Annotated in this window: 61 protein-coding genes, 1 rRNA gene, 1 pseudogene and 1 riboswitch (1 of these 64 running past the window's edge); of the genes and pseudogenes, 6 read left to right on the top strand and 57 right to left on the bottom strand. The window is 34.9% G+C overall.

The annotated features are described in order from the left end of the window. On the bottom strand, positions 1 to 623 hold the beginning of the coding sequence (locus JCM9157_RS14030) for a right-handed parallel beta-helix repeat-containing protein (RefSeq protein ID WP_235715014.1). It extends 4,183 nt beyond the left edge of the window; 623 of the gene's 4,806 nt are visible here — the first part of the coding sequence; it begins with the start codon at positions 621 to 623; the stop codon falls past the left edge of the window. A 244-nt stretch (positions 624 to 867) separates the two neighbouring features. Next, positions 868 to 3,402, bottom strand: coding sequence for a rhamnogalacturonan lyase (locus tag JCM9157_RS14025; protein WP_035665603.1), 2,535 nt, complete (start codon positions 3,400 to 3,402; stop codon positions 868 to 870). A 450-nt stretch (positions 3,403 to 3,852) separates the two neighbouring features. Here JCM9157_RS14025 and JCM9157_RS14020 point away from each other — a divergent pair, with 450 nt between their 5' ends. Further along, positions 3,853 to 5,550 (top strand): S9 family peptidase, encoded by a 1,698-nt coding sequence (locus tag JCM9157_RS14020; protein WP_369384754.1) that lies wholly within the window; start codon positions 3,853 to 3,855, stop codon positions 5,548 to 5,550. A gap of 46 nt (positions 5,551 to 5,596) precedes the next feature. Here the strand turns inward: JCM9157_RS14020 and JCM9157_RS14015 are convergent, their stop codons facing one another. From JCM9157_RS14015 to JCM9157_RS13960, 12 genes are all read right to left on the bottom strand, one after another. Further along, positions 5,597 to 6,052: a hypothetical protein gene (locus JCM9157_RS14015; protein ID WP_035665601.1), complete on the bottom strand. Its 456-nt coding sequence runs from the start codon at positions 6,050 to 6,052 to the stop codon at positions 5,597 to 5,599. Positions 6,053 to 6,088: 36 nt separating this feature from the next. Continuing rightward, a complete protein-coding gene (locus JCM9157_RS14010) occupies positions 6,089 to 6,469 on the bottom strand; it encodes a DUF4181 domain-containing protein (protein ID WP_035665600.1) in 381 nt (126 codons plus the stop codon). A 186-nt stretch (positions 6,470 to 6,655) separates the two neighbouring features. Further along, the gene (locus tag JCM9157_RS14005) at positions 6,656 to 7,666 is read right to left on the bottom strand and encodes a serine hydrolase domain-containing protein (RefSeq protein WP_235715013.1); all 1,011 of its coding nucleotides are present in this window, start codon (positions 7,664 to 7,666) and stop codon (positions 6,656 to 6,658) included. A 21-nt stretch (positions 7,667 to 7,687) separates the two neighbouring features. Next, on the bottom strand, positions 7,688 to 8,449 hold the full coding sequence (locus JCM9157_RS14000; protein ID WP_035665618.1) for a class I SAM-dependent methyltransferase: 762 nt from the start codon (positions 8,447 to 8,449) through the stop codon (positions 7,688 to 7,690). Positions 8,450 to 8,490: 41 nt separating this feature from the next. Then, positions 8,491 to 8,868 carry a hypothetical protein gene (locus JCM9157_RS13995; RefSeq protein WP_035665598.1) on the bottom strand — a complete coding sequence of 126 codons (378 nt, stop codon included), beginning with the start codon at positions 8,866 to 8,868 and terminating at the stop codon, positions 8,491 to 8,493. 21 nt (positions 8,869 to 8,889) lie between these two features. Next, positions 8,890 to 9,321 (bottom strand): VOC family protein, encoded by a 432-nt coding sequence (locus JCM9157_RS13990; protein WP_035665597.1) that lies wholly within the window; start codon positions 9,319 to 9,321, stop codon positions 8,890 to 8,892. Positions 9,322 to 9,710: 389 nt separating this feature from the next. Continuing rightward, positions 9,711 to 9,932 carry a hypothetical protein gene (locus JCM9157_RS13985; RefSeq protein ID WP_035665595.1) on the bottom strand — a complete coding sequence of 74 codons (222 nt, stop codon included), beginning with the start codon at positions 9,930 to 9,932 and terminating at the stop codon, positions 9,711 to 9,713. Positions 9,933 to 10,244: 312 nt separating this feature from the next. Further along, a complete protein-coding gene (locus JCM9157_RS13980) occupies positions 10,245 to 11,501 on the bottom strand; it encodes an acyltransferase family protein (RefSeq protein WP_035665616.1) in 1,257 nt (418 codons plus the stop codon). 213 nt (positions 11,502 to 11,714) lie between these two features. Beyond that, positions 11,715 to 12,326, bottom strand: coding sequence for an NAD(P)H:quinone oxidoreductase (gene wrbA / locus JCM9157_RS13975; protein WP_173401258.1), 612 nt, complete (start codon positions 12,324 to 12,326; stop codon positions 11,715 to 11,717). A gap of 203 nt (positions 12,327 to 12,529) precedes the next feature. Further along, the gene (locus JCM9157_RS13970; protein WP_035665592.1) at positions 12,530 to 13,141 is read right to left on the bottom strand and encodes a flavin reductase family protein; all 612 of its coding nucleotides are present in this window, start codon (positions 13,139 to 13,141) and stop codon (positions 12,530 to 12,532) included. Between the two features lie 69 nt (positions 13,142 to 13,210). Beyond that, positions 13,211 to 13,651: a MarR family winged helix-turn-helix transcriptional regulator gene (locus JCM9157_RS13965; protein WP_035665590.1), complete on the bottom strand. Its 441-nt coding sequence runs from the start codon at positions 13,649 to 13,651 to the stop codon at positions 13,211 to 13,213. A 142-nt stretch (positions 13,652 to 13,793) separates the two neighbouring features. After that, a complete protein-coding gene (locus JCM9157_RS13960; protein ID WP_035665589.1) occupies positions 13,794 to 14,327 on the bottom strand; it encodes an NADPH-dependent FMN reductase in 534 nt (177 codons plus the stop codon). A gap of 346 nt (positions 14,328 to 14,673) precedes the next feature. Beyond that, positions 14,674 to 14,767: riboswitch (cyclic di-GMP riboswitch) on the top strand. A 17-nt stretch (positions 14,768 to 14,784) separates the two neighbouring features. On the opposite strand from JCM9157_RS13960, the gene JCM9157_RS24060 reads away from it, so the two are divergent. Continuing rightward, positions 14,785 to 14,928: an anti-repressor SinI family protein gene (locus tag JCM9157_RS24060; RefSeq protein WP_081734191.1), complete on the top strand. Its 144-nt coding sequence runs from the start codon at positions 14,785 to 14,787 to the stop codon at positions 14,926 to 14,928. Between the two features lie 107 nt (positions 14,929 to 15,035). On the opposite strand, the gene JCM9157_RS13955 is transcribed toward JCM9157_RS24060, so the two are convergent. The 38 genes and pseudogenes from JCM9157_RS13955 to JCM9157_RS13800 form a co-directional block, all read right to left on the bottom strand. Further along, positions 15,036 to 16,022, bottom strand: a complete 987-nt coding sequence (locus JCM9157_RS13955) for a metallophosphoesterase (RefSeq protein WP_081734190.1) — start codon at positions 16,020 to 16,022, stop codon at positions 15,036 to 15,038. A 54-nt stretch (positions 16,023 to 16,076) separates the two neighbouring features. Continuing rightward, positions 16,077 to 17,867 (bottom strand): ABC transporter ATP-binding protein, encoded by a 1,791-nt coding sequence (locus tag JCM9157_RS13950; protein ID WP_035665587.1) that lies wholly within the window; start codon positions 17,865 to 17,867, stop codon positions 16,077 to 16,079. A gap of 12 nt (positions 17,868 to 17,879) precedes the next feature. Next, positions 17,880 to 19,052 carry a nucleotidyltransferase domain-containing protein gene (locus JCM9157_RS13945; RefSeq protein ID WP_035665586.1) on the bottom strand — a complete coding sequence of 391 codons (1,173 nt, stop codon included), beginning with the start codon at positions 19,050 to 19,052 and terminating at the stop codon, positions 17,880 to 17,882. An 18-nt stretch (positions 19,053 to 19,070) separates the two neighbouring features. Continuing rightward, positions 19,071 to 19,526, bottom strand: coding sequence for a lasso peptide biosynthesis B2 protein (locus JCM9157_RS13940; protein WP_035665584.1), 456 nt, complete (start codon positions 19,524 to 19,526; stop codon positions 19,071 to 19,073). Further along, on the bottom strand, positions 19,523 to 19,837 hold the full coding sequence (locus JCM9157_RS13935) for a lasso peptide biosynthesis PqqD family chaperone (RefSeq protein WP_035665583.1): 315 nt from the start codon (positions 19,835 to 19,837) through the stop codon (positions 19,523 to 19,525). The genes JCM9157_RS13940 and JCM9157_RS13935 overlap by 4 nt, the downstream gene beginning before the upstream one ends. Continuing rightward, on the bottom strand, positions 19,831 to 20,757 hold the full coding sequence (locus JCM9157_RS13930; protein WP_235715012.1) for an aldolase: 927 nt from the start codon (positions 20,755 to 20,757) through the stop codon (positions 19,831 to 19,833). Before JCM9157_RS13930 ends, JCM9157_RS13935 begins: the two co-directional genes overlap by 7 nt. A gap of 100 nt (positions 20,758 to 20,857) precedes the next feature. Further along, positions 20,858 to 21,040, bottom strand: a complete 183-nt coding sequence (locus tag JCM9157_RS13925) for a paeninodin family lasso peptide (RefSeq protein ID WP_035665580.1) — start codon at positions 21,038 to 21,040, stop codon at positions 20,858 to 20,860. A 14-nt stretch (positions 21,041 to 21,054) separates the two neighbouring features. Beyond that, entirely contained in the window at positions 21,055 to 22,986 is a 1,932-nt protein-coding gene (locus tag JCM9157_RS13920) for an asparagine synthase-related protein (protein WP_035665579.1), read from the bottom strand. A 101-nt stretch (positions 22,987 to 23,087) separates the two neighbouring features. Beyond that, positions 23,088 to 23,225, bottom strand: coding sequence for a paeninodin family lasso peptide (locus JCM9157_RS24440; protein ID WP_148296881.1), 138 nt, complete (start codon positions 23,223 to 23,225; stop codon positions 23,088 to 23,090). Between the two features lie 18 nt (positions 23,226 to 23,243). Next, positions 23,244 to 25,173, bottom strand: a pseudogene (locus tag JCM9157_RS13915) (asparagine synthase-related protein). 196 nt (positions 25,174 to 25,369) lie between these two features. Then, on the bottom strand, positions 25,370 to 25,627 hold the full coding sequence (locus tag JCM9157_RS13910; protein ID WP_148296880.1) for a hypothetical protein: 258 nt from the start codon (positions 25,625 to 25,627) through the stop codon (positions 25,370 to 25,372). A gap of 113 nt (positions 25,628 to 25,740) precedes the next feature. Beyond that, a complete protein-coding gene (locus tag JCM9157_RS24685; RefSeq protein WP_156321498.1) occupies positions 25,741 to 25,911 on the bottom strand; it encodes a hypothetical protein in 171 nt (56 codons plus the stop codon). A gap of 776 nt (positions 25,912 to 26,687) precedes the next feature. Then, on the bottom strand, positions 26,688 to 27,728 hold the full coding sequence (locus JCM9157_RS13905) for an acyltransferase family protein (protein ID WP_035665577.1): 1,041 nt from the start codon (positions 27,726 to 27,728) through the stop codon (positions 26,688 to 26,690). 94 nt (positions 27,729 to 27,822) lie between these two features. Next, the gene (locus tag JCM9157_RS13900; RefSeq protein WP_035665576.1) at positions 27,823 to 29,367 is read right to left on the bottom strand and encodes a lipopolysaccharide biosynthesis protein; all 1,545 of its coding nucleotides are present in this window, start codon (positions 29,365 to 29,367) and stop codon (positions 27,823 to 27,825) included. Positions 29,368 to 29,479: 112 nt separating this feature from the next. Next, positions 29,480 to 30,421: a glycosyltransferase family 2 protein gene (locus JCM9157_RS13895; protein WP_052013156.1), complete on the bottom strand. Its 942-nt coding sequence runs from the start codon at positions 30,419 to 30,421 to the stop codon at positions 29,480 to 29,482. A gap of 11 nt (positions 30,422 to 30,432) precedes the next feature. After that, positions 30,433 to 31,455, bottom strand: a complete 1,023-nt coding sequence (locus JCM9157_RS13890; RefSeq protein WP_035665575.1) for a glycosyltransferase — start codon at positions 31,453 to 31,455, stop codon at positions 30,433 to 30,435. Positions 31,456 to 31,497: 42 nt separating this feature from the next. After that, positions 31,498 to 32,694, bottom strand: coding sequence for a glycosyltransferase (locus JCM9157_RS13885; protein WP_035665573.1), 1,197 nt, complete (start codon positions 32,692 to 32,694; stop codon positions 31,498 to 31,500). Between the two features lie 14 nt (positions 32,695 to 32,708). Further along, positions 32,709 to 33,305, bottom strand: coding sequence for a glycosyltransferase (locus tag JCM9157_RS25405; protein ID WP_235715011.1), 597 nt, complete (start codon positions 33,303 to 33,305; stop codon positions 32,709 to 32,711). Then, positions 33,269 to 33,886, bottom strand: coding sequence for a glycosyltransferase family protein (locus tag JCM9157_RS25400; protein WP_235715010.1), 618 nt, complete (start codon positions 33,884 to 33,886; stop codon positions 33,269 to 33,271). The genes JCM9157_RS25405 and JCM9157_RS25400 overlap by 37 nt, the downstream gene beginning before the upstream one ends. Continuing rightward, entirely contained in the window at positions 33,883 to 35,013 is a 1,131-nt protein-coding gene (locus tag JCM9157_RS13875) for a polysaccharide pyruvyl transferase family protein (RefSeq protein WP_035665572.1), read from the bottom strand. The genes JCM9157_RS25400 and JCM9157_RS13875 overlap by 4 nt, the downstream gene beginning before the upstream one ends. A gap of 18 nt (positions 35,014 to 35,031) precedes the next feature. Continuing rightward, positions 35,032 to 36,213, bottom strand: a complete 1,182-nt coding sequence (locus tag JCM9157_RS13870) for a glycosyltransferase (RefSeq protein ID WP_035665569.1) — start codon at positions 36,211 to 36,213, stop codon at positions 35,032 to 35,034. 13 nt (positions 36,214 to 36,226) lie between these two features. After that, the gene (locus JCM9157_RS23495; protein WP_052013155.1) at positions 36,227 to 36,790 is read right to left on the bottom strand and encodes a glycosyltransferase; all 564 of its coding nucleotides are present in this window, start codon (positions 36,788 to 36,790) and stop codon (positions 36,227 to 36,229) included. Then, positions 36,708 to 37,340, bottom strand: a complete 633-nt coding sequence (locus JCM9157_RS23490; protein ID WP_052013154.1) for a glycosyltransferase — start codon at positions 37,338 to 37,340, stop codon at positions 36,708 to 36,710. Before JCM9157_RS23490 ends, JCM9157_RS23495 begins: the two co-directional genes overlap by 83 nt. A 17-nt stretch (positions 37,341 to 37,357) precedes the next feature. After that, the gene (locus JCM9157_RS13860; protein WP_052013159.1) at positions 37,358 to 38,473 is read right to left on the bottom strand and encodes a DegT/DnrJ/EryC1/StrS family aminotransferase; all 1,116 of its coding nucleotides are present in this window, start codon (positions 38,471 to 38,473) and stop codon (positions 37,358 to 37,360) included. Positions 38,474 to 38,507: 34 nt separating this feature from the next. Further along, a complete protein-coding gene (locus tag JCM9157_RS13855) occupies positions 38,508 to 39,155 on the bottom strand; it encodes an acetyltransferase (protein WP_035665565.1) in 648 nt (215 codons plus the stop codon). A gap of 2 nt (positions 39,156 to 39,157) precedes the next feature. Continuing rightward, entirely contained in the window at positions 39,158 to 39,766 is a 609-nt protein-coding gene (locus JCM9157_RS13850; RefSeq protein WP_035665613.1) for a sugar transferase, read from the bottom strand. 24 nt (positions 39,767 to 39,790) lie between these two features. Then, positions 39,791 to 39,940: a YwzD family small protein gene (locus tag JCM9157_RS24680; protein ID WP_156321497.1), complete on the bottom strand. Its 150-nt coding sequence runs from the start codon at positions 39,938 to 39,940 to the stop codon at positions 39,791 to 39,793. An 18-nt stretch (positions 39,941 to 39,958) separates the two neighbouring features. Further along, a complete protein-coding gene (locus JCM9157_RS13845) occupies positions 39,959 to 41,026 on the bottom strand; it encodes an EpsG family protein (protein WP_035665562.1) in 1,068 nt (355 codons plus the stop codon). A 30-nt stretch (positions 41,027 to 41,056) separates the two neighbouring features. Then, complete coding sequence (locus JCM9157_RS13840) at positions 41,057 to 41,959, bottom strand: glycosyltransferase family 2 protein (protein WP_035665561.1); 903 nt, start codon at positions 41,957 to 41,959, stop codon at positions 41,057 to 41,059. A gap of 11 nt (positions 41,960 to 41,970) precedes the next feature. Then, the gene (locus JCM9157_RS13835) at positions 41,971 to 43,095 is read right to left on the bottom strand and encodes a glycosyltransferase family 1 protein (protein WP_035665559.1); all 1,125 of its coding nucleotides are present in this window, start codon (positions 43,093 to 43,095) and stop codon (positions 41,971 to 41,973) included. A 10-nt stretch (positions 43,096 to 43,105) separates the two neighbouring features. Further along, positions 43,106 to 44,173, bottom strand: coding sequence for a glycosyltransferase (locus JCM9157_RS13830; protein ID WP_035665558.1), 1,068 nt, complete (start codon positions 44,171 to 44,173; stop codon positions 43,106 to 43,108). After that, complete coding sequence (locus JCM9157_RS13825) at positions 44,136 to 45,308, bottom strand: glycosyltransferase family 4 protein (protein ID WP_035665611.1); 1,173 nt, start codon at positions 45,306 to 45,308, stop codon at positions 44,136 to 44,138. The genes JCM9157_RS13830 and JCM9157_RS13825 overlap by 38 nt, the downstream gene beginning before the upstream one ends. Positions 45,309 to 45,315: 7 nt before the next feature. Beyond that, positions 45,316 to 46,194: a UTP--glucose-1-phosphate uridylyltransferase GalU gene (galU, locus tag JCM9157_RS13820; RefSeq protein ID WP_035665557.1), complete on the bottom strand. Its 879-nt coding sequence runs from the start codon at positions 46,192 to 46,194 to the stop codon at positions 45,316 to 45,318. 16 nt (positions 46,195 to 46,210) lie between these two features. After that, the gene (locus JCM9157_RS13815) at positions 46,211 to 48,043 is read right to left on the bottom strand and encodes a polysaccharide biosynthesis protein (RefSeq protein WP_035665555.1); all 1,833 of its coding nucleotides are present in this window, start codon (positions 48,041 to 48,043) and stop codon (positions 46,211 to 46,213) included. 36 nt (positions 48,044 to 48,079) lie between these two features. Beyond that, complete coding sequence (locus JCM9157_RS25795) at positions 48,080 to 48,214, bottom strand: hypothetical protein (RefSeq protein WP_268870952.1); 135 nt, start codon at positions 48,212 to 48,214, stop codon at positions 48,080 to 48,082. A 232-nt stretch (positions 48,215 to 48,446) separates the two neighbouring features. After that, on the bottom strand, positions 48,447 to 49,118 hold the full coding sequence (locus JCM9157_RS13810) for a CpsD/CapB family tyrosine-protein kinase (RefSeq protein ID WP_035665554.1): 672 nt from the start codon (positions 49,116 to 49,118) through the stop codon (positions 48,447 to 48,449). Beyond that, entirely contained in the window at positions 49,108 to 49,821 is a 714-nt protein-coding gene (locus JCM9157_RS13805) for a YveK family protein (protein WP_035665553.1), read from the bottom strand. Before JCM9157_RS13805 ends, JCM9157_RS13810 begins: the two co-directional genes overlap by 11 nt. 347 nt (positions 49,822 to 50,168) lie before the next feature. Next, complete coding sequence (locus JCM9157_RS13800; RefSeq protein ID WP_035665550.1) at positions 50,169 to 51,215, bottom strand: AbrB family transcriptional regulator; 1,047 nt, start codon at positions 51,213 to 51,215, stop codon at positions 50,169 to 50,171. A 171-nt stretch (positions 51,216 to 51,386) separates the two neighbouring features. On the opposite strand from JCM9157_RS13800, the gene JCM9157_RS13795 reads away from it, so the two are divergent. Next, positions 51,387 to 52,202 (top strand): UTP--glucose-1-phosphate uridylyltransferase, encoded by an 816-nt coding sequence (locus JCM9157_RS13795; protein WP_035665548.1) that lies wholly within the window; start codon positions 51,387 to 51,389, stop codon positions 52,200 to 52,202. A 25-nt stretch (positions 52,203 to 52,227) separates the two neighbouring features. On the opposite strand, the gene JCM9157_RS13790 is transcribed toward JCM9157_RS13795, so the two are convergent. The 4 genes from JCM9157_RS13790 to hxlR all read right to left on the bottom strand — a co-directional run bounded on the left by JCM9157_RS13790 (position 52,228) and on the right by hxlR (position 54,817). Continuing rightward, complete coding sequence (locus tag JCM9157_RS13790) at positions 52,228 to 52,767, bottom strand: CBO0543 family protein (protein ID WP_305038346.1); 540 nt, start codon at positions 52,765 to 52,767, stop codon at positions 52,228 to 52,230. Positions 52,768 to 52,918: 151 nt separating this feature from the next. Further along, positions 52,919 to 53,476, bottom strand: a complete 558-nt coding sequence (hxlB, locus tag JCM9157_RS13785) for a 6-phospho-3-hexuloisomerase (protein ID WP_035665544.1) — start codon at positions 53,474 to 53,476, stop codon at positions 52,919 to 52,921. Between the two features lie 4 nt (positions 53,477 to 53,480). Next, positions 53,481 to 54,113 carry a 3-hexulose-6-phosphate synthase gene (hxlA, locus tag JCM9157_RS13780; protein WP_035665542.1) on the bottom strand — a complete coding sequence of 211 codons (633 nt, stop codon included), beginning with the start codon at positions 54,111 to 54,113 and terminating at the stop codon, positions 53,481 to 53,483. Positions 54,114 to 54,439: 326 nt separating this feature from the next. Continuing rightward, the gene (gene hxlR / locus JCM9157_RS13775) at positions 54,440 to 54,817 is read right to left on the bottom strand and encodes a transcriptional activator HxlR (RefSeq protein ID WP_035665539.1); all 378 of its coding nucleotides are present in this window, start codon (positions 54,815 to 54,817) and stop codon (positions 54,440 to 54,442) included. A gap of 138 nt (positions 54,818 to 54,955) precedes the next feature. Here hxlR and JCM9157_RS13770 point away from each other — a divergent pair, with 138 nt between their 5' ends. The 3 genes from JCM9157_RS13770 to JCM9157_RS13760 all read left to right on the top strand — a co-directional run bounded on the left by JCM9157_RS13770 (position 54,956) and on the right by JCM9157_RS13760 (position 57,083). Next, positions 54,956 to 55,438 carry a YqeG family HAD IIIA-type phosphatase gene (locus JCM9157_RS13770; protein WP_035665537.1) on the top strand — a complete coding sequence of 161 codons (483 nt, stop codon included), beginning with the start codon at positions 54,956 to 54,958 and terminating at the stop codon, positions 55,436 to 55,438. An 85-nt stretch (positions 55,439 to 55,523) separates the two neighbouring features. Then, complete coding sequence (locus JCM9157_RS13765; protein WP_035665535.1) at positions 55,524 to 56,087, top strand: sugar O-acetyltransferase; 564 nt, start codon at positions 55,524 to 55,526, stop codon at positions 56,085 to 56,087. Positions 56,088 to 56,168: 81 nt separating this feature from the next. Continuing rightward, entirely contained in the window at positions 56,169 to 57,083 is a 915-nt protein-coding gene (locus tag JCM9157_RS13760; RefSeq protein WP_035665533.1) for a VanW family protein, read from the top strand. Between the two features lie 415 nt (positions 57,084 to 57,498). Here the strand turns inward: JCM9157_RS13760 and rrf are convergent. After that, positions 57,499 to 57,614, bottom strand: a 5S ribosomal RNA gene (gene rrf, locus JCM9157_RS13755). Between the last annotated feature and the right edge of the window lie 57 nt (positions 57,615 to 57,671).

The following is a 57,671-nucleotide window of genomic DNA, read 5'->3' as shown; positions in this document are numbered from 1 at the left end:
AATTGTTCAATCGTCTGAATTTCATCGTTCATCTTTAATACATACAAGTTTCCTAATTTCTGAATGCTAAGGTCATAGACTTGATCTGCAGCAGGGGCAGCCGCATCAAACAATAAACCGTCTTTCACGATACTAGTAGCTTCATGCTTATAGAACCCTTTCATCGTTTGGTCTAAAGCGCCGACCGCAACATAATCACCTGTGAAGCCACTATCATTTTTATTTTCTAAAACATTGCCACGAAGCATTAATCCGAACGATACTTGGTTATTGGCGGTCCAGGCATCAACTTGGGCTTTCGCTGTTAATACGAAATTATCTTCAGAAGGTACATCTTTGTAATAATAAGCAATCCCCTCTGTGCTACTCGAGATCTTCCCTCTATTATTTGAGCTTCTAACCGTAACTGTTTGATCCTCATGCTCTGTAATTTCAAAGTTCTCATAGGAAATAGCGGCTTGCCCACCATTATCACCAAACACACTTCCACGCCAATCACTTGAGATGGAAATCATCTCAGAATTAGACTCAATCTCTTCGGCTAAGACTGCTAGATTCATAGGTGATAAAATTAAAAGAATAGCCATAATCATAGCAACAAAACGATGATGTTTTCTTTTCATTTTCCTAACTCTCCTCCTTAAAAAATAAATGAAATGCTACAGAATCTCCCACAAGATGGTTTTTCTGTCACAAATTTGTACTACCAACCCTGTTTGTAAAATCAAAATAACAACGTTGTTAATACTTAAATTATTGTAATCGCTTTCAAAAACATTCGTCAACCTATCCTTAGTCGTAACCCATAAGACCTAAGCTCGCTAAAAAAGAAACTGCCCTCACTCAAAAGGCAGTTTCCACTGTTTTTTATTTCCATGAGTCCACTAATTGATTTGCCATATTGGAGAGATTTTTCTGTGCTTTACTTGAAATCGAATCTTTTTTCGTTTTCGCTTCAAGCTCTGATCTAAATTTCTCCATAAACGCGATTGCTTGTTTAGAATTTCCTTTTTCTAAATGATGCTTAGATTGGCGTAGCGAATTGGTTAATTTGGCAACCATCGGTCCACTAATATCACCAGTAGCAATATGTGAATTCACTTCATTTTCTAAGTGGTCCACTAGTCCCGGAGTCCAGTAATTTGGTAACGGTACTTTATCCCAATCTATATCTGAAGCAAAATAAAAGCTAGGATATGTTGGTTGATTATACGTTGTTTGCTGCCACGAAACACCTGTTCGGTACTGAGCATCATGCATCAACGTGTACAATTTACGATCAGTTACTTCTGTACTCAGATAAATACGAATCGCTGAACTATCCGTTGTTCGAACTAAAAGTTCCTCTCTCCAATCACCAAAAATATCAGCAACTAAAGACGGATTTCCTTTCGTACCATTGTTCGTTCTTGTTCCAGTTGCTGTTAACACACGTCCTTTAGTCCAATCATCAATCGTTGGTGTGGCATTACCTGATCCATTAACGATTTGAGTCGTCATATCCTTAGACCATTTAATATTCATGTTAGTACCTGGTTGGTTTGCTGAAATTTGTTCTCCATCAGCTGTCCATAATCCAACACCCCACGTCTCTAAACCACGGCTGTTTGGATCAACATCACCAATCATTCCACGACCAGTATCTCTTCCCGTGTAACCACCGTAAATGACTTCACCTGTTTTTGCATCACGAAGAGCGTAGCCATATGGAGCCCATGTACCACCTTCAAATACCATGAAAATTTCAAGACCTGGTCGATCAGGATCAATATCAGCAACATGTAGAGCATCACCATGACCTAAACGCGCAGTAGTGCCTGGTGCACCACTTCCTGGAGGCAAAATATCCATTGAGCTGTACAGCAAAGATCCATCATGATCAATCGTTGCTCCACCATAAATAATTTCTTGATTTCCATCACCATCTACATCGGCTGTACTCAGAGAGTGAGCACCTTGAGTTGTAATCGTTCCAAACTCAGGATCTGTTCCATCACGACCATGCGGACCGTCATTGAACGGATTTGTCATTGGTGTCCAACCACTGTCCACAAACCACTTCTCCTGTAAATTCTTCCCGTCCCAATCATAAGTAACAAGAGTCGTTCTCGTATAATAACCGCGAGCAAATACAGCTGAAGGTGTTTCTCCATTCAAGTAAGCAACCCCTGCTAAGAAACGATCAACACGATTTCCTGGCTCAATACGCGACATGGCGTAATCTCCCCACATTAACCCATCATCATGACGACCTGGTTTATAGTGAATGGTCTCAAGCTCAGAACCAGTTGCTCCTTCAAATACCGTTAAGTATTCAGGACCTTCAACGATAAAACCCTCGAAATCTCGTAAATCATTGCGAGAACTTCTACTAGGTGCATACACGTCCATAAAGTAATCCACTAAGCTCTCTGCATCTTCTACCGAAAGTGGATATTGATACTTAGGAGTTGTACCTAGCGCTTCTTCAATCGTTTCTGGCCAATTGCCGTTAACAACCTCCTCATGCTCATGCCAATTCATAAACATGTTGACGACATAATCATAATAATCATCTGAACTCATGCGGTAATCATCTGAATGACTATAACCAGCATCAAGGTCCTCTTGAGGCATAGTTATGTACTCTTCTGACTCAACGTTTCCACTCTCATCATACTTGATGATCTTTGTTCCTGGAGCGGTTTTAAACATCATCTCTGCTTTGCCATTACCGTCGAAATCATAGACTAAGAACTGAGTATAATGAGCACCAGCTCGAATATTATTTCCTAGATCAATTCGGTAAAGGAGAGTCCCATCAAATTTATAAGCATCAATATAAACATTCCCTGTGTACCCTTTTTGTGACACATCCTTTGAATTGGATGGATCCCACTTCACGAAAAACTCATATTGCCCGTCACCATTCACATCGCCAACACTCATATCATTAGCTGAATACGTATAGGTTTCACCAACAGGAGTGACTCCATCTGCTGGCTTTTGTAGTGGCAGATCATAATAACTATTTGCCCATGGAGATACATCATCGCTTTGATCGACTTCTTTCCCGTCCACTACAGCGCTCACATAATAACTTGAACTTTTCGAACCATCCCTATCTAAAAAATTGGTACTATCATCAACAACAGCAATTTTCTTCCCGTCACGATAAACATGAAAATCAGTTCCTGTTAGGCCCTTTTCGGAATAACCTGTAGCCTCATTGGCAAGTAACCTCCAGCTCAGAAACACTCCCTCAGAAGTAGATGCAGCCACTAACCCTCTGTCTAAGTATTCAAGTTGAATCACTTTCTCTTCTTGAATCGTTGCAGCCGTTGCCGAAAAAGTAGTAGGAAAAATCAAAGTTGTTGCTAAAACAGCTGGAATGACTTTTTTTATAAATTGCCTTTTTTTCATTCATCATTCACCTTCCACTATTAGATTTTTGGTCGTACTTGAATTTATTTAGACACCTCCTCCAGTTTAATAATGGGTACCGTTATAAAAGCAGAGATATTTAAAGCGCTTACAATAGTCACTGTATAAAATCTGCTTTTGACTCGGTCGATTAATTATATAAACAAGATACATTTTTTTGAAATATTAAAAATGTTAAAAAACTTACACTTAGCAACAATAACGGTTTTTTTAGTGAAAAATGAGTGCTTCTACCTACAACGATAGGTTCGCTTCTAACAGTAACTTCAAACTATTTCAAATAGATTGATAAATTATGTTAAAATAAATAGAATCTAACAATCTATAAAAGGAGCGATGACGTTGATTTCATTTCCAAAACCCGATGTTGATTAATTTTTTCGTACATATTCCATTTCTACTTTTGCAGTAAGCCGTGATGAAAAAAGAATGATTTTCAGCAGTAATCTAAACGGGAAGAATAATTTATGGGCAATAGATTTTCCTAATCAGTACCCTTATTTATTTGCACAAGTTGATCAACAATGCAGTTTTATCAAGATTGATCCAGAGAATCGCTTTGTTTTAGCAGGCTTTGATAACGATGGCGATGAAAACTATCAAATTTATTCACTGCCAACTACAGGTGGTAAACCACAACCGCTTGTTACAGGAGAGCCAACTGATAAGTTTTTCTTCTCTCACCTTTCTAAGGATGGAAAGAATCTCTATTATATGACAAGCAAAAACAACCCACAATTTTTAAACACACACCGTTATGAAATTGATGGTCAAATGGACACCCTCCTTTTCACAGGTGAGGAAGGTGCCACGACTCTAGAATCAGTGTCAAGTAATGACTTGATGTTTATCACTTCACAAACGTTTGCAAACACTTATTCAGTAGCATTTGTACACGTAAATGGAGAAAAACATTTACTAACTCCTTCTAAAGAAGAAGTACATACTACTTCAGATCTCCTTTTTGTTAACGACATGATTTACTTTGTTACAAACTATGGGGAGGAATTCTCTTACGTAGCATCGTTTGACATAAAAACTAAAACATTTGAACCAGTACTTAAGATGAAAAATGAGAATGTCACGTCACTAAAATGGAATGAACAACAGCAATTATTCTATTTTATTACTGAAAAAGGTGTAACTGACTTTCTCTACTCACTAAAACTAGGAGCAGATACGCCTGAAGAAATTACATGCCCGACAGATCTCATCAGCAGCTTAGTTGTAACAGAAAATGGAACTCTTTACCTATTAGGAGCTAGTCCAACAACACCAACTAATATTTATCGTAAAAAATCTGGGGAGGCATTTGAACAAGTAACAGTCAATAACGTCTTAGGTGTTTCGTCTGAGCAAATGGTTGAACCGGATGTGATCACATATGAGTCATTTGACGGTACAGAAATTGAAGCCCTCCTATTCAAGGCCAAACCTGAATTATCGAATGGCTATACGATTTTCTGGCCACATGGTGGTCCACAATGGGCTGAGAGAAAACAATTTAGAGCAATGTTCCAATGCTTCTTAAACCGCGGTTATACTATTTTTGCACCGAACTTCCGCGGTAGTACTGGATATGGCGCTTCGTTTACGAAAGTGATTGAAGGAGACTGGGGTGAAGGTCCTCGTTTAGATTGTGTACATGGAATTGAATGGCTATTTGCACAAGGCATCACAGACCGTGATAAATTATTCGTTGTTGGCGGCAGCTATGGTGGGTATATGGCTTTACTTTTAGCTGGTAGACACGCTGACTATTTCAAAGCTGTTGTTGATATTTTCGGAGTAAGTAACTTATTTACCTTTATCAATTCCGTACCAGAACATTGGAAACCAATTATGAAACGTTGGGTTGGTGACCCCGTTGAAGACAAAGAGAAACTAACAGCCGATTCACCAATCACCTACTTAGACACAATGGTTAAACCAATGCTCGTAATCCAAGGAGCAAACGACCCGCGTGTTGTTAAAGAGGAGTCAGATCAAATTGTCGAAGCGCTCCAGAAAAATGGCGTCGACGTGGAATATTTAGTGTTAGATGATGAAGGACACGGATTCTCTAAAAAAGAAAACGAAATCCAAGTATACGAAAGAATGTTGGAGTTTTTGGAGAAACATCAATAATAAAAAAACAAGCTTGAGGACCATTCCCTCAAGCTTGTTTTACTGCTTAACCAAACAATATCATGATCGCAACAAATGAAATAATTGGAAAAGCAGCCGTTAAACTTATTCCGACAAACGTCATAGACAGAATCGCTGCTTTGGCTTGACTGGATACATCACGGCCAGAGAGCAATTGTCCACGCGCAAGAAAGATATTAGCCACTCCAGCAATAAAAGTCACGGCGATAATGATGAGAGCTGGCAGAACATCCATTACACGAACAACTCCAACAGTCTCAAACAACATAAATCCAAAAACAACTAATACAATCGGGACAGCCTCAACCAACATAACTCTAACAAAGAAGCGACTATTTTCTTTTTGAATATTGGTAGTCGTCACCTCTTCATTGTTATCCATTTTCGTCTGCAAATCAGACATAAACTTCTTAAAATAAAACACAATACCGACAACCGCTATCACTGTCGCAAGAACAAATAACCAAATTGGTAAAATCAATGTATTCACCCTTTCTATAAATAAAAACGTCCATTCTTAATATTGAATAAAATTGAAAAAACCTAATAACATTGCTATGTAAGTGACAGACGCTACATAAATACCCATGATCATTGTCATTAGGTACTGTTTTGAGTGTTTAATCAGTCGCCATTCATAAAAAGCAGTAATGCTAAAACGGCACAGTACTACAATAATAAAAACCCAAACAACATATTCACGATGAAAATCTAAAACAAGAAGTGTTCCTAAAACGAAAACAACTAGAAGGATATTACTAAAGCGACTTTTTATCCTGATAAGATGTTTATCCTCAACAAAATAATCTATTTTGAATTTATTTCTTAACCAATTATTCAGTTTTAGAGCAACTAGTAAAATAAGAATGATATAAACAATAACTTTTAGAAATACCATTCTACCCCACCTAACAACACTTTTTAGAATCCTATGTATCTATGCTTAAATCAGTCCAATAACTAATCGTACCACCATCTAGAAATCTCGTAATTTCACAATTCCTTTATCTGCCAAAAATGTTCAGCTCAGCATAGATACGTATGAATGAGCCATAAAGTTTCACTTTCAGTCTCGCTTAACCAATTACAAGCACCTCATTATCGTATCTCCAAAAGACCGCACATCAGCTAAATAATCAAACCCCTGCGGAGAACCGAAACTATTAAATGCACGTACCGCTACTAAATGATGCTTAGGGATAATTAGAAGTGTTACTCCGGTATAACCTAAAATTTGATAAGATCCTTTAGGAACCAGATCTCCCATTTCACTTTGTGAGGAAGGTCCCTCTTTTACATACCATAAGAAACCATTTTGAGGTTTAATAGCTTCTACTGACTGAGGTGTTTGAATAGATGTCACCATGTTTATTATATCTTCTGAAATAACTTGTTCCCCTTTAAACTTCGCCTTGTTTAAATGAAGACTACCCCAGTTGGCTAGTTCTCTTGCTGATACGTACATATTCATTTCGGAGCCGTCTGTGTTTTCACTCCTATACCAATGAGGATCACTTGGCTCACGAATGACATCAACCAATTTCTCGTAGCTGTTTCCGTACCAACCTGTCTCCTTAAACCCAAACGGTAAGAATACTTGTTCATGTAATATTTCAGCTATTGTTTTTCCAGTCGTTTTTCTGACTAATTGACATAATAACTCAATCCCCACGTTTCGATAAGCCCAGTTAGTTCCTGGCTGAAATTCTCTTACAACTGTTCCGTCCATTCTTTTTAGCCCATGGGTATGAGTCAAGCAATGTCTTAACGTCGTTTCCCCTAAGAGAGGGGCATCAAGATGAGGCAAATACTTTGATATTAAGTCATCAATGGAGTAGATGCATCCTGTATGTACGGCATAAGCTACTGCGAACCCAATATAGCTTTTTCGTACCGAAGCCACATGAAATTGCGTATCAGCTTGAATAGGTCTCGCATTAAGCTCTTTAGATTGATGACCCCAATATTCCTCAACTCTTACTTTATTATCCTGAATGATTACAACTGCTGCACCTGAACAATCCACTTTTTCGGAAGTCTCTTTAACATTTAATACAACTGATCCGAATTCAGAAATTGTATTCGATTTCGTCACCAGATATGTCACCTTCCATCTCTATCCCTTTTTCTTTAATTTAAAAACGATAAAATCAGCACACCTAAAATCCTCTTCAAAAGTTGGATACTTTTGCAACATCTCTTGAGAAGGTGTTGGTTCTACTAAACGTTCTAGACTAAAACCTGTTTCAAGTACTGCGCTTATGTAACTCGTTAACGTTCTATGAAAGAGTAACATCTTCTCTTCATCACCAAGCTGTTGCTCATACACACCTTCATAGAAATAATGATCGACATTCCAGTGCAGTTTTTCACCAGTAGCTGTTTTTTCCCAACCACTGTTAGGTGTAACAAAACATGGGTGTAAGATGGAAAAGATAAATTCTCCTCTATCCACTAATAACCGATGCATTTCCTGAAAAGCTTTTTCATAATTGGCGAGATCTTGGATGACCATATTTGATACAATCACATCAAAGCTCTTATCCTGTAAAGTAGATAGATCCTCACAATTTCCATATGTAAACTGAATAGGAAGGTCACTTGCTGTTCTCTCTTTTGCAATCTCTAACATTCTTCTGGAAAAGTCAACCGCTGTCACTTCAGCACCTTTACCCGCTAAAATTCTACTGAAATACCCTTCGCCACAACCAGCATCTAACACTTTTTTCCCTTTTACTGCTCCAATTAGAGTTAAAAGCGTTGGATTTAAAAAGATCTCTTTATGAAGGTCTCCATCCTTTGTATGAACGGCTGCATAGCGATCGGCAAACCGGTCCCACCTTCTAATGGATTCTTCTGTTCCAAGTGTGTGATTCATATGACCAGTCCTCTCTTTCAGCATTAAATAAAAAGCACCTGTCATTCAGCAGTCTTGCTTAGTTTTCTACAAACAAGTTTAATATGCAAGAATATCAAAGCCGCTATTATACCGAGTAACGACATCTGAATGGTCTCAGCTGAAAATCCAGATTGAAAGAATATAAAAAAGAACAAGAAATTCAATAAAATCCCACCTACCCCATATAAGAAAAGGGACAACAAATAAGTATAAGAACTAACCTTTCTCAATAAGTGATCAGCCCAAAGAGAAAAGAGAACTCCACCCGTTAGAAAAACTGTCCCTGAAAAAATCACGTAAACCCCAAAATACTCCATCGTCTCGTTTAAGAGAGACAAACCAATAGAAAAGATAATCGTCGAAAGGACCGCTGTAATAACTTTCTCAAGAATTCTCATATGAGTTCCTACTCCCTTTTCTTACTTAATCACCAACATTTCGTTCTGATCAAATTCCCACGACTCCCCGTAGGCAACCTCCCAAACGTACCCATCAGGATCTGAAAAATAGCCACTATACCCTCCCCAAAAAACTCGCTCTGGAGCTTTCACGATTGTTGCCCCAGCTTGTTTAGCTTGCTCGATTACTTGATTAACTTCTTCTTCTGACTTGGTATTATAAGCGAGTGTAATTCCAGAAAACCCTGTTTTTTGTGGAGGCTCTTGCTCATTAATATCTTTAGCCAATGCATCTAAAGGATATAAAGCAAGCTTTGTACCAGCATTATTGAAAAACACAATTGCCGGACTTTCCTCAGAAACCGCAGTCTGGAATCCTAACCCCTCTTTATAAAAACGTAACGATCGGCTCATATCTTTAACCCCTAAAGTAATTAAATTAATCCTATTCATCGAAAATAACCACCTTTTTGAATAATTTTTAATTTCCTAACATCATGTCAGGAACGTTACAGACACCAGAGCCCTTATATGTACAAAATACCCTCATTTGACTGTCCAAACGGCCAGACGGTTCGCTATTGCACTTTTTTAGTCGAGAAATCCTTGATAGTTAAGCAAATAAAGTCTCCTGTGTCCTCGAAACGAAGAATGTTGCCTGTTAAAAGGCAAATAGCGAACTCTAGGTCCTCCTAGCACTCCACTTTCGAAAACATTATATTTATTTAATCACTATTTCCCATAAATAACCGAAAAGACAAAAAAGTTTAATAACGTTAAGGTAGGAATTAAATATAGCCTTAATGTGAACTCTGGTTATCAACCAACATCACGTTTACTGATTAGTGAGTTTTACTTTCATTCATATAAGTGTTATAAGCTTCTTCGACCTTGTCGGGTGTTTTGGTTATTGTGGACAGTCTCTTATGGATATCATTTAGAAGAAACAAGGACCTAAATAACACACCTACAATGATAGCACCAAGTAGAAACCAACCAACAGGACCTAAAAAGATCAATAGGCCTAGTAAACTAGCTAACAAAATAGATAATAGCAACTTCAATATTTTCCCGCCTCCAAGCCACTCATTAAGTTCCTAAATCAAAAAGTAGTTTGATTCTAATAAACTTTCACATATACTTTAACATAAATTGCCATATTGTGACTTTATTTTAACCGTTTTCAGCAGACAAAACGAATAATTTCTTAAGTATTCTTGAGAATTTTCCCTTTTTCGATAAGGACTCCCCATAAATTAAACAAACGTTTGATTAATTTTGTCGACACTAATAATAAAAGGATGATCCGTGGTTAACGTAACCGAGGAACATCCTTCTATCTTATAAATGTAACACCTGCTTGCTCCCCACCCTTATCACGCTTCCTTACGAACACCCGGCAAATCTTGTATTCGACGACCAGGAAATCTTTTTCTATGAGACCAATCCAAGACAGGTTTTTCTACTAAATAAAACGACAAAGTAGCAACTACATAAGAAGTCACCAAAATGACTGAAGACACAAGTAACCAAGAATTAAAATCGGCTAAACCCATGTAATAGTAGTCCGTTACCCAAAACCTTTCTACAACTGTAATAACAAGATAATGCCAAATGTACAAACCAAATGATACTTTTGCTGTAAAACGTAATACTCGATTATCTAGCAGTTTTCCAAACCAAAGTGAATGAGGTACAGTTGACAAAGTAACCGCCACTAAAATTGGATAGATAGGAAAATAATAAGGTTGATTTTGTAAACTAAAACTAAAATCACCTAAATGCCGCATATGCCATAAAAAGTAAAAGGATACGGCAAGTCCGATGAAACTAATTACATCAAAGCCACCTTTTCGTTTAAAAACTTCTATAGCCTTTGATTCCAAAAAGAGTTTAATGGTAATAGCTGAAGCTATAATTCCAAACGCGAATTGCCCGAAAAATCCAATCGGATTGTAATTAGGCATCCAGTATTTCGCACCCCCAATTAAGCCATATTCCCAACCGCGCTGAATGTTGTCAGGCGTCAAGAAAAGATGAATTAGCTGATTCAAACATACTATAAATAGCACGACTCCCACCCAATAAGTGATGGCTTTTCTGAAGGAGCGTCTTTTTCCTAAGAAAAATAAACCAAGCATAAAAATTGGCATCAATAAATAACAGAACACTTCAAAGCTTATCGACCATAATGGTCCATTGATCTCTGAAGGAAAAAGGGTATTATAATGAAAACCAGACGTGAAGGTTAACCCTGTTAAGATTCGGATAAGCTGATAATCCGTAGGAATTTGCCACAAAAAAGCTAACAAAGTAGAAATCATAAAAGCTACATAAAATCCAGGAACAATTCGTGCTGCACGTCTAAAAACATATTGGCCCATCTCTGGAAATTGACCATCGCCAAGATAACGCTTCCAAAACGGCAAAGAAAGTAAGAAACCACTAAGAACGAAAAACACACTCACGCCAGCATTACCAACTAATAAGAATGCTTGAGACTCTTGAATGACCGTGGTTTGATCGTGCATCGATAAACGCTGAGTTAAATGATGAAAAATAACAGCTAAACATGCAATAGCTCGAATGCCATCTGCTCCAGATAAATAAGATGGGTATAGTTTGTTTTCCACTGTTTGTACACGACCTTTCAATTTTAGTTGCTTCATAATCTTTAATAGTTACAAAGTTATCTTGAAAGCGGTTTCGTCAATAACAAAACAATATTTAAGCTTTCAACTATTATACAATAACATAACTTTGTACAAAAGGGTTCAGAATATTAAATCTTTATTTTTATAAAAAAATCCCCTCTAATCTCAAACCGACTAGAGGGGAAACTATTCTTATAGAGAACCTTTTTTCAACGACTCTGCTACTTGAACCGTACGCTTCGCTTGATACTTAGCTGCTTCTTCTACATTCTCTTGCATTTTTCCGTCTTGACCAACTGTTACACTCGTTCCATACGGGTTACCGCCTGAAGCGAATAACAATGGATCTGTGTAACCAGGTGCTGCCACAATCGCACCCCAGTGATACATCGTCGTGTAAAGCGAAAGAATCGTCGCTTCTTGACCACCATGTGCATTGCTTGCTGATGACATCGCACTAACTACTTTATTAGCAAGCTTCCCCTGGAACCATAAACCACCTGTTGTATCTAGAAATTGCTTCATTTGAGCAGGCATGTTACCGAACCGAGTTGGTACGCTAAATACAATCGCATCTGCCCACTCTAAATCATCTAATGTTACTTCAGGTACATCAGCCGTTTCTTCCAGATGAGCTTTCCAAGCTGGGTTTGAGTCAATCGCAGCTTGTGGAGCCAATTCAGGTACTTTAAGTACTTTTACATCTGCACCAGCAGCTTTCCCGCCTTCTTCAGCCCATTTCGCTAATTGATAGTTAGAACCTGTAGAACTGTAATAAATAACCGCTAATTTAATGTTTTCCATATTGATCGTCTCCTCTTTTTCTTGATTTCCAAATAATTTTTTTAAAAAGCTCACGTTTCTCATCTCCTAGTTTGCATGTGATGTTCACCTATCTATCAGGGATACCATCACCTCCTTAAAAAATTACTTAATTAATATTACTCCATTTCATTTATTCTTAAATAGAGATATATAATAAAGAGAAAAGCCTTAAGGCTAAATCTCTATTTCGGCCGTTCTAATTCAAATAATGTCCCCAAAGTAGAATAAGCGTTACCAGCTAAGCGACTGATCGGTCTAAAACTTTCAGCATCAATTCTTCCCTGCTCATACAGATCAGGGTGGATATGATATTGAACAACCCGCCCAATTAATAGCTCACAAGCTGGTGTATCTCCTGACCCGCCAAGTGGAACGGCTTGCTCGAGCACGCACTCTAACCGAATCTTTGCTTCTTGTATACCCGGCACTTTGACTTTCAAACTTCTCACTTCTGTTAACTTTGCTTCCTTTACTTCACTAACAGATGCTGGATAAGCCTTAGCTGTTTGATTCATTTGTTCAACATACGATTCATCTGCGATATGAACAACAAATTCTTTTTGAAAAATTGCATTTCTAGTCGTGTCTTTCATCTCACCATTGGAACGCTGGACCGATATCGAAATCATCGGAGGATTGGAGGATACGATATTAAAGTAGCTGAATGGTGCAGCGTTTAAAGTAAGATCTTTTGAAAGTGTCGTAACTAATGCAACAGGGCGTGGAATGATACTCCCCGTCAGAAACTTATAATTGTCACGCTCAGCAAGATTATTCGGATCAATCGTTAACAAACTAACCCCTCCTATCCTATAATTCTACATTTTCATATATTCCTAATTCGAGATATACTTCTAAAAAAATTACAATTCCTCAGCATGGAATCCTAATTTTTTTAATTGAACAATCATTTCATCTTTCTCTTTACCATCTAATCCACCAAATATCTCAACAATCGCTTCACGGTGTTTAGGAAAAATATCAGCCATTAGACTCGTACCTTCGTCTGTGATTGCTGCATAGGTCACACGTCGATCTTTCGGACATGGTCTTCTCATAATCAACTGTTTCTTTTCTAACTTATCAACCACATAAGTGATGCTACTGCTCGCAAGAAGGACTTTCTCCCCAATTTTCTGAATCGGTTGGTCCCCTTTACTATATAAAAGTTCAAGTACGGCAAATTCCGTTGGATTTAATCCGTAACTTTTAATATCTTCTTCTACTCGCTTCATGATGGACTGCATAGCCCGTGACATAACAACGAATAATTTCAGCGACTGATCTTGATTATTTATACTCATAACTATCAGTTCCTTTTAATAATATCTCAGTTTCGAGATAATTATATAACTGATAAGGATGGAATGTCAACATCATCCAACATTTTTTTATCACAAAAAAGATATAACCCAGTAAGAGCCTTCTCTCACTGGGATAACACAACTACAGTTTCAATTTTGTATGTAGATGAATTAATTCTTTTGCAAGTGTGTCGATTCGAGTGTTAACTTCTTCAGCAACAATAACATTGTTTGAATCAAAGTCACTACTATGAACAAACACATTAGTCGGCGTAATCGCCTTAAAGAAAGACAAAATCGGCTTTAATTGATTGTCTGCCACTAGAAAATGCTTCTCAGATCCAGCAGTCGTTACGGTACCAACAACTTTTGATTCAAACACATTTGTAGGAAGGTGATCAAATAAATTTTTCAAAGCGCCTGTAATGGATGCTTGATAAATGGGTGTCCCAATCACAAACAAATCTGCTTCTGTAATTTTTTTGATGACCGTTTGCGTGTCTTCATTATATGCCTCTAATGGCTTGCCAACAACAAACTCCACTTCGTAATCTTTCATATCTACTAACTCAATTTCTAATCTTGGCTCTAGGTCTTTCGCTCTCTTTAACACTTCGTTAACAGCAATAGCCGTCTTCTCACCGATTAATGAACCCGAAACTCCAACTAATTTCATGTGATCGCCCCTATCTGTTTAATAACTGTTCTATCCCAAATTATTTCTCATACCTTATTATTAAAACAAAGATTAAAAAAAATAACAAAGAAAACACTTTTCCTTAATTTTATTCGTAGTCATTCGACAAAATATCAAGAAAATCCAAGGGATCGCATGATGGTTTTTGTCGATATTTTTGGTAATTATTTTCTAATTAATTTTCCTAATTTATGGTACTATTGATATAGAATAACAACATACGCACAATGTTAAGTAATTTTTCACATGAATTTCTACCTACTTTTATTTCCTATCAATAATATGGTAAGTCGTTGTTCTTTTTCGTTACTGAAAAAACTGAAAATAATGAAAAAGGCTAACTTATTGAAAAATAAGGGCGCAAAACTTCAGGTCTAAGGTGAAGATTCGAATTTTACTATGATGGCTGAGTTACCGAACAATGGAGGAATGAAACGTGATTGTATCGTCAAAAGAAGAAAACATGAAAGCAATGGACCTGGAATGGGTTGAACTCTTACTGGAAGCCAAACAACTCGGTCTCACACCTGAAGAAGTGAAAGAATTTATTTTACATACTAAAAAAGCAAATCAACTATGATTGTTGTAAAAGTGCGGTAGAAATGGACGGAAGATGGGAGCTCATAGCCCCATCTTTTTTCTTTTTATCATCTATATACCCGTCCTCACAAACTCTAAACCTCTTTTTCATTTTCTTTTTAGCGTTAACACATTAATTTCAGGTGGATTTAGAAAACGAAATTTCAAGAAAGGAATGGCATCACTACTTCCTAATCCAGCACTGACGTATTGCTTAGTTCCTTCGTACTCCCAGAGACCTTTGACCCGGTCTTGCGGCGGGAACAGTCCGTTTCGATCGTACCATGGTTCTGGAACGAATAGTGCTCCTAAAAACGGGAGGCGGATTTGACCGCCGTGGTAGTGGCCAGTGATGATGAGGTCGAAATTGCGGAAATTATACTGTGGATTATCTCGGTAAAAGTCGATGCGAAAGTCAACGATTGGATAGTGATGCAAAGCAATGATCACATCATTTGACTGCTTGATTTGCTCTAATGAGAGCATGTCTTCATTTAACTTCCTCTCATTTTTAAAATAGTCTTTATATACATCGTTCTTAGGTACTCCTCTTGCCTCAATTTCAGAAAGTTTTCTACTAGGGTCAACGATTGCTCTTTCAAACTCCAAGAAATGGATAGGAAAGTCATTAAGAGAATAAATAGAATCTAGTAACCTAACTCCTCGCTCTTCCATCCCTTTGATAAATTCAACTTTTTGGAAAGGATAATTAGGATGTAAAAGGTAATTAGACGGGTCAGCGTTACCTCCTACATACAAGGCATGCTCTTTGTTATGAATACCATCTAATAAGTCATAAACAGGTTGATAATTTGTACTAGTACTACTGTCTAACAGATCCCCAGTAAAAACAATCACATCATAAGGTACATGGTTAATCTTACTAGTTAACCTCTTCTGCAATTTTCCAAACTCTTTTTCATGTAAATCGGTTACTTGCAATATTGTAAACCCTTCTAACTCACTAGGGAGATCCTCTATCTCTATTTCCTGTTCTACGACAATAATCCGGTTGTTATCCCAAATGGTGTATAAAATGAGAACAACAAATACAAATAAAAGACCTAGCATGGTCTTCCCTCCTACTTTCTTCATCCAAACATCTCTCCCATGACTAAAGGGTGACAATTAAACTGTCACCCCACTTGGTTATGGTGTTGCTTCTAATTGATTTTGTAACAAATGGCTAAATGTACTTTTCTTTTCTTCGGCAAGCTGTTTAAAGCCACCTCTTTGAATAATCTCTCCGTCATTTAAGACCACTACTTGATCGGCATTTCGAATCGTCGATAAACGATGAGCAATGACAATGATAGTCATTTTTCCTTTTAATCGCTCTAACGCTTTTTGTATTTTCGCTTCGTTCTCGGTATCTAGCGCACTAGTTGCTTCATCTAATACGAGAATAGAAGGTCTTCGAAGTATGGCTCTTGCTAACACAAGGCGTTGACGTTCTCCACCTGATAATTTAATCCCACGGTCTCCAATGACAGAATCTAAGCCTTCAGGAAGCTTTCTTACAAACTCTGCGGCTGAAGAAAACTCAAGAGCTTCCCACATCGCTGCTTCTGATGCATCCGGAACGACTAATTCTAGATTCTCACGAATACTTGAATTGAATAAGAATGGGTCTTGAGGAACGTAGCTTATCGCTCTTCGTAAAGAAATTAAGTTTTCGTTTGTTAGTGGTATTCCATCGATTAAGACCTGACCTTTTTCTGGTTGATTTAGACCCATGAGTAGATCAATTAACGTACTTTTTCCTGCTCCTGATCGTCCGACAAAGGCTGTCATTTTATTCGCCGGAATGGATAAATTAATGTTCTTTAACGCATAAGAAGAATCATTGTAACAAAAGAAGATCTCCTGACATTCAATTCTCTTATGAACTTCCATTGGCGTTATATTCCCTTGATTAAAGTCTTCAAATTCTCTCGCACTACGACAATCATTTTGCAATGCTTTCACCGCTTTAAAAGAAGGCAGTGTAGTTGCAATTTGCTCAAGGGACCCTTGAATCCCAGCAACCCTCGGCCACAGTCGTGAAAAAATCACAATGATCAGCATGAGTTGAGCTGCTTGAGCGTTAAAGAGTTGAACAGCAATGTAAATAAACCCTGCAATAAGAACAGCTGATGCAATTTTATAATATAGCTGTGATGTTGTTTTTAAGACGGTATATTCAATATGTTCAGTTTCCATTCTCTTTGTTACTTGATTAAACCATTCCATCCTTGATGCTTCTAATGCATTACTTTTAATATCTTTAATACCATTGATTTGATCAGTAATTCCACCTAAAAATTCTCTACCTAAACTAAAATTTCGTGAACCTAGTTCTATCGATCTTTTTAAAAATTTACGATTGAAGAAAAGTAAAAATAGTCCACAAATTAATACAAAAGATGTAATAGAAGGAGATAGCCAAAAGGCTAAAACGATTTGAATAAAAGTGAAAATCAACGACGCAAGAAACTGTAAGAAAGAATGAGTCCCAGCGCTTGATCTCGCAATTTCAGCTGTTAAAAAATTGATAAGATCAGACTTTCTATTTTTAATAAAAAACTTCCAATTGGCATGCAGTAATAGATTATATGTTTCTACCCTCATATTTCTAAAAAATCCATGCTGAATTTTTGAGTTGCGTACTGTTATTTGTTTATTAACTATATTCTGCAAGATTACAATTAAAACAAACGTAACTAGTACTCCTTCTAGTCCTATTACATTCGGAATTTCTTGCAAAAATCCAAACAACCCTGCTACCGGTGTTCCAGTAGCATCCATGTCGACTATGCCCGTCATCGCAATCATTGGAATAAGAAGAAGAATTCCAACTCCGTCTAGCAAACCTATCAGCATCATCGCAAACATATTAATATATAATCTCTTTCCAGCGTATTCATGAATTTGTTTCAGAAAATAAATAATATCCTTCATAGAAAATCCCCCCTACGATAGAGCTTGTTTTTTCGTTTTCCTCCAAGCCCATAGCATTGGTCGTAAAGGAAAATAAAGAAAATGAAGTGATTTTGGTAGCGGTAACGTCGCTGCATCTTCTGCATATGGATATAAAAAGCTTAAAATAAACAACATCTTCTGAGGCATCGACATTAAACTAAATAAGTATTTTGAATGATATCTAGAAACTTCTTCGACTGGTGGCTCCTCATGAACATTAATCATATCTTCTAAATAAAATAATGTATTTGTAGCTAGACGTTGCGCTTTAGTGCTAGCAACAAATTTATCCATATTTTCAGGGAGCTTTGTTGCAAAAATTTTTGACGTTAATATACCAGCAAGACCAATCACAACACGATTTTGGTGTGTCTTTATCAATTGATCTAGTTTCTCCCAATTAATATCATCCTGTTGCATAAACCGATGTATATCATATAACCATCTTAATCTACAGTATCCATGTCTCGCTCCATGTGAAATAAGAAATAAAAATAGGTCTTCCTTCCCCAAAAAATGAACAATTGATTGCGTAAGATTACTTACTCTACTTCTCTGCCATAATTCATTAAAACTAGGTTCTTTACCAGGACCCGGATGCAATCTCCAATGAATCTCTACCTTTACATCTTTAACTGGATCAAAATAAATAACATTCGAATGTCGCCATTTCCAGTCATTTAATACCGAAGAAATAAATTCTTTTTTCACATATCCTAATTGCTTTAAGATTATTTCAACTTTTTCAAGGTTTTTCAACTCTACAAGAAAATCTAGATCACTCGAAGTTCGAAGTGAGATATCCCCGTATAAATCGTGTGCAATAACTGGTCCTTTAATAAAAATAGAGTTTATATTTTGTGACAATAATAGCTTGCTAAGTTGTTCCATCTCACCACTAAGTTGGAGCATTCGAAAAACATTGAACTTATATTGCTTTTCTAAAGTTTGACATACATAACCGGGAATAATATTATTTTTATAGTTTCTTATTTGCTTATGTAATAGTGGGAAAAGACGATGATGTATGGCAAGCTCTAGAAAATAATTCCAGTCAACGTCTTGTAACTGTTCTTTTTGAATCAGACGTTTATTATCATTAATAAATTGAAGGATTAGTGTTAATTCTTTTGGTAATTTTGCTACATCAGGTTCACTTCTCATGTTATTAGTTCCTCCAATTTAACTAGTTCTATTTTTTGCAAACTTTGCTACAACCGTAAACTTTTCCATCCCTTCTGATCCAGAAATGTATATTGGTCCACTGCGCAACCAAGCATGAGCAACCAATTCTCCCTTGTCATCTTTACCAGTTCCTAAGTAAAGAGTGCTTCCAATCTGTCTTCTCTCAAGCATCCGCATTCCAGCAATAGCTTTAACAAGACATTGACTTTCCCAAGGAGTATAACGACTCATGAGATGGATGGCAGTGGAAACCTTTTGTAATACTTCTTTATTATCTAGATTGATAGAGTAAGGTGTTTCATCCATTTTCTTTCCTAATGACGGTGCAACTTTCGCAAACGGAAGCGTCTTTAAAAACCTCGCCCATCCTAGTAAAAAGTAAGCCTCTACTAACATCCATTTGAGCTCGCGGTCTAATTTAAAAAATGTGATTGTTTTCTTAATAACTTTCATTCTAGCCTCCTCACACTATGCTTTTTTTCAATTAATCCTTCTTCTAATAATTGTTGAACAAAAGCTGTTACCTGTTCTTGGCACTCTGCTGTTTCTACTTCATATTGAGCTTGTAATTGGCCAATAACATTACTAATAGATATAGGTACTGTTATTAATTGCCAAATCTCACCGCCAATTTCTCCAAGATTATAGTATTTACCGTTTTGAATGCTAAGCATGACCTTTTCTCCATCCATATCCGAAACAATATTTCCTTCGACTTGAACAATCACTGTATCTTTCGTTAATTGCTGTTGGTTAATCATAATACTTTCTCCTCCTTACGAACTGCTGATAAGATTAGCTCTGTTAATTCATGAGCGGTAAAGCGTGACATTGGACGCTGTAATTGAAATAATTTCATTTTATTAACCATTTGGGCTGTTGTTTTAAAATGCCAATCCATAAGGCCAGCTGGTGCGATGAAGAAGTTGCGGTATGTGTGAGCAAATAATAACGGAAACCTTTCCAAATTCTGAACAGGTCGCATCGTAATATGAGCGTCATCTGTTTTAGATAGTTCGATTACTCCGGCTAATGGAACATCGTCTGATGCAAACTTATCTTTTACTGGAATTGCAAATTTCATCTCACGATCAATGATTGGACGGTAACTGTCTGCAGTCATGCCAAATTCATGTAAACTCTCCATCCAAAGCTTTTGCTGTGGATAGGCAGGAGTAACAACAGGCTGCCCTTCTTGATTGATCGTTACAGGAATGACATCATCACTTAATAACTGATAGCCCCTTTTTAAAAACGCTGATGCTAAAGTTGATTTCCCTGCACCTGATTCGCCAACAATGGCATATGCTTCACCGTCAATTACGATCGCACTACCATGTAAAGGAAGGATTCTTCGTTGCATTAAGATTGCCCCCATGCAAGTACCGAGTGTGTATAGGCGAATATGGTCTTCGTGAGCACCTTCCATTGGTGAAATGAGGATTTCATTGCCGTTTCGGATTAGGAATATGGCTACTTCTGGCATATGAAAGAGAATTGATGTATGATTTATCACAAAGTATTTATTCTCTTCACCTTGTTCCAACCAGACTTGTTGAAGGTCAGATTTTTTAATGACAACATGAGGTATTACTGTTTCTCTATGTGCTTTAACTAATTCCGGTAGAAATATTTCACTATCTACTATTAATCCGAAAGCTTTATAGATTTGATGATCAGTCAATATAAGTCCTCCCTACTATGATCCAATAAAGTGCCCTTATACTTGCTTAAGGTATAAGGGGTAATTCAAAAAAACAATATAATTACCATTACATAATTACTTAACTACCAAAATTCCCCTTGGGCTTGCACGCCGCATTAGATGTTTCAGGATCTTGAATAGGAGACCTTCCTGGTTGAGGATTTTCCGTTGTATAACAATCTGGAATAGCGTCCCCGGAGCCATTAAAAGTCTTGCTCACATCCAATATTTCTAACATTGGTTTCTTCCAAGTGTTCTTCATATTATCACCTCCTTTCAATTAAACTGATTAAGAAACCTTTTTATTATTAAACTATGGACTAGAATCTTAAATTGATTATTTAACACTAACTCAGGTTTTGGATTATTTTTAAATTTAGATAACGACTTATTGATAGCATCAATATTTAAAAATTCAGATACTATAGGATCATCTGTTAATTGACTAACTTCATTCATAAACTCTTTCCATTGGGGTTTCATTCTATGAATTGTGTCTGCTGATTGAATCCCTCTTTTATTATGGTTTAACCTTACTGAGTTAGGAAGTAACCCTTTTGTAGCGCGTCTGATTAAAGAACGGTCCATACCTTTAGTAACAAATTGTACTTCTGGTAATGACAAACAGAACTTTATTACACGTAAATCATTAGTTGGGTCACGATCCCATACCCCATTTCTGAGAGATAATTTAGTTCCAACTATACCGTTATTATTCCAAGTATGTAGCTGTTGAAAATACTTTAATCTGTAAGCAGTTAAGTTTGTAGGATGGGCCCCGCTAACATCCACTCCTTTTTCCTTTAGTTTTTCATAGACTTTATACTTCTCAGCAAATTGGGGGTTAATTAATTTAGTAGAATTACTAAAGCCTTTACCGTAACCAAAAGTATTCTTAATTACTAAGGGCAACATTACTTTTTTTCCACTATGAATTGTATTACAGTAAGATTCTAATTCTTCATTTAATTTCAACCACCTAAACTTCTTTAACAATTTTGAGTAATAGTTCAAGTTCAAACTGTAGGAGCCCCAAGAAATTGAATGATTCCCTCTTGCCCCGTTTAACATGATTTTGATTCCTCTTTCATTCGCAATTTGATTTATTCCTTTTAACCAGAAGGAATTCTCAAAAAATTTGTATGGCATCTCCATTATTTCTAGGAAATCGTCAATTTCAACCAAACTGTTCTTTCCTTCAAAACTCAAATAATGGTCTTCTATATTACCAACAAAATTAACAGTTTCCTTTATAAATGGTGTTTCATCAGCTAAATAGTACTTAGAAGTCCAGTCAGAGAAATCATCTTGTGGTATATAGCTAAAGGTATGTAGTCGTTTATTTTCTTTACTTAACTCCTTTGCCGCTACACTTACTACAGAACCAGAATCTAATCCGCCACTTAACTGGGACCCAACATTTCCATATGTTCGTAATCTATCCGTTACTGCTCGACTAAAGATTTCAAGGAATGCCTCTTCATACTCCTCATTTGTTTTAAGTTTGATAGTGTTTTCTACCTCTATTTTGTAATAGCGCCTTAGTGTTAAGTCCCCTTCTGATAGTGTCAGAGAATGTGATGGTGGAATTTGTTTTATAGATTGGTATATAGTTGTTGTCATGTCAACAGCTTCAGTATTTCCAGGAACAGCAAGAAATTCAGCTAAATATTCTTCATTTAATTTCTTATTAATATAAGGTAATGTAAATAAAGGCTCTATTAAAGTAGAAAAGGCAAAATGATTGTCATCATGATAAAAATATAAAGTTCTTGAACCACTAAAATCCCTTGCAGCAAATAACTTTTTATTTTTCTCATCCCAGATGACAAAGGCAAAATCACCTATTAAATACTTAGGTGCATCTGCCCCCCACTTTTGATAAGCTAAAACAATTAATTGACTATCTGGCATGGTTTTTCTAACATTTCGATTAACTTGTAAAATATCAAATAATTCTTTTCGATTATCAATGATCGCATCTGCCGTTATTGCAACTTTTCTCTCATAGTCATAATAAGGTAAAACCTCATCAACCGATTCTGGTGTAATCCATTGGGAGTGACATTCAAGTATTATATTGCCTTTTTTCCATGTTCCAATGTCGTCAAAATGAAAATTCTTTAAATGGTCAATTCCAGTAGTTATTTTTTTTGCGAAATTGACTTCCTTCTTATTGAAATATAAAACTCCACTAATAGCACTCATGCTTTCCCTTTCCTTTAGACGTAATTATAAATAATCAAGAATTGTTTTGTAGTCTTTTTTTTACGAACCACTAAAAGTATAGTGGTTCGTAAAAGCTTAGGTTATGAGACATATTTAGAATGTTCGTTAATTGGAAGATTTTCCGTTTGATCTGCATCATAATGAGTGCCCAAAGGATTAGCAAAAGTCATATCTACATCTAGCATTTTCAACTCGATATTTTTCCATTCTCTTTTCATACTGTCACCTCCCTTCAATTAAAATTTTTTTAAGAATCTACTAATTATTAAACACCGCATTAGAATAGTATAATTTGGATTTGTAAAATCATCTGTCTTAAATCCTTCATTTTTAACTATGTGCAAAGCATCTTCCAGTTTATTTTTATTTACTAATGTAAGAAGTCTTTCATCCTTTAGAATCATGTTAAGTTCAGAGATTAATTTATCCGATTCCTTATCCATCCTGTGTACCCAATCTGCTGATTGCACACCACGAATTCGTTGATTCAACCTAACTTTATCGGGTAAATAGTTTTTTGTAGCCCTTCGAATCAACGCTCTATCCAACCCTTTTTGAACAAATTGATCATCAGGGATCGATAAACAATAACGTATCACTCGTAAATCATGAGTTGGATCACGTTTCCAAAGACTATGCCTTAAAGAGAGCTTACAATTTAGTGTATTACCAGAGTTCCAAGGAACAAGGTCTTCTAGGTGCATTAATCTTAATCGATTAATGTCTTTAGTTTTAAAACTACCACTTTCATTTATATCAAAACTGGTTAATTTGTTTAGTACGTTTGTATTTTTCTTGAGTTCGGGATTTATAAAATTATTATCATACATTGGTTGTTTTCCCGCTAAAAAGGGGTACGCAATTTTTGCTATAAGAGGTATTCTCCTTAGCCTAGGTCCACCTACGTTTTTACTATAATAGTTTAGTTCCTCAAAAAGACGAAACCATTTTATCTTTTTTAATAAAGAAGAATAATGGTAGAGAGCATTTCCCCAAGATACATTAAAATTCCCACGATCACCATTAAGTAATATCCCTATCCCTTTCTCATTTGCAGCTTCAAAAATCCCCTTTAACCAAAAAGAGTTTTCATGAAATTTATAGGGAAATTCAATAATGTCTAAGAGTTCATTAATTTCGGAGTATGAACTTCTATCCGAGAAATCAAAATAATGATCTTTTATATTTCCAATGTATTGTATAGTTGATTTTATAAAAGGTCTCTCATCTGCCATTAAGTTTTTTGGAGTAAAATCTTTAAAATCTGATGGCGGGATATAGCTAAACGTATCTAAATTCTTATTTTGACTTTTTAAGTACCTAGCTGCAAAACTAGCAACCGCTCCTGAGTCAAGACCTCCACTTAGTTGCGATCCTATTTTTTTATTCGACCTAAGACGATCTGTAACAGCTTCTTCAAAAATTTCTTTAAAATGTTCAACATATTCATCATCAGATTTATATCTTATTGGTTTTAATGATTTTAATGTAATATACTTATTTGTACTTACTGTGTCTTTAGTTATTGAGATACTATGAGCTGGTGGAATCTGATTAATAAATTTATAAGGTGTACTTATACCGTCTAGTGTATCCATCATCCCACCAATTGCTAAATATTCTGTAAACCAATCTTGATTTATTTTCTTTTCTATGTAGGGTAATTTTAGTAAACCTTCTATAGTAGTGCAAAAAGCAAAATCACCTTGTTGGCTATAATAATAAAGAGTCCTATAACCTGAATAATCCCTTGCTCCAAACATTTTCTGTGCATTTTTATCCCAAATCATAAAAGCAAAATCACCGACTAAAAACTTAGGGCAATCTTCCTTCCATTTAAAGTATGAAAGAAGAATGAGTTCACTATCTGACATTAGTTTTCGTTTATGAGCGTCTTATTTGAAGTTTTTCAAATAACTCTTGCCGGTTATCAATTATAGCATCAGCCGTAATAGCTAATTTTCTTTCATGATCATAATAAGGTAATACTTCACCTACAGATTCTGGAGTAATCCATTGAGCATGGCAGCCTAGAAAAATATTATCATCTCTCCAAGTTTGAATATAATCAGCTGGAAACTGGTTCAGCGGTCCCATAATCATATTCGAATGCTCGGTAGGAACAGGTGATTTATCTCTATGATAAATTCCAGCAATTGCACTCAATGTATTCATCCTCCCAGTAAATTAAATTCTTTATTAAGAACGAATTTGATAAAAAAATTAGATTTCAAACTTATTTATAAATGCACCTTGTTCTTGTTCTTTTTAAAGAACATTATATTTTTATTTTACACGATTATTTTGCTCTGTCAATCACTTGAAAGTAATATTTCGTCAAATACTTATAAGAAATTTAGCATTATTCGTCAAAATCAAATAAGTGTTCATTATTATTAATAGACAAACAATTATTTTCTTGAAGAATGACAATATCATTTACATCTAAATCAGAAAAATTCGTAGTTTTTAAACTAATGATGCAGCCTGATAAATAGGGTGCAGCCTCCTCAATTATAAAAAATTCATCCAGCAAGGCATCCCCCTGAATATACTCTTCCATCTTATTTATATCGACATTATGTAAATGCCCCATAATCTCGTCCATGGCTTTAGACAATTCATCTTCACTTAGTTCGAAATGTAATTCTAGTTTTTTTACCAAAGCATTTTTTGTGTCACTAGATAGTTCTTCCTCTAGAAGTTTAGTTCCAATAGGTAATGACCCATTGTCTAGTTTAAATCTAGTAAGGCAGATTCAATATTAGAAAAACTTGTTGTGGTTATTGCTTCATCCGTTGTGGTTGTTAACTTACTAGCAAGTGGGATAAATAACAACAGCACAACAGTAATACTTGATAAAGCAACTAGTAGTTCAATGAGGGTTGTTCCTTTTTTTTTCAAATGACTCCTCCTTGTTCTTAGTCTCAAAAAAGAAAAAGAGATATTTCATTATTGAAAATATCTCTACTTTTATAATTTATATATTTCCCTATACTTTCATTATCCAGGTAAATCCGAAGTATAGAGAAAGCCTTTCCACTCTTGTAAATTCCTTTTTAATTTACGAGTCCTATCGTTTCCGATAAATTTATATGAATAATCTTTATAAGGTAAGAGAGTAATATACATACAATAGTAATTTGATCTGACATTCTCTTATTCAGAAGAATAACCTCTTGTGATATTAAGTACGTGTTGCTATTCTTAATTACATTTATTTTCTTCCAAGTATCAGCACGGCTTGCTTTAAACGGTCATTCTCCAATTCTAATTGCTTATTGCATACATTTTATAAGTTCCAATAACTCCTTTTATTCAGATGTAAATTTTGACTGAAGAGGAGGTCTGGCACATACCTTCCAATTTATCTAGAGGAGAAGAAGCAAGGTCATATTCACAAATAATCTCTTTTCAAGGTGTACCGTTTTATAAGGCTACACAAATCTGTCTTTAGACTCTTATCAGTAAATGATTGTTGTTTCCTTTACTCATCGTAAATTCACTTCAAATTATATTATCTAAAATCTACTTAACCTTAATTTTGTCTAGTTCAGTTTAGCCGATTCACAATTAACTCTTATGGTTAATAACTATATTAATTCCCCTTTTTTAATGGATATTACGAAAACTTAAATTTTAATAATTATACTTAATCTACCCAAATACTTACTATCACTTTAATTAACGTTTTGTTTAAATGATAACATACTAGAACTTAACCTTTTTAGATCAGGTTTTTTACCTTTAATGATAATATTTAAATACGGAAATTTTCCAGTAATTACACTAACTAATATACAAATAGTTACACCCAATGTAAAGATTGTATACCATGCTGGGAATTCCCCAAATATTAAGTCATATAAAATTACAACGACTGTAAATGAAAATTGCATATGAAAAGTTAAAATAACTAATGATTCCTTTCCTATGTATGTAAGAAATCGAACAGTAGAACGAAAAGAGATCATTAATTCACAAAATTTAATAACTAAGATACTTCCAGTAAAGCCCCCAATATAAAAAAGTATAATATTTCCGTAAACTCTGTTATTCATGTCAATTAAGGAGTTTAGATTGACTGAGATCAAAAATATTAAAAATATACTAATAAAAGATAGACTGAAAATTTTCCAATTTTTCTCAAGAACTTTTAAATCTTTAAGCTTATAACCCATGAACAAAAAAGGTTGAGCAACAAGAGCAACGTCTATCCCCCAAGGCAAGTGCTGGATCTCCCCTAAAAAGACACCTATTGTACCTAGCGTGAAAACTATAATCCATTGAAAAAAAACTGTTGTTGACTGAATGCTTTTCATGAATATATAGAATATAATTTGTGTACTAAATAAACACGTTAAAAACCATAATGGAATGTTTGATAGATACTCTCCGTTACCTATTGCAATTCCTTTTATATGCTCAGTTAATAACGGCTTATCGCGCCCCAGAAAGGAAAGGCTAAAGAGAAAAAAAAAGGTGAAAATACCTGCTGTTACGTAAGGAACTATTAACGTCCAAAAGCGATTATTAATCAAGTTACTAACGTTTTCAAATTTATAAGCACTAAATAAAAAACCTGTCACTAAAAAAAATAAAGGCATACGAAAGTTTCTAAAGAAATCATTAATTTCTGAAGGTACTCCTGCATGCCCAGCAACTACTAATAAAATTGTAATGCCTTTTACAATATCAATTGTCTCGAATCTTTTGCTCATCCTTTACATCCTTTACAACATTAATTATAATAATTAATTTTAAGAATACTCGATATAGTTAAGTTAAATAAACGTTAATGGACATTTAGTTAATTCAACCAGCTCTTTGATTAGTTGACTTTAATTTAATTTTAAACCGTGACGTGATAAATTTGTAGAGATATTTAAATTCATCACTTCTATAAAAAATCAATAAGTAAATAATACTCGGAATACTAATACTAATTAGTCCTTTAAAAACTAGGTCAATAAAGCCGTTATGTTTAATAAGAACCTCACAAATTAAAGTAGTAATATAGCAAACTATTAGTGTTAATACTAAATAAAAGACATACCTAAGAAAGTATGACCAAACAGGTTTAACAAATATATTTTTATAAACTATCAAAGGCTGTGTCCAAAATATAGTCGCTATAGTACTTATAGTTGTACCAAGTAGTATGCCTGCAAGCCCCAAATACTTAACCAAAATTAAGGATGCCACAAGATTAACTCCTCCCTCAATTAAAGGAGCATACTTATCTTGAACAAATAATCCAGCTTTATTTTTAAAAGTAGCAATAGCTGTCCTCATACCTGTTAAATAGAAGTTTATTAATATAATGATAAAGACAAGCTTGTCTAATAGAAATTGTTGTCCTAGCCACCAACTTATAAAAGGTTCTAATAAATTATATAAAAATATAACAGCAATTGAATAAATCCAGAAATTCATTAAATAGGAAACTTTAAATATACTATAATTTTTTTCTTTACTTTCTGTAGCAATTAAGTTTCCAACACTTGCTCCAATTCCAGCTAGTAACGGATTAACTAATGATGATAATTGTTGTGTGATCATTGTATAGTTAGAATATAATCCTACAGTTGCAATGCTAATGAATGAAGAAATGAGAATATTATCAGTTCCAAATACTAAAAAGCCACCAATGTTATGATAGAATAATGCTTTAACATTTTTGACCAAACCGGCTTTAGTATCGTTGTCAATAGTATATTTTTTCTTGGTCTTGATGTATGAGTATCTTTTATTTACTATATGTCCATTTATCAAATTTTGTATTATATAAAGGCATAATTCCAAAGCTAAGTATAATATATAGTTTTGTGTCTTAATGAGAAGGATAATCTTAGCAATATTTGTACTAACCTGGAATATAATATTTACTTTTTCTAATACATAACCTCTTTGATCTGCGTTAATTAATGACCATTTGTGAGCGTTTAGATAAGAAACCATATTCTTAGCAATAAACAAAAAATAAATTACTGAGACAAATTTTATAGTATCGGACTCGTTCATTACTGTTCCTAATAAGGGATATAGACAAATACTCAAGACTAATATAACTATAGATAAAATGAAATAGGCCTTTTTAAATAATTGAACAAGTGCTATGATTTTTTTCTTGTCATTTTCAGCTAATGGCTTATATAAATAGTAAGTAATACTTAAGCCTATACCGCCTTCTACTAACGCAAGCATGGATAAGACATTGGTTAAAAGCCCGTTAATTCCTAAGTATTCAATTCCTAAACTATCAAGAAATACTTTTCTAGATAAAAATCCCAAAAACACCATTACTAGTTGAGAAAGAATACTTATAGTAATATTTTTTATAGAATGATTAGTTCTCATAGAGTAATACCCCTTAACTTCCTATAGAAACAATCTAAATTACTAGACTAAATACAATTAGTTCTTAATTTATAAAGTCTAGTAAAAACAAAATATATGAGTTATCACTAATTCATGTATTAAGTGTTCCTTTAAGTTTCATTAATGATTTATATCCTAATCGTTTAATACAAAAGTTTAAGTGCCTATAGGTGAATGAGATATATTCCCTTATTCCAAGACCACCTATTTTATTAAAGTCATTGATAATTCTATTTGAATTTCTAAGTAGAAAGGTAGTAGGGTAATCGTAAAGAATATTACTATAATATTCTTTGAAATATAATAAACCTTTTTCGAATTCCTCCTGGTATGTATCGTACAATTCCATTTTTATTAGATAATCTTTTATGTTTGTATATGCCCATAAATTATCTAAGATCTTACTATCTCTAGCGCTTGTTGTTGCACCTACTCTTTTTAGATAATTGTAACCTACACTATCTAATCCAATAGTTTTCTTTGAGTGTACAAACAACCTCGGAATAAGCTCAAGATCTTCATAATATCTTCCCTCTATAAAATTTAGATTATTACTAAAAAACAAATCTCTTTTAAAGATTTTATTCCAAGGATAAGCTTTTTTTAGTATTTCTCCTAATAGTAGGTTCTGAGGGAGATATTCAGATAAAACATTACCTTTTTCATTCACTTCTCTAAAACCTATTACAGCTATATCCGCATTTGCTTTTATGGAAGACTCATAAAGAGTTTTATACATATCTTGCTCAATCCAGTCATCACTATCAACAAATCCTATGTAATCACCTCTTGCAATCTCTAAACCTTTATTTCTTGCACTTGATTGTCCTTCGTTTTTTTTATGAATTACTTTAATTCTGCTGTCCTTTTGGGAATAAACATCACAAATTTCACCACTTTTATCTGTAGAACCATCGTTAATGAGGATAAGTTCAAAATCTTTGAATGTTTGAGATAAGATAGAGATTATACACTTATGTAAAAATAGCTCTACATTATAAACAGGAACAATAATAGATATTTTTGGTATCACGCTAAGTCACCTCAAGTCTTAGTTAATTTTTTTGCCATAAGTGTTATATACAAGTAAATTTTTAAAACATTCACAATTACCCTAGCTTTCATTAACAAGTAATTGTTATCATAATCATTCATTGCCTTCAAAAAATATTCTTCATGAATTATTTCTTTTATCATCAGATATTTCTTGGAAATAGATGTTTTTGATTTAGTTATATCTATAATTTGGTTAAGGTAATCTGCTATGGTTTTACAATTTTCATATCTTCTAGTTTTCATTAATACTTTCGGAGCGATTCCATTGTTTTTTAGTGTATTTAGAATTTCATTACGAGCAGATAAATGTAGATAAAAATTTTTATCTTTTGAATTCATTATACTTTCCGTATTAATTCTTCTGTAATTATAAAGTCCTTCGTTAATGGAGCATACTCGTTCTGCTTTTAAAAACGCAGTAATATTAAAACATAGATCTTCAGCTATTTTTATGGTTTCATTTAGAAGTAACTGATTTTCAATTAAAAATGTTCGTTTATAAATTTTATTACATAAACTAGCGTAGCCTAAAGTTTTATTACTCTTCAACAACAATTCTAATTCCTCTTTAATATTATTTCCTTCTAAGTAAAGTTTACTATTTAAAGGGCTAATTGCCTGATTAATAATCTTGTTTGAGTCATCTATTTCTACATAACCACAGGCTACAATATCAGCGTTTGAACTCACTCCAGTTTTATACATTTTATCTAACATATTTATTTCTAATGTGTCATCACTATCAACAAATCCAATAAATTCTCCTTTAGCTGCTTTTATTCCCATATTACGTGTAGCACTTGGTCCCTCGTTATTTTTATGTATTACTTTTACTCGACTATCTTTATTTAAATATTGATCTAATATAACACCGCTGTTATCTGGAGAACCATCGTTAATAAGTATTAACTCGAAATCAGTAAAAGACTGCTTTAGAATAGAGTCAATACATTGCTGTATGAATTTTTCAGCTTTATAAACTGGTACAATGATACTTAATTTTGGAGCCATCGGTTTCACCTTCTAGTAAATGTTAATAAATAATATAGAATTTCAGTTTTTGTTTTCTATAAGTTTATACAACTTATAAACTTCTTTTTTGGAATCTACAATATCTAATGCTAGATTTCTTCTTATCTTAGATTCTAGATTCTTATTAATTATAAGTTGTTCAACATTGCTGTATAAATCATAATTTTCTTTTACAATTAATCCAGTTTTACCGTGCGTTATTTGCTCACTAGCTCCTGTAAAGTTTGTACTTATTATGGGATTATTAAAACATCGAGCTTCTGCAAGAGTAATACAATATCCTTCATGTCTTGATGGTTGAACATAAATATCACATTGTTTCATATAAGGATACGGATTTTGTTTACTCCCTAATAAAATGAAATCTTCTTCTAGGTTATATTCCTTTATAAGTTGTTGATATTCTGTTCTAGCACTTCCCTCACCAATACAATACCATCTAACTTTGTATCCGTTTCGTTTGAGTCTTGCTAAAATAGGAATTGTTAGATCTTGTCCTTTTTCTAAGCTCAGTCTTCCTACGGTGAGAATTCTTACCCCATCAAATCCATCTTCAAATCCCTTACCTAAAGCTGATAAGGCAAGTACATTTTTTTTCGAAATAACATTATAAAAGGTATCTATTTTGTGTGTTAGTTTGGGCAATTTATCTGCTAACAATTTCTTCCCTTCAGATGACACAACATAAACCTTATCAAATTTAGTATATATCTTTGATGCAAATGCTTGGTTAAAACCAACTTTATTTATATCAAAGTGAATCCATTGGATTTTTTTTTGAGCTTTAATTTTATTCAACACAAAATAAGTAATAACGTCCATTGGACCAGCATATGCAACTGCGACGTCGTAATTATCTTTAAGGCTCTGTTGATTTTTTAACAAATATTTAAAGAAGAGACTACGATTGTTTGTTATTTTGTAAATTAGATGCAAGACAATAAGATTAAATGCTTTTAAGAATTCACGTTTTTTTAATGCATGCCAGGCTATGAGATGTGGAGGGTTAGATAATAAATCTTTTATATCCTCATACCCCTCCATAAATTCAACATTAACATCTTTAGGAATATCATTTAATAGCCCACCGGATTTCTCTAACATGAATATTGTTACATCGTACTTCTCTTGAGGTAATTCAGAAATCATATTAAGCAATGCTTTTTCTGTCCCACCGATATTCATATTTATTAACATAAATATAATCTTTTTTTTCATAAGACCCCCAAACTCTAATTTTCCAATAATGAATAAACTTTCTTAAGTTCTTTTTCCGTTCCTACTTTGTCGTTTAATAAATTAGTACGTAAATTAGCTACTAATCTTGAATTATTTACTAATTTATTTATTCCACCATATATTGATTCCGCATCCATATTAACTATTATTCCGTTTTTTTCGTTCGTTAGTTGATTATGTATTACTGAAAAGTTAGTTGCTACAATTGGTTTTCCAAGTATTCTTGCTTCTGCAATTGCAAGCCCAAATCCTTCGAATCTAGAGGGTTGAACATAAATATCACATTGACTTAAGAAAGTATAAGGATTTGAATAAACACCTAAAAAGATAAAGTAATTTTCTAACTTATATTTTTTAACTAACTTTTTATATTTTTCAAGATCACCTTCCCCAATAACATACCACTTAAATTCCAAACCTTCTTTTTTCAGTCTGTAACAAGCTTCAATCGCCATATCATAACCTTTTGCATCCACTAGTCTACCAATTGTTAATATTTTTAATCCTTTATAATTATCACTAAATCCTCCTTTTTGTTTAGATAATTCTCTTACTAATTTTTCAGAGATAATATCATAAACAACACACATCTTCCTCTCATTTCGGGAATCGTGTCTTCAAATATTTCTTTATTAATCTCTGAGACAGCAATTATATGATTAAACTTTTCATAAAACTTTATATCATAATCTCTGTTGTAATTTGCTTTTTTATAATCAGTATTTAACCAACATAGTTTTTTAGGGGCATTTACTTTTTCCGCAACAAAATAGGTGGGTATCCCCTGACTATAGGCAATTGCTATATCATAATCGGTATTCAATTTATCTATTGCTAAATTCATCCATTTCCAAGTAATCTGTGATTGATGAAATCTTTTGTTTTGTATAGGATTTCTTAAAGAAATAGAATTAGCAACCCTAAATAATAACTCTTTATAATTCCTATTTCTTATCACGCTATAAAGACTTTTTTGTTGTATCTTTATAAATTGAGGTACACTTTGAATCTTTACTTCATTAGGAACTAAAGAAAGGTATAACCCAGTTGTAGAAAACATCAATAAATCTACATCATATTTTTCATAATCAAGAGAAGTTAATAATGATATTAGACTCTTTTCAGCACCGCCACTACTTAAAGAATCAATAACTATTAATACCTTTTTCATATAATTTTCTCCATGCTCCCTTTATTAGATAGTACTGTATTTAAAAATTGTTTTGATTGGGAAATTTTATTATCCAATATTACATTTACTTTTTGATAGTCTATATTAATTAGTATTTTATCCAAGCTCTCACCCTCTTCAATTAAACGATCATTTAGATTCAAATCATCAAGTAGGTCTCTCATTCTTGTGTTAATTGCCTCAGTTCTGTTAACTATAATAAAATCTTTTTTATAAATAATAGAGAATACTGCAGCATGGAAAGAATTTGAGATTATATATTTAGATTGTTTAATTAATGAGATATAAGTATCTGGACCATGCAAATGAAAATTTTCATCTGCGTAATTCAGCTTTGTAGCACCTATACTATAAATCTTCAAATTATATTTTTCGCTAAATTCTTTTGCGATTTTTTTTATTAGCTCACTGTTATCAAAATCATATATTAAAATAAAATCTTCATTAAATTCTGTTTTTGCTAGTTGATTCCACTCATTAATATCTAATAGGAAAACTGGGTCTACTACAGTAATAGCCTTTTTAACATTTAATTTATCTAAGATATTCAAACCACTTTTTTCCCGGACACTTATAAAGTCCAGTCTTTCTATTCGTTTTTTAGTTATACTTTCAAGATTATCCGATATTGTCTCGGTAGCAAAACTAGCTGCATAAGACGCTTTTATTTTATTATCCGGGGCAAAGTCTAGATAAAAAGCAGGATCCCTTCCATTCAAATGTAAGCTGTTCCAAATTTGATCACTACCACATATATATATATCTGCTAATGGGGGGGCTTTTTTTATATCTTCATTTGAACTATATTTTAGACGAGTTAGTTTTAATTGTTTGAAAGTGAAATTATCGAATTCTCTTTTTCTCTTTAAACTAATAATTCTATTTGGCAATTTCAAAGTTAAATATATTAACTTAGTGATATTATTTTTTTCCCATACTGGATTATCAATACTTAATAAGTTGTAATGATTACTTAAATAATCTGGTTTATAATTAATTATTTCAACATCATGTCCTTTATTTTTGAGATATTTCATTAATCCATACGCCTGTAATGATGCACCATGATTATAAACATCATGACATGTTATTGTACATATTTTCATAAAATCACACCCTGATTTTCAGCTTATTATTTTATACAATTTCTTCAATTCATTCTTGTTACTAAAATTAAAGTTCCTGCAGTTATTGGAAAGCATTTCTCTTAGTGGCAAATTATTAAACATTAACTCAATTCCATTTGCTATTCCTTCAGTAGACATTTCACAAATAGTCCCATTAAGCCCATCCTTAACCTGACTTTTCGCTGTTGTATAGTTAGTAATGACAACGGGTTTGTTAAGAATTTGAGCTTCTCCCACTGTTACTGCCTTGCCTTCATATCTTGAAGGCTGAACATAGAGGTCCGCAGCTTTAATGAAAGGGTATGGATTGATTTTTTTACCAAGAAGAATAAATTGGTCTTCTAGTTCGTTCTCTTTAATTAGATCCCTTACGATCTTCTCATCGCCACCGTAACCAACCACATACCAGACAATATCGTTATAACCTTTATCTTTTAATCGCTTTAAAGCTTTAACTGCGTTATCAACCCCTTTAGCATGAGATAACCTAGCAACTGTAATAACTTTAAATCTTTTATCTAACTCCATTGGATTATCTATTTTATGATTAGCTAGATTAATTACCATATCTGGAGAAGTGATATTCTCGATAACAACGACCTTTTTAGCTAAATTTGGATACTTGTTAATAAACGAATTTTTACATTCCTCAGATACAGCAACTAGATGATGATATTGATCCCACATTTCAAGGTCCATGTTAACGTCAGTATCAACCGTAGAGAAATCGGTATGGATCCATGCGATTTTTGTCTTGGCTGTTACCTTATTAGCAATAAAGTAATGCGGCCATAAATAACTTATGGCAACATCATATTCTTTTTCGAGTCTTGGTAAAAAAGGTAGTGAGTATTTCCACATGTATTGCATTTGTTTATACCCATTTTCTAAAGACTTGCTTTTACTTGCTTTGTATTTCGCAAACATTCTAACAAGCCCTAATGAGATCTGTCCTTTTTTTAAGGTTTCTCCTATAGACAGGCGAAATGTTTTGTAAGGAAGTAATTCTCTTAATAAGTTTGGATTAGTAGGTAATAGACTCATGAAATCACCTGTATGACTGTATAGCATGACATCGACATCATAGTTTTGATAGTCAAAGTTTTTTAGCATACTAATCATACTTCGTTCTACTCCACCAACCTCCAGATCAAATGAAGAAATTAAGACACTTTTCATATTTCCCTCCATCTCAAGTTTGGTATAAATTCATTAACTTTGATATACCAACAGGTAATGCATACCCACTTGCTTCAAATGCTTCTGTGACATTCACTTTTTGATTTTCTTTATTTGTACCTAGTTCTAAGATTTTATCTGCCCATAGATCTGGGTGATCCGTTAACGATAACCTGGATACGAGATTCATATTAAGATCCGCTTCCGGTTGGATCGCTTCTGAGACAATACAAGGAACTTGGCTTGCTTGAGCTTCTAATAGAACCAACCCAAGCCCTTCATAAATAGAAGGGAACACAAAAACGTCCATACTATGTAACATCGTATGAACATCATCTCTTATGCCAACAAATTTGATATGTTGCCATAACCCCTTTGCCCTAGCTTCTTCTTCTATTTGCTTTCTCAAATCACCGTCACCGACCAAGAGTAACTTAACATTAGAATGTTTGCGTAATAAACTCTTTAAAATCTCTAATAGAAAACGATGATTTTTAGGTTCTATGAACCGTCCAATATGTCCAATGACTAAAGAGCTTTCTAACCCCTTCTGCTTTTTTAAACCTTTTAACTGCAAGAGAGTGGTCTTCTAGAAACAGAGAGTAATTGATGAGATTAGGAAAAAAGGAATAAGGATTTTTATGTAGCACTTTTTCACCAAACAAATAACTCCCGGCATGGTTACTACATGCTAATAAATGAGTTGAGTTGGTTATTATTATCGTTCTCATCGTTTTGATATAGAGCTTCCTAGCTAGATTATCACTCTTATCTAAAGTGGTATGCGCATGGGCAATTCTTACTTTCACACCAGCCAATTTAGCTGCTAGGTTAGCTATTCCACAGTGAAATAGCGTATGGGAATGAACAACATCATATGGTCCATATTGCTTAATGACATCCATGATTTGTTTAACCGATTGAGTCTTCGTTAATCTAATCACTTTCCCACCCAATTGCCCAATTTCTTGGTCATAATGTGCTTCTTCTTGACTATAAGATATAAAATCAAATTGGACTTGGTCTCGATCTATCTGACGAAAAACATTCATTAACATCGTTTCAGTTCCTGCTCGATTCATCGCTCCGACAACATGTAGTACTTTTAATGGCTTATTCGTAGTCATGTGTATACCTCAACCTGTTAAACTTTTATTTTAATAGAATGTTTTATACGATCTATAACTCTCAATTGATCTTCATCTGTTAAATTTGACCCTGAAGGTAAACAAATTCCAGTCCGGAACAATGCTTCTGATACACTACCACTCTCACTATGTGGATAATAAGAACACTGCTTAAAAAGTGGCTGCATGTGGAGTGGCTTCCAAACAGGACGAGCTTCTATATTCTCTTCTGCTAGATTCTCTAGTAATTTCTGAACCGTGATACCCGCTTCCTCTTCGTTTATTGTGAGTGCAGTAAGCCAACGGTTTGATATAGTTTTTTCTAATTCAGGCATAAATTGGATACCTGGAAGATCCCCTAACTCATTAGAATAACGAGAGAATATCTTCCTCCTTGCTTCTACTCGATCTTGCAAGACTTCTAATTGTGCTCTCCCAACGCCAGCTAATATATTACTCATTCGATAGTTGTAACCTAATACACTGTGCTGATAGTGAATTGCTCGATCTCTTGCTTGGGTAGCTAAAAAACGAGCTTTTTTCAACGCTTCTTGATGATTAGAAACAAGCATCCCGCCTCCGGAAGTTGTAATAATTTTATTTCCATTAAATGAGTAGATCCCAAAGTTACCAAGTGATCCGCTTGGCTTTCCTTTATAAGAAGAGCCAAGTGATTCTGCCGCATCCTCAATGATGGGTACATGATACTCAGAGCATAAAGCAGTAATTTCATCCATTTTGGCACTTTGACCATATAAGTTTACGACGATAATCGCTTTCGGAAGTTTCCCGTTTATTGAAGCATCTAGCAAGGCTCTTTCAAGTGCCTGAGGAGACATATTCCAAGTCTCTGGTTCTGAATCAATGAAAACTGGTTCGGCTCCTTGATAAAGAATAGGATTGGCACTTGCTACAAAGGTAAGAGTGGAACAGAATACCGTATCCCCTTTTTCTACTCCTAATAAAGAAAGAGCCAAATGAATCGCTGCAGTACCTGAGCTTAAGGCGACAGCTTCATTGACTCTTACTTTGTTTGCTAATTCTTTTTCAAATGCATCAACATTAGGACCTAATGGAGCGATCCAGTTTGAATGAAAAGCATCTTGTATATATTTTTGTTCTTCACCACTCATATGCGGAGGAGAAAGGTAAATTCTTTTATTTTTTTTATTTAACAAGTTTCTCCCCTTCTTTCATTGAAATTTTTGCTGGTGTTCCAACTGCGGTACAGTCTGCAGGCAAATCATTAATCACAGTCGCACTTGCCCCAACGACAGACCATTCGTTAATTTTTACATTTGGAATAATAGTAGCACTAGTTCCTATATGAACTCCTTCATTAACTTGAACTGCACCTGCGAGGATCGAGTTTGGTGATAAATGTGTAAAGTTATCTATCTTACAATCATGTTCCACTACCGATCTCGTATTGATAATAGCATGATCACCTATCTCGGCATCTGCGTTAATAACAACATAAGGCATTATTACTGTCCCTACACCCAACTTCACACTCGAACTTACAATTGCAGAAGGATGAATAATGGTTGAATACATATCGTTTGGAAGACCAAGTTCTTCGACAATCCTTTTTCGTAAAACATTACTTCCTATTGCTATGACAAACTTAATATCAATGAAATACTCGGCTAGCTTTAGAGCAGCTGAGATAGGTCCCAAATATATATCTTCTCTTTTAACAAAATAATCATATTTATCATCCAAGTAAGCTATGATGCTCATTTCTGGGTGTGACATAATTAAATCTGAAACAACCTTACTATGTCCGCCCTGACCAATAACTACAATCTTCAATTTTAATCACCACTCGCTTCCTGTTTTCCTCCTTTAAAACGTTCCATTGTTACATTTCCAGGTTGGTTAATGCCTTCAGATTTAAAGACTTTAATAAAGGTTAGTAGGAGAATCTTAAAGTCAAGAATCAACGATTGATTTTCTACATACCATACATCAAGTTCAAACTTCTCTTCCCAAGAAATAGCATTTCGTCCATTTACTTGTGCCCATCCAGTAATTCCTGGTTTTACATTGTGCCTTTTAAGTTGTTTTTTCGTGTATAAAGGTAAATATTCCATTAATAGTGGCCTGGGGCCGACTAAACTAATATCACCTATTACTACATTAAAAAGCTGTGGTAACTCATCTAGACTAAATTTTCGGAGGAACAATCCGAATGAAGTTAATCTCATTTCGTCAGGCAGTAACTCTCCATTTTTATCTATTTCACTAGTCATAGTCCTAAATTTATAAAGATAAAAACTTTTGCCATTTAACCCCGGGCGTTGTTGTTTAAAAATTATAGGTGATCCCAATTTCCATCTAATCAAAAAAGTCACCAATACATAAATTGGTGACAATAATATTAATAATGAAATAGAAACACATAAATCAAATGCTCTTTTTATTGATTTCACCTCCATACAACTCAATTATTCCTTTCCACATAGAATCTCTAAAATATCGTTCTTTATATATTCAATAAATTCAATCACATTTATGTTTTCTAATTCTTCTCCTTTTGCATGTGAGCTTATAAGGATTTTCTGTAACTGCTCTTGCGTTAATCTAGTAAATGTCATCGTTATATCTCCATTTTTTTATAAAATAAGATAATTACTTCTATATAACATGTTTAGTGCAATCACATGTTCATAAAAAAAATATATAAAGTAACAAATAATTATTCCGTAGTAAATTAATTTTTGATCTCTTTTCGAAAAAAGTTTTACGATCCACCCTATTAGAATCAATTGATATAAACCAAAATAAATAGAGAAACGAGCAAATATCCAATTTTGTGTAGAAATAATCATAAATACTACACTTAAAATAGACATGTTTACAATAACATCGCTCTTCGGGAAAATCTTTCTTAATTTCTCTCTCCCTAAGTAAGCAATAACTACTGGTGCGGCAGCTACCAACACTCTGAGAATATTAGCTCCACCCTCATCAAAATTTTGATATCCACTATACTTACTGTCCTCAATAGCTGTGAATAATAGGTTCATAAATTCATTAAAACCAATAACTACAAAAATAGAAAATACCAGAAGTAAATAAGTTACCTTTGACCACGCTGGCATTCTTACTATAAAGTAAATAGGTATTAAAATTAACGCTGTTTGATGCATTGTCGCTGCAATTAAAACTACAGCGAAATACTTTTTCCAGTCTCCATTTATTAGAAAGGTAGTAGCGGCAAAGATAATTGATGCAGCCAAATATTGTCTCATGCCATTCATTGAAACTAAGAAATACCCAATCGTAATATACACATATAAACTTATCTCTAACATTCTTGAATAATGGTAAAGGGTCATACCTATTAAAATGTTTGTTATTAGAGCTACCGTTAATAATAAAATTTGCGGATCTTTCGAAATTTGTTGAAGTAGCATTTGCAAAATATAAAAGCCAAAATCCCCACCAAAGTCTATGTTGTTCCAGTTAAAATCGAAATCTCTATAGGAATGCATATAATAATAGGTATCCCCAACATTATTACGAAGCCCAGAAACTAAAACCAATGTTGCAAATGCCAAAAATGTATAAAGTTTATTTGGTTTAAATTCTGCTGGATTTAATTCAGTAGGTTTACCGATATACCTTGCGAAAAGAGAAAATGCATAGACTAGAGAAAGATTTAAATAAAATACTGTCATATGCATATCCCCTTTCAGTTATATATAAAACTAATTATTTTTTAATACTGTTTTTTTACTAGTGTTTTGTATGTACAGATAAAGACATAAACCAAATGGACTAGCAAAGAATGTTGTAAATTTGCAGGGTGATTCCAAAAAGAAGCTCTTATTTTTTATCATTAAACTACTGGAGACATAATGAATAGACTCTCTCATCTTCTCTTTAAAAGTTGGAGCATGCTTCATTGCTACTTTTCTAAAAAAAGAAAACCCCTGTGGATTTCTTTTATATTGCTTTATAATATTCATACTTGATCCGTCTTCTAGGTACTCAACATGACAAAGAACCTCGTTCATAATGAGTAGAGGTTTGATTTGATCAATTAAAATATATTTATAACTCAGCGGGCAGTATTTCTCACCTTCGAATAATGGGTATGGTGGTGTCTCCTTAGTTAACTCAGTACGATAAACTAATTTTTTGTCACCCTTAACTTTATGAATACCATATAATTGTGAGAGGGTTGCGTCTTTAACATGTTCAGGCATCATTGTTCCAATAATATGTCCATCCTTAGTAGCATCTAGACCAACGATCCCTGCATAGGAATCACTTCCATTCTCCTCCCAGAATTTAAGTATTTTTTCAACTGCATAATCCGACATATAGTCATCCGAGTCAATACAAACATTTAGTTCTGTTTCAATTAATTCATAAGCAGTGTTATGTGCTCCATGCATACCCTGATTTTCTTGGTAGTGATAGTTGATAGTTATCTCGCCTTCTAATATCCATGTTTCAACAATTTGTTTTGTGTTATCAGTCGAACCATCGTCAATTATAAGCCAAGTGAAATCTTTAACTGTTTGTCTTTTTAAACTCTCATAACATAGATGAAGACAATATGCACGATTGTATGTTGGTGTAAAAATAGTTAAGCTTGCATTCATAAGTTCCTCCACTATTTTGCTTGTTTCATAAATTGATAATGTCCTAAGTAAAATCCAGACAACCAATCTGCCATAGTCACTGTATCGTACCCATTTCTTCTTAAAATCTCTGATGTATCTACATGCTTATGAGATGAAGTTAGAATAATTTCCGCCCAATAATCAGGATTCTTACGTAAGCTTAAAAATTTAATACGGCCAGTTATATCTGATTCTGTCGTTATTGAGTCCGATACAATACAGGTTAAACCAGCTGCTTGAGCCTCGACTAATACAACGGGTAACCCCTCAAATAAAGATGGAAATAAAAACAAATCAAATCCATGCATTAACACTGAAATATCCTCACGAACTCCTAAGAATATAATTTGGTCTGCTAACCCTAAATCTTTTGCTTTTTTTTCAATTGTTGCTCTCAAATGACCTTCTCCGACTAAAACTAAAACCGCATTGGATTGTTGTTCATGTACAGATTTAAAAATATCTAGTAAAAAATCATGATTCTTTTGTTTATTAAAACGTCCAATGTGACCAATGACGAATTTATCTTCAATATTTAATTCTTTTCTAATTTGGTTACGGGTTTTCTGATTAAATTTAAATTCACTTGCATTTACCGCATTTTTTAGGACCGTATGACTAGCGGAACTAGCAACCTTCTTTCCAAATAACCATTCTCCAGCTTTTTGAGAACAAGCAAAGTAATCTGTAGGATAATCTTTCATAGTATTTCTAGCATATAGTCGAAAAGGCAGTTTAATATCAATACCTAAGTCACTTAAATGACTATGTGCAATTCGACAAGGTATTCCAGCTTTAGTTGCTGCCCTTAAAACAAAGCTACTGTTTTCATTAATATGAGAATGAACTACCTTATACTCCGAATATAGATTGAAGAATTCGTCTAGTAATCTAAAGTATTTCTTATAATTCCCTGGCCTTATTGAAGGCATTCGAAAGATCCTTCCTCCTAAGCTCAAAATCTCTTGATCATAATGCCCTTCTTCATCTCGATGAACTAAGAAATCAAATTGGATCTTTTTACGATCTATTTGACGATAATAATTCATCAACATCGTTTCAAGTCCGCCGCGATTCATAATCGTAACAACTTGAAGGATCCGTATTGGCTCCATTATCTCACTCCTATCTGGCGACCTTTCTCAACCATTCAATACTCGATAATAAAAAGTAAAAGCTAAACGCCTTTTGTTTTTTTGCACAAAAATAAAACATTTTCCAGACTAAAGGAAAATGCTGCATTTCAAGCTGTTCAAAAGATTGTTTAATCCTTTTATTATTTAATATTAATTTGAGATTTCTAATTTTATTAATTGTTGAGGCTTTGTTTGCTTTACTTATTTCATTCAGTCCTAAACCTAGAGTATTTAAACAAATACGATTATTTAAAGCATAATCAAATGATTTGCTCAAATTCTTTTCCATAATAAAGGTTTCGATTATCAGAAATAAATTGGACCACTTATCAATGAGTGCTGGTTTATAACCAGTGGTGACAGAAGATTCATTTGCTCTCCAATAGTGGTAATAGGGTTGATTCAGAAATACAAATGTATTCGCGTGATAGAACACTTCAATATTAAAAAGAGAATCTTCATTTGTACCAATTTCACTTAGATCTTTAAAACGAATTTCATTACCTATTACCACGTCATACCGATAAATTTTAGACCATACTGTTCCCCATGCATCAAGCAATTCCGGTTGAGCAATTTCTTCGTTAATTGGACCTATCAACCTTCTCATGATAGTAGAATGAACTTCATCACCTTGATAGCTGATTTTTTCAGGTCCTGGGAACTTTTTCACTTTAGCATGATTGCCAAATTCACGAATATAAGAACACATGACAATATCAGCGTTGTCTGCTTTAGCCGTCTCATATAACTGCTTAAACATCTCTTCATTAATCCAATCATCTGGATCTACGAACCCAATATACTCACCTGAAGCTCTCTTTAGTCCTTCATTCCTTGCTGAGGATACTCCACCGTTTGCTTTGTCGACAACTCTAATTCTGTTATCCCTATTAGCGTATGATTGAAGGATTTCTAAACTATTATCAGTTGAACCATCATTTACCGCTATAATTTCAATATCTTTTAATTGTTGAGATAGTAAACTATCAAGATTCCTATTAAGATACTTTTCTACATTATAGATAGGCACGATGATACTGACTTTTGGCTTCATTTTGATCCTCCATATACCTTGAATAAATAACGCTTAACTCGTAGCTTGTTTGCTGAAGAGAGTATTTATTTATTACTTCTATACTCCCTTTTCCTAACTTGTTTAAAAGCTCCTTGGATTGATACATATCAACTAAGTAATTTGAAAATAAATGTATATCAACCGCATTAACAAGATAACCATTTCTGTTTGGTTCTATTAACTCAAAGTGCCCCCGGTTCTCACTCGCAACAACCGGCAACCCACATGCCATCGCCTCCATGATGTTAACCGGAAGACCTTCACGTAGACTTGAAGCAACCGCCAGATCACAAATGGGCAATAACTGATCAATATCTTTTCGAAACCCGAGAAACTCAACCCGTTCTTCTACATTTAAAGTTCGAGCTAACGCTTTGCACTCTTCCATTAGAACTCCCTCACCAGCAAGTAAAAGACGAGCTTGAGGAAGCTCGTCTTTTACTTGTGCTAGGGATCTTATTAATAGCTGCTGGTTTTTATTTCTATTAAATTCAGCTGCATAAAATAATAGGAAGTCATCTGTTCCATAACCCAATTTTATTCTTTCTTCAACTTTTCTCGCTTCTGTGTGAGGTTTAAACCGTTCTGTGTCAACCCCAACACCATGAACATGTTCAATCTGTTTAGCCTGAAAACGGTGACTCTTTGCTAGTTGATAATCTTCTGAGTTTATCGTAATGAGACTATCTGTAAATCGAGATAAATAACGCTCAATCGGATAATAGACTAACCAGTTTGTTATAGGAGCACCTTTACAAAAGTGAAAACCATGCGCCGTGTAAATAACCTTGGTTCCTGTTTTTCTAGCTTGCTTAGCTGCGAGTCGTGCTAGTACTCCTCCAAGTGGCGTGTGGCAATGAATAATCTCGTATTGATTTTGATCAATAATTCGTTTTAACTCCTTAAATGCCTTTATGTTCTGGATATCAAAAGGTGATCGTTTAATAGGGATGTCAAACTTTTGATCTGTAAAAGGCAAATCAAGTGTTCCAGATGCAGCCACATGAACATCCCAACCTTGCTCCTTAAACCATTTCATGTACGGCAAGTGAAAGGCTTTGAAATGATAATCAACCGTAGCACAATATAAGATTTTCGGCACTGTTCTCATCATGTACAGCCTATTTAATGAGTTCTTTTTCCATGATTTTTGAAAGATATTCAAGTAACTCCGTTTTCAATTCAGGGTGCTGTAACGCAAATTCAATTGTTGTTTGAATGAAACCCATCTTTTCACCAACATCATAGCGAACCCCTTCGAAATCATATGCATAAACAGCTTCTATTTCGTTTAAAGCGGCTATTGCATCAGTTAATTGAATTTCATTTCCTGCTCCAGGCTCTTGTTTTCCTAAAATATCAAAAATCTTCGGACTTAAAATATACCTCCCTAATATAGCAAGGTTTGAAGGTGCTTCTTCTTGTTTAGGTTTTTCAACTAAACTATTTACAGTATAGAAACGACTTCCGATTTCTGTCGCATCAACGATTCCGTAACGTGAAACGTCTTCGTCTTTCACCGTTTGCACGCCTAGAATGGATGCGTTATATCGTTCATATTGTTCAATCATTTGTTTTAAACATGGTTTTTCTGCTCTTACAATATCATCCCCTAATAACACAGCAAATGGTTCGTCTCCTATAAACTTGCGTGCACACCAAATCGCATGACCTAATCCCTTAGGTTCTTTTTGGCGAATGTAATGAATGTCTACTAGATTAGAAGATTTTTGTACTTCATTAAATAACTCAATCTTTCCTTTGCTGAGAAGATTTTGTTCAAGTTCAAAGGAATTGTCGAAATGATCTTCAATCGCTCTTTTCCCTTTTCCTGTTACAATAATAATATCTTCAATTCCTGATTCTACTGCTTCTTCAACTATATACTGGATTGTTGGTTTATCGACAATCGGTAGCATTTCCTTTGGCATCGCTTTTGTCGCTGGTAAAAATCTTGTACCTAGTCCAGCTGCTGGAATAATGGCTTTTTTGACTCGCATGTGACCTCTCCTTTTCTTATCCTGGTATTGGTAGAGCTTCTTTTTCTTTCTCAAGAACTTTCTGATTGGCTAAATTAACTAATTTGCTTGCAAGTGTCTCTTTATCTAGTAGAGAATAAGTTAGGATGATTTCTTCGATCTCTTGTTTGAAGATATAGGATGTTTTCCCGATATAAATCTTCGGGTAAATTTGCTTGTCATGAACTTCATTTTCATTTAATAGCTCTTCAAACAATTTTTCGCCAGGGCGCATTCCACTAAAGCGAATACCTATTTCTTCTTCTGAGTTACCTGAGAGTTTGATTAAATTCCTAGCCAAATCGACAATCTTTACTGGTTCCCCCATATCAAGAACAAACGTTTCCCCACCTCGCGCTAAACTGCCAGCTTGAATGACTAGCCTTGATGCTTCAGGGATCGTCATAAAGTAGCGAACCATATCAGGGTGAGTGACCGTGACTGGTCCTCCTTTTTGAATTTGTTTTGTAAATAAAGGAATGACACTTCCTCTACTTCCTAAGACATTTCCAAAACGGACCGCGATAAATTTCGTTTGGCTATGTTGATCCATGTCTTGAATAATCATTTCGGCTAATCGTTTTGTAGCGCCCATGACACTCGTTGGATTAACGGCCTTATCAGAAGAAATCATCACAAATGTCCCAACATGATGTTGATCAGCGGCTTGGGCCACATTCATCGTTCCGATCATGTTATTCTTAACTGCTTCCTCTGGATTTCTCTCCATTAAAGGCACATGTTTATGGGCCGCAGCATGATAGACAACATGAGGTAAATGTGTACCCATAATCCTAGTCATTTTTTGTAAATCTTGTATGTCGGCAATTTCGGTTACAAATTGAATCTCTGATTGTCTGAAGTTTTCTCTTAATTCCATTTCAATAGAATAAATACTATTTTCCCCGTGACCTAATAACACTAATTTTGCCGGGTTAAACTGGGCAATTTGACGACAGATTTCAGATCCGATTGAACCGCCTGCACCCGTAACTAAAACTACTTTATTAGTAATTTTTTCAGCGATTCCTTCAAAATCCAGATCAACTGGTTCACGTCCGAGTAAATCTTCAACCTCCACATCTCGAAATTGTTTAACAGACACTTTACCGGTAACGAGATCTTCTAGCATAGGTAAAATTTGTGTTCGCGCTTTTGTTTTCGCGCATTCATTAAAGATTTCATTCAATTCACTTTTGTTTAAAGACGGAATAGCAATAATGATTAAATCAACGCTTAATGTTTCTACAGCTTGTTTTATGTTCTCAATTCCACCAACGACTGGAATCCCTAAAATATCTAAATGATGTTTTCGCTGATTATCATCAATAAAAGCAACAACTATTAGCTCGGCTTCATTGCTATTTTGTAATTGTCTAGCTACCATCGTTCCAGCTGCACCAGCTCCAACAATTAACGTCCGTTTTTTGTTATCATTTTTTGTTATGTATGTATCACGGACCACTCTCCACCAGAAGCGAGATCCTCCGATAAAGAACATGTGTAGCAGCCATGTGACAGCGAGTAAGCGCAGATAAACGGCTCCTACAGCTACTTGTTGAATAACAGCGGCTAATATAATTGAGAATGTAACGATCTTAAGGATGATGATTAACTCTCCTACACTCGCGTATTCCCACGCTTTCTTGTAAAGTTTAAAATGAAATGAAAAAACATGATGACAAATGAGTAATGTTACAGCGGTTATAACAAGCGTAGAGCTTAAGACAACATGTCGGTCATAAACAACTAAATTACTTAAAAAGATAGTTGTTAAGATAAACAATGAGTCTATAAATAGTAACAACGACACTCTTTGGTGATACGCCAAGTTACTTCCTCCTTTCAGGAAATATAAATTTGAGTTTTATAATCGTAATGTTCTTTTCTCAATCGCATACTCTACTAATTTTTTTATTTCTTCCAACTGATCTTTAGATGCATCCTGTTTAATATATCTGACTGCTTTTTTAATAGATTTAGGATATTTGTCTAGATTCAATTTCTTCACTCCTTTGGTTAAACGACTTTACCCATGCGGTTAATGAAACCACATGGGTAAAATGTTTAAAATAGAAATGGGCATTTAACCCGTCCTCACACCACACTTTTGATGACTAGCATCTAAGGTTTCTTCAAACCCACAGCATGACCGAGTACCTCCATTGATAGTGGAAAGGAGATATCACCAACTTACAGTTCTTAATAAAGAACGTTATTCTCTAAAAAAAAGATCATTGAATTTTCAACTTTCTAGCGAACCAACCTTGTCGTTTAGAATTTAAAACAACTCCCAGTATTTTTGCGTGAGCCACTTCTAATGAATTTTTCGCTTCTACCGCTAGATAGTCTTCTGTTTTTCCATTTCGAACAACTAAAATGACTCCATCACATTGACTAGCAATAATCTTTGTGTCATTCTCTTCAAGGACTGGTGGCACATCAACTAATACATAGTCATAAAGTTCTTTTGCTTTTTCTAACAGTTGTTCTAATAAAACGGATCGCAATAGTTTTTCTGTGTTAGTAGGGATTGGTCCACTAGTTAAAACACCTATTCTGCCAAATTCAGTTTGGTTTAAGGTTTCTTCTAACTTCTTTTGTCCAATTAACACGTTGGTTAGACCTACAGTATTTTTAATTTTGAAAATTTGGTGAATAGATGGCCTTCGAATATCTGCATCTATAATCAAGACTTTTTTACTATCCTGTGCTAGTGAAATCGCTAAATTGGCTGTTGTAATGGACTTCCCTTCTCCGTAACCAGGAGAAGTAATCATAATGGAACGACAATTGTTTTCAAAAGAAGCAAATTCTATGTTTGATCGAATCATTTCGTATTCTTCCGCTACGACCGAATGAAGATTCTTATTGATCGTCATGTAACTTTTCTTTCTAAGAACCAATTGTCTCCCCCCTTAACGCTGTGTTTGCTTTTTTTCCTTTGTTTAATTCAACTGTTCTCTTATTCATCTTCGATACAGTCCCAAGTACTGGAAGTTCTAAGATTTTTTCAATTTGTCTTGCAGATCTTAACCGATTATCTAAGCTATCCAACAAGAAGATAAATCCTATGCCAAGTACAATACCTGCTACTAGCCCTAGTTTAATCATACGATTACTTGCTGGGTTAATCGGCCAAGGATTCTCGATAACTTGCGCCTCCGCGAACATGTCAACTCCATTGAAATCAAAGAGGTTTGCCACTTCTCGTTTGTACACTTCTGCAACCGTGTTAGCTATTACAGCTGCTTGCTCTTGACTACGATCGTTTACCGTTATCGTTACAATGTTAGAATTACCGACTCTATTAACAAAGATTTGATTACTTAAGCCTTGAGCTGAACGTTCGATTCCTAGTTCCTTAATAACGGCCTCCATAATCGGTGGTTCTTTAATGACAACAATAAGCGTCTCAAAAAATTTAGAATCATCACTTATCATTATCCGTGCCGTAGCTTCATAGATCGGAACTGGTTTATTCATTTGACTATGAACTGCTCCTAAGCCAGTTGTTACAATCGTAAAAAGCACGACAATCCACAATCTTCGCTTAATTAGGTCAAAAATCTTCTTTATCTCAATCTCTTTCCCTCTACCTTGCTCCATCTACTCACCCACTCTATTTTATTCCGTTCTTTATAAAGTACAACCTAATCAAAAAAAGAAGCCTTACTATTCAAAGAACCAGAACTTAAGAACTATTAACAACTAAAAAAAACAAGTATATGTAACTATCTATTTGTTAATTACATTTTAGTTCTTTATAAAGAACATGTCAATAAGTTGTTTTAACTTTTTTCAGTAAATAGAACAGTTTATTGTCGAAGAGATATCTTTTATAACGAACATTATACATCATATTCTTCCAAATTAAAGGTAATGTTTAATATTTTTTCATAAAAAAACTTTTGAACTTTCAATTGTCTCTGAAAGTTCAAAAGTAATAGGTATATCTATCCTTCGCTTTTCTGGGTCTGATTTTTTTCTGCAAATAATTTAATCAAAAATGGCAAAGCAAGAAACAACGCTAGCACTCTTGCCATCTGCAACGTTGCAACCATTGCAGCGTCCAAATTTAAAGCGGCAGCCGTTGAAGCCATCTCAGCTGCTCCTGCAGCGACAATTCCGAGTAAACTTGTAAACCAGTCTATTGGCGTTAACAAAAAGAAAATAGTAGCAAGTGCTAAGCTCATCAGGAAATAGATCAATAGGGTTACGGCACTAATCCCTCCGATGCTCTTTAACTGAAGAAGAGATTGTCGATCAAAGCGAATTCCAATTATCGCTCCCATGATTGCCTGAGCCATTCCCATTATAAAACCCGGTACCTCAATAGAGGGAAATAGAATGTGCCCTGTGAATCCAAGCCCTATCGCAAAAAAAAGGGAAGCTCCTGGGAACGTGAATTTTTGACTAAAGAATAAAGTTGCCACTGTAATGACAAGTAAGATCAAAATGGCCCAGATTGCTTGCAACAATACAGAACTATTTAAAAGTAGGTTTTGTTGACCGATAACTGATACATTCATGCCCACAACTAGTGGGATGACAAGAACAAATAACGTAATTCTTGTCGTGTGAAAGGCGGCGACGATTTGTTCATTCGCCCCGTACTTGTGACTTAGGGCAATCACTTCTGAGGCTCCTCCAGGCAAGCAACAAAAGAATGCGGTGTTGTGGTTTAAGTTAGAGAAGCGCTTAAGAAATTTTCCTAATAGGAGTCCTCCTGCAATGGTAGTCACAAGTGTGAGTAAAAAAGGAAGAATGAGAGCTTGATAGTTAAGAAATTGCTCAGGACGGAGCATAAGTCCAATGTTTCCGCCTATGATGGCAAGGACGACATTAAACAGTTTATTAGGTAGATAGAGCTTTATAATGAAGAATGAGCAAATGATACCAGCTAAAATGGAACCGAGAAGCCAGCCAGCTGGTACTTTAAGCCAGGCAAAGATCCCCCCAACTGTCACTGCAGCTAGTAAGTAGATTGTTTTGTTGATCATAGTGATCGCCTTCTTTTTGAGTCTTTTTAGGATTTATTTCGTTTCTCAAATGATTATAACATTAATTGTCATTTTATAACTATTGGTGACTGCCTGTTTTTAGTTGGACAACTTTCATTTACGTGACAAGTTCTTATACTAATAGAAATGAATATAGGAGGTTTTGAATAGATGGTAAACATTCGAAAAGCCATTATTCCTGCGGCCGGATATGGGACAAGGAGCCTACCGATTACAAAAGTAGTGCCTAAAGAGTTGTTCCCGATCGGTTCTAAACCTGCGATTCATTATGTTGTAGAAGAAGCTGTGGCCGCTGGAATAGAGGAAATCTTAATTGTTGTTTCTAGAAATAAAAATATGATCATTGATTATTTTGATCGTTCGTTAGAGCTTGAGGCTTTTTTAGAGAAGAAAAATAAACTTCATTTACTAGAAAAGACAAAAACGCCTGACGTGAAAATTCAATTCACACGTCAGCCTTTTGCGATGGGTTTAGGGGATGCCATATTACAAGGAAAAAACTTTGTCGGTGATGAGCCTTTTGCCGTTTTACTACCTGATGATCTTTTCTTATTTGATGAGGTTGCACCGCTTGCGGAGATGATCGAAAACTATAATCCTTCGACATCGACGATTCTTGGATTGAAAAAGGTTGAACTAGAGTCTTTAAAAAATTATGGTGTTGTCGAACAAACGGAATTATCATCTGATGTACACCGGATTACAGGAATTATAGAGAAACCAGAGAAAAATCCACCGTCAGATTTAGCGGTTATTGGTCGCTATGTTCTCTCTCCTCGAATTTTCTCTATATTAGAAACATTAGAGCCTGGTGTTGGAGACGAGATTCAGTTAACAGACGCGATAGCTGAATTGCTAAAGCAACAAACCTGTCTTGGTAAAGTCATTTCAGCCGAACGTTTTGACATTGGTGTAGAGGATGAATATGTCGCTCTTGTTAACCGAATAAATGCGCGAAGAGACTAGGTTTTTTTACCTAGTCTTACTTAATTTAAGAGTAACGAAGGATTTTAGCTATTATGAATACAGGGCCTTTTAAAAGTCGTTTTGTAATCGGGATGTTGAATTTAGCAATAAAGAAAAACATCGTTACGAAAGAAAGGATCCACGTAGCAACTGGTTTCTTTGAGTGAAGATAACTATAAGTATAAAGGATAAAAAAGATGACCCCAGACCAAAATACGTTCCATCCATGTCTGTACTCCATTATCCTCATGCGGTAAGTGAAGTATTCTATAAGTGTAGACCCTATCGTCCACTTCATAACATGGAGAATTTGTTTGCTTAAGTTGCTAGGAAAAGATGACAGACTTAATAGCGTAATTGCTGGTGTTACAAATAAAATATGTATAGCTCTTAACCATTTTCTATTCATGCCTTTTGGATTGAACTCCCATAGTAAAAAATTGCGACATAGGTAGTAATAAAATGCATTAATGAAACTAACAAAGACCAAGGTTTTATGAAATCGTGGTACATGCCTCCATGTTTTTTTAGAGAGATTAAACAAAAAAACAAATAGGATGAGCATGACATGTCTTTGGCGCATATGGACTCCCTTCAAACGTTACTAATTTACGTTAACAGTATACCCATATTTTTTACAGTAAATGTAATTTAATTTCCAATTTAGGTGTAGTTAAATGCCAAAAGACCGCAATTTGTTATTGCGGCCTTTTTCGCTATTCTAAATTCGCATGCTTTCCGTACATCGTTTGCGTATCTAGTTCTTTCTTCTCCATAAATCTAACAATTAAAGCATCAAAAAACAAAAGTAATGTTTGTTCAAACAAAGAACCCATCGGTTGAATGGTTTGATATGAACTAGTTGTTTGGTCTTTAGGTGCTCCTGGTAGAGCAACGATTACATCCGCTAATTTTCCGATTGTTGATTCAGGATGGATCGTCACGACTGCAATCTTCGCTCCGATGCTAGCTGCTTTTTCTGCCATGGATACAAGTGTTTTCGTCTCACCTGAACCAGATCCAATGATAAGCAAGTCGTCTTTTTCTAAAGAAGGAGTTACCGTTTCACCTACCACGAATGCTTGTATGCCCATGTGCATCATTCGCATGGCAAAAGATTTAGCCATAAAGCCAGAACGACCTGCTCCAGCTACAAAAATCTTGTTCGCTCCAATGATATCATTAACAAGTAATTCCGCTTGTTCATCTTGTATTTGTTCTGATGCGTGCTGTAATTCACGAATAATTTCAGTTAAATATTGAGTTGTCTGCATGACATTACCCTTGTTTGATTAACTCTTGCATTTTAGCAGCTACTGCTTTTTTATCGTCTTGGCCTGTGATCCCACCACCAACGATCACTAAATCCGGATTTGCTGCAATCACTTCAGGAAGTGTGTCTAACTTAATCCCACCTGCAACAGCTGTTTTAGCATTTTTTACGACACTTTTGATTGTGCGTAAGTCTTCAAACGAGTTTTGACCAACTGCTTGTAGATCGTAACCAGTGTGAACACAAATATAGTCAACGCCAAATTCATCAAGTTCTTTTGCTCGTGTTGCGATGTCTTTCACACTAATCATATCAACTAATATTTTCTTCCCTTGTTTCTTCGCTTCTTCAACTGCTCCTTTAATGGACGCGTCTTCTGCAACACCAAGAATTGTGATGATATCTGCTCCTGCTTCTGAAGCTTTCATCACTTCATATCCTGCTGCATCCATAATTTTAAGGTCTGCTAACACGTCTAAATTAGGAAATGCTTCTTTCACTTCTTTAACCGCTCGTAAGCCTTCGTTGATTACAACAGGTGTACCAATTTCTACTACATCAATAAACTGTTCTACTTCTTCTATAAGGGCCTTAGCACCTGGGATATCCACTAAATCTAACGCTAATTGTAATTTCATCTCTAACCACTCCTCTTTTGTGATATGCCCATTATATATAAGCTACGTCATTCGCGTAAGTACGCACTTTGAAAGCATATACTTCTCTAGAATGTACATAGTTACAAGGAGTATACTGTCTTGTTTTAGTGTAAAAAAGAGGACTTACTCTAATTGAGTAAGTCCTCTTGAGGTTCGGAGAGCAAGCTCCCTTTTCCGTTGATTTATCTACTATTTTTGGGTTTTATCTACTAAGTTTTTATTTTCAACGTTTTGTGATGATTTATCTCTTGTTTTACGAATATATAAGCTGGTTGTGTGAATACGGTAAAAAATAAAGCTCTTTTTTACGAATTCACTTTCTTCACTGGCTCTTTCATCTCGACTTGATCTTTTAAAACCGTTTTTTTATACGTTTTGCCCCATTCATACATTGTTTGTAAAATAGGTATAAGTGATTTTCCCTGTTCGGTTAATGAATATTCGACTTTCGGTGGTACGACTGGATACACTTCACGATGAATGATAAAGTCTTCTTCTAGCTCTCGTAATTGATTGGCAAGCATCCGCTGAGTAATATCTGGAATAAGTGCTTTCAGCTCTCCGAATCTAAGTGTTCCTTCTATCCCGAGATGCCAGAGGATCAACATCTTCCATTTCCCGCCGATAACAGCGAGCGTTAGTTCTTTTTCACAGTTATAGATTTTACCACAAACATGCCCCAATGATCTCACCAGACTTCCATAATGTATTCCTTTCAATACTAGCGCTTTTTTAGTGAAATGACAATTTACCTGCTTGGAGGTTTTAAATAGTGTATAATTTAAGGGATTAATTCTACTTGTTAAAGGCAGTGAATACATATGAAGTTTTTTAAGCCAGATTTTGAGCTCCAGCATTTTTCAGATATTACTAAAGAGTGGTTACAGCAACATCATGTGCAGACGATCTTCTCCGATTTAGATAGTACATTAGCGACCCATGATCAACCAGGTGATGATGATCTAAAGGATTGGATTGCAATGCTGAAACAGCAAAATGTTCAATTAGTAATTGCATCAAACAATAGTCAAGCACGTGTTGATCGTTTTTGCAAACCGCACGGCATTCTTGGGTTTGGTAAATGTAAAAAACCATCCGCCTCCGAAGTACGGAAGCATATGACAGAGCTTGAGGCAAAAGACGAAACCACTATTTTTCTTGGAGATCAACTTTTTACAGATGTTTGGTGTGGGAAAAATGTCGGCATTCGGACAGCACTAGTGAATCCAATTGGACAAGAACACGAGCCAATTCAAATTGTGTTCAAACGTAAAATTGAGAAGTGGATTAAAAGCCGTTGGTAACGTTTAAAGCGATATATTCAAGTAGGTCAAGTCTTTCTAGATTTGACCTACTTGTTTTACTCTAATTCAGAAATAGGTGATTTCGATGACAAAAACAGAAAAAGAAAAAATGTTAAGTGGTGAACTGTATCAGGCAAGTGATGCTGAATTAGTTGAAGAAAGGTTACAAGCGCGTAAGTTAACCAGGTTATTTAATGAATCGCTTGAAACGGAAGGTGAAAAAAGAGCACACCTTATCAAACAATTATTCGGGTCAACTGGCCAAAACTATATGATCGAGCCCTCTTTTCGTTGTGATTACGGCTATAACATTCACGTTGGCGAGAACTTTTTTGCTAATTTTAACTGTGTGTTCTTAGATGTATGTGAAATAAAAATTGGAACCAATTGCTTTATCGCACCAGGGGTTCATATTTATACTGCCACTCACCCGTTGCATGCAAGTGAGCGTATTACAGGAGCGGAGTTCGGCAAGCCTGTTTATATTGGAGATAACGTTTGGATTGGCGGTGGCGCGATTATCAATCCTGGTGTACGTGTTGGTGATAATGTTGTCATTGCTTCTGGTGCAGTTGTTACGAAAGATGTTCCAAATGATGTAATCATTGGCGGTAATCCTGCTCGGGTGATTAAACAACTGATTAACTAAAAATTCCGCCCTCTCTTCGTTTTTTCTATGGATTAAAAGGCTAACCCCTAGAAATACTAACGGAGGGAGGTACATCAACTAATGAACTATTTTCTAACCATTCTTATGCTATTTTCCCCTTTTTTAACTCCAGATGATTTAACTGTAACAAATAATGAGCAAAAAATTGCGGTTGTTAATCGTAGTGATTTTGCCTCGCCTTTTATTGGGAAAGAAGTTATTGACTCAGATGAATATCAGTTATTTTTGAAGAAGATTGCACAGGATGTCTATGTACCACCTGTTAATGCACAGATTGATAAGACCGGAAAAATTGTTTCAGAACAAATCGGATATATGTTAGATAAGTCCTTGTTTAGCAAGAAATTTTATGAGTATTACTATGGCAATGAAGCTGCTGAACTAAAGGTGCCACTCCACCCTGTTCATCCTAAAGTAGACAGTGAAATCTTATCTCATATTCGAGTACAACGAATTGGTCAATATGTGACTTATTTTAACCGAAGAAATAAACAGCGCTCTCATAATATTTCCTTAGCAACAGAAGCCATAAACAATCATGTTGTGTTTCCTGGAGAGACGTTTTCGTTTAATGAAGTGGTTGGAAAGCGAACGAGAGAGCGTGGATATCTATCTGCTCCTGTCATTGTTCGGGGCGAGTTATCTGAAGATATTGGTGGCGGTATATGTCAGGTCTCCTCAACATTGTATAATGCAGTCGATCATGCTGGATTGAACATAGTCCAACGTTATTCACACAGCCGGCGTGTTCCCTACGTCCCCCGAGGACGAGATGCAACCGTTAGTTGGTATGGACCAGATTTTGTGTTTAAGAATGACTTGAATCAGCCCATTTTGATCCAAGCGAAAATTTATGGTGGTTCTATGATCGTGTATATCCTCTCATCCGACGCGATTGAGAATGAACAACGAAAAGTACCTGGCGCACCAGTCAAATTACCTAAAGAAATCATACGAAACGCACTTAACTTGTGAAAGTTAGGTGCGTTTTTGGGGTGGGAGTTAGTTTGAAGTAGTGATTTAATTCTCAAATGGTGTGAAGACTTGCAGTTTGTTGGATTTACGATCCAAAATGAGTGATTTACGATCCAGTTTTGCTCATTTACGATCCGTAATGAATGATTTATGATCCAGTTCAGGCTATTTGCGATCCGTTTCTCCATGCCTATACCTTTTGGTAGTAAGAACTTTGCTTGTGGTCCAACTTCCTTAAATATATCTGGCTTTTATAGAGCCCTTCATGATGTTTAGTGTAGAGAAATGATATCGTCTACACGAATATAATGTTTTTTCAGTTTGATATCTTACGTTGTTTGCATCCGACTCTTTAAACCTTCAGCATTCTCATAATATTAAAAAAAGCACAACCCAATGGGGTTGTGCTTTTTTTGCCTGGCAACGTCCTACTCTCACAGGGGGAAGCCCCCAACTACCATCGGCGCAAAAGAGCTTAACGACCGTGTTCGGCATGGGAACGGGTGTGACCTCTTTGCTATCGCCACCAGACTATATATTGAACATCGGATTCCAAACTGGTATCTTAGTTCACATTAGAGAGATTCT

Origin of the sequence: Halalkalibacter akibai JCM 9157 (assembly GCF_000513135.1) — a bacterium.
Taxonomy (GTDB): domain Bacteria; phylum Bacillota; class Bacilli; order Bacillales; family Bacillaceae_D; genus Halalkalibacter; species Halalkalibacter akibai.
The sequence above is the reverse complement of the archived record's forward strand: the minus strand, read 5'-3'. Positions and strand labels throughout refer to the sequence as shown.

Excerpts from the sequence above, each read along its gene's own strand:
- JCM9157_RS14025 (WP_035665603.1), bottom strand. The coding sequence starts at position 3,402 with ATGAAAAAAAGGCAATTTATAAAAAAAGTCATTCCAGCTGTTTTAGCA.
- JCM9157_RS14020 (WP_369384754.1), top strand. The coding sequence starts at position 3,853 with ATGATTTTCAGCAGTAATCTAAACGGGAAGAATAATTTATGGGCAATA.
- JCM9157_RS14010 (WP_035665600.1), bottom strand. The coding sequence starts at position 6,469 with ATGGTATTTCTAAAAGTTATTGTTTATATCATTCTTATTTTACTAGTT.
- JCM9157_RS14000 (WP_035665618.1), bottom strand. The coding sequence starts at position 8,449 with ATGAATCACACACTTGGAACAGAAGAATCCATTAGAAGGTGGGACCGG.
- JCM9157_RS13995 (WP_035665598.1), bottom strand. The coding sequence starts at position 8,868 with ATGAGAATTCTTGAGAAAGTTATTACAGCGGTCCTTTCGACGATTATC.
- JCM9157_RS13990 (WP_035665597.1), bottom strand. The coding sequence starts at position 9,321 with ATGAATAGGATTAATTTAATTACTTTAGGGGTTAAAGATATGAGCCGA.
- wrbA (WP_173401258.1), bottom strand. The coding sequence starts at position 12,326 with ATGGAAAACATTAAATTAGCGGTTATTTATTACAGTTCTACAGGTTCT.
- JCM9157_RS13965 (WP_035665590.1), bottom strand. The coding sequence starts at position 13,651 with ATGAGTATAAATAATCAAGATCAGTCGCTGAAATTATTCGTTGTTATG.
- JCM9157_RS13960 (WP_035665589.1), bottom strand. The coding sequence starts at position 14,327 with ATGAAATTAGTTGGAGTTTCGGGTTCATTAATCGGTGAGAAGACGGCT.
- JCM9157_RS13955 (WP_081734190.1), bottom strand. The coding sequence starts at position 16,022 with ATGAAGAAAGTAGGAGGGAAGACCATGCTAGGTCTTTTATTTGTATTT.
- JCM9157_RS13950 (WP_035665587.1), bottom strand. The coding sequence starts at position 17,867 with ATGAAGGATATTATTTATTTTCTGAAACAAATTCATGAATACGCTGGA.
- JCM9157_RS13945 (WP_035665586.1), bottom strand. The coding sequence starts at position 19,052 with ATGAGAAGTGAACCTGATGTAGCAAAATTACCAAAAGAATTAACACTA.
- JCM9157_RS13940 (WP_035665584.1), bottom strand. The coding sequence starts at position 19,526 with ATGAAAGTTATTAAGAAAACAATCACATTTTTTAAATTAGACCGCGAG.
- JCM9157_RS13925 (WP_035665580.1), bottom strand. The coding sequence starts at position 21,040 with ATGAAGAACACTTGGAAGAAACCAATGTTAGAAATATTGGATGTGAGC.
- JCM9157_RS13920 (WP_035665579.1), bottom strand. The coding sequence starts at position 22,986 with ATGAGTGCTATTAGTGGAGTTTTATATTTCAATAAGAAGGAAGTCAAT.
- JCM9157_RS24440 (WP_148296881.1), bottom strand. The coding sequence starts at position 23,225 with ATGAAAAGAGAATGGAAAAATATCGAGTTGAAAATGCTAGATGTAGAT.
- JCM9157_RS13905 (WP_035665577.1), bottom strand. The coding sequence starts at position 27,728 with ATGAGCAAAAGATTCGAGACAATTGATATTGTAAAAGGCATTACAATT.
- JCM9157_RS13900 (WP_035665576.1), bottom strand. The coding sequence starts at position 29,367 with ATGAGAACTAATCATTCTATAAAAAATATTACTATAAGTATTCTTTCT.
- JCM9157_RS13890 (WP_035665575.1), bottom strand. The coding sequence starts at position 31,455 with ATGGCTCCAAAATTAAGTATCATTGTACCAGTTTATAAAGCTGAAAAA.
- JCM9157_RS13885 (WP_035665573.1), bottom strand. The coding sequence starts at position 32,694 with ATGAAAAAAAAGATTATATTTATGTTAATAAATATGAATATCGGTGGG.
- JCM9157_RS25405 (WP_235715011.1), bottom strand. The coding sequence starts at position 33,305 with ATGTGTGTTGTTTATGATATTATCTCTGAAAAATTAGTAAGAGAATTA.
- JCM9157_RS25400 (WP_235715010.1), bottom strand. The coding sequence starts at position 33,886 with ATGAAAAAGGTATTAATAGTTATTGATTCTTTAAGTAGTGGCGGTGCT.
- JCM9157_RS13875 (WP_035665572.1), bottom strand. The coding sequence starts at position 35,013 with ATGAAAATATGTACAATAACATGTCATGATGTTTATAATCATGGTGCA.
- JCM9157_RS13870 (WP_035665569.1), bottom strand. The coding sequence starts at position 36,213 with ATGAAAAGTGTCTTAATTTCTTCATTTGATCTGGAGGTTGGTGGAGTA.
- JCM9157_RS23490 (WP_052013154.1), bottom strand. The coding sequence starts at position 37,340 with ATGACTACGAATAAGCCATTAAAAGTACTACATGTTGTCGGAGCGATG.
- JCM9157_RS13860 (WP_052013159.1), bottom strand. The coding sequence starts at position 38,473 with ATGAGTGGTGAAGAACAAAAATATATACAAGATGCTTTTCATTCAAAC.
- JCM9157_RS24680 (WP_156321497.1), bottom strand. The coding sequence starts at position 39,940 with ATGACATTTACTAGATTAACGCAAGAGCAGTTACAGAAAATCCTTATA.
- JCM9157_RS13845 (WP_035665562.1), bottom strand. The coding sequence starts at position 41,026 with ATGACAGTATTTTATTTAAATCTTTCTCTAGTCTATGCATTTTCTCTT.
- JCM9157_RS13840 (WP_035665561.1), bottom strand. The coding sequence starts at position 41,959 with ATGAATGCAAGCTTAACTATTTTTACACCAACATACAATCGTGCATAT.
- JCM9157_RS13835 (WP_035665559.1), bottom strand. The coding sequence starts at position 43,095 with ATGGAGCCAATACGGATCCTTCAAGTTGTTACGATTATGAATCGCGGC.
- JCM9157_RS13830 (WP_035665558.1), bottom strand. The coding sequence starts at position 44,173 with ATGAAGCCAAAAGTCAGTATCATCGTGCCTATCTATAATGTAGAAAAG.
- JCM9157_RS13825 (WP_035665611.1), bottom strand. The coding sequence starts at position 45,308 with ATGATGAGAACAGTGCCGAAAATCTTATATTGTGCTACGGTTGATTAT.
- galU (WP_035665557.1), bottom strand. The coding sequence starts at position 46,194 with ATGCGAGTCAAAAAAGCCATTATTCCAGCAGCTGGACTAGGTACAAGA.
- JCM9157_RS13805 (WP_035665553.1), bottom strand. The coding sequence starts at position 49,821 with ATGGAGCAAGGTAGAGGGAAAGAGATTGAGATAAAGAAGATTTTTGAC.
- JCM9157_RS13800 (WP_035665550.1), bottom strand. The coding sequence starts at position 51,215 with ATGATCAACAAAACAATCTACTTACTAGCTGCAGTGACAGTTGGGGGG.
- JCM9157_RS13795 (WP_035665548.1), top strand. The coding sequence starts at position 51,387 with ATGGTAAACATTCGAAAAGCCATTATTCCTGCGGCCGGATATGGGACA.
- JCM9157_RS13790 (WP_305038346.1), bottom strand. The coding sequence starts at position 52,767 with ATGCTCATCCTATTTGTTTTTTTGTTTAATCTCTCTAAAAAAACATGG.
- hxlB (WP_035665544.1), bottom strand. The coding sequence starts at position 53,476 with ATGCAGACAACTCAATATTTAACTGAAATTATTCGTGAATTACAGCAC.
- hxlA (WP_035665542.1), bottom strand. The coding sequence starts at position 54,113 with ATGAAATTACAATTAGCGTTAGATTTAGTGGATATCCCAGGTGCTAAG.
- JCM9157_RS13770 (WP_035665537.1), top strand. The coding sequence starts at position 54,956 with ATGAAGTTTTTTAAGCCAGATTTTGAGCTCCAGCATTTTTCAGATATT.
- JCM9157_RS13765 (WP_035665535.1), top strand. The coding sequence starts at position 55,524 with ATGACAAAAACAGAAAAAGAAAAAATGTTAAGTGGTGAACTGTATCAG.
- JCM9157_RS13760 (WP_035665533.1), top strand. The coding sequence starts at position 56,169 with ATGAACTATTTTCTAACCATTCTTATGCTATTTTCCCCTTTTTTAACT.